The organism is Pseudomonas frederiksbergensis, from assembly GCF_000802155.2.
Taxonomy (GTDB): domain Bacteria; phylum Pseudomonadota; class Gammaproteobacteria; order Pseudomonadales; family Pseudomonadaceae; genus Aquipseudomonas; species Aquipseudomonas frederiksbergensis_A.
In genome coordinates, this window is sequence record NZ_JQGJ02000001.1 from 627,224 (window position 1) to 681,747 (window position 54,524).

A 54,524-nucleotide genomic window follows, 5' to 3' on the forward strand; every position below is an offset into this window, starting at 1 on the left:
GATCGGCTGGAAAGCTGAACACGCGCCCGGGCACCACCGGCGTGAACGCGACAGCCTCGGTGCCCAGGCCGGCAAAGCCCTTGTCCGGTGGCGATGCGTTGTCACAGCCGCCGAGCAGCGCCAGCAGCATCAGGCCAACTCTAATCTTCATGGGCGAACGTCCTCAGCAAATCCGCCGGTTGCGTACGGTACAACGCGTACAGCGGCCAGGCCGATGCCAGCAGCGTGGCGAACATTGCCAGGCCCAGCAACTGCGCCAACTGCATCGGAAAAAGCCGTAATGGCAGGCGCCAGCCAAAGGCCTGCACGTTGATGACTGCGTCCAGGCACCAAGCCAGGGCGATGCCCAGCGGCAAGGCCAGCAGCAGCGTCAACAGCGCCAGCAGCCAGGTCTGGCCGAGGTTGAGCAGCATCAACTGTCGCCGCGTTATCCCCAATGCCCATAGCGGCGCCAACTGGCTGAGGCGACTCTGGCTCTGGGTCAGCAAGCTGATGAACAACGCGACGCCCGCCACCGCCAGGGTCAGGCTGTTGAGTGCCGCCGTGGCGGCAAAAGTGCGTTCGAACACCTGGGTTGACCATCCCTTGAGCCGCGCCTGGTCGACGATCCGGTTGTCATCGAGGTTGAAGCGCGCCTGCAACGCCGTCAGCAATCGGGGAATCGCCGCCGGCTCGATGCGCAGGTTGAAGCGATTCGGTGTCAACTGCGGCCAGTGCGCGCGCAGATGTCCGGCATTGATCAGTACATGGCCCTTGGGGTTGCCGTAGTCGGCATAAATCCCGACGATGCGAGGCCTCCAAGGACCTTGCGGAGTCGGCAGGGTCACTCGATCGCCGATCCGCACCTTCAGGCGCCGGGCCAGTTGCTCGCTGAGCATCAGCGTGTCTGCACCGGCCAGTTGTTCCCACGCTTGATCCCCTGCGGCCTCCAGCAAAGGCCAATGCTGACGATAGGACGGATGATCGACGATGCCGTAGATGTCGGTCGGCCAACCTTGCAACGGGATCGACACTTGCCAGTTGGGCAACACGGCAGTGACGGAGGGTTGCTGGCTGAGCCAGTCATGCAGTTCGGCCGCCTGGGTCGGGGTTTGCGGGTTGATGTACAGCTCGGCGGTCAGTCGCTGTTCGAGCCAGTCACTGAACGTCTGGCGAAACCCCGCCGTCATGCTGCCGGCGCCAATGTTCGCCGCCAACGCCAGGAGCAAGGCCATCAGCGCCAGGCTCAGCGTCGGCAATTGTTGACGGCAATCGGCGACAAACCACTGGCCGAGCACCGAACGGCTGCGGCGCAACAGTAAATTCAGTACGCCGTTGAGCAACACCGGCAAGGCCAAGGCCGCGCCCAGCAACAGTGCGGTCATCAGGACAAAACCGCTCGCCAGGCTGTCGCCCCAGGCCAACGCCGAGGCGGCGACCAGCGCGGCCAACAGCGCCACCCCACCCTGGCGCCGCAACCATCGCGCGTGGGCCTGGTGCCAGGCCTGGGGATTGGCCAGGGCCAGCAGCGGCAGGCGAGCGGCGCGCAACAGGCTCTGGGCTCCGGCCAACAGCGCACCAAGCAAGCCCAGGCCAATTGCGCCCAGCCACCACCAAGGGCTGAGGTTCAATTGCCCCGGCACTTCGGCGCCGTACAAACCTCGAAGGCTCGCCGCGACGTCGGGCAATAGCAGGCTGGCCAACCAACACCCACTGAGCACGCCGGCCATCGCGCCCACTAACGCCAACGCGCCCAACTCCAGCACCAGGCTGCTGATCAGCACCCGCGCGCTGACGCCGCAGGCTCGCAGGGTTCGCAGCAGACCGCGACGTTGTTCCAGGGCAAGGCCAATGGCGGCGTGGACGATGAACAGGCCCACCACAAAGGATAAAAACCCCAGAGCGTCGAGATTCAAGTGGAAGCTCTCGGTCAAGCGCGACAGGTTGTTTTCATCCTCGGCGCGCTTGAATTGGAGCAAGCCATTGAAGGCCTTTGGCAAGACAGCGGTGTAGCTGTCAGGCAATACCAAGCGCGAAAGCTGATCCGGCAACCCGAGCAGTGCCTGAGCAAAACCGATGTCCATCAGCAGCACGCCGGGGGCCATGTCCGGCTGCACGTGCAAGGGCGGCAAAGGCTGGCCATCGGCAGTGCGGGGCCTGTCGCCTTCCTTCAGTCCCAGGGCCTGTAATGTTTGCGGGGCAATCCAGGTGTGGCCAGTGCCGGTGAAGAACTCCACCACCTCGCCAATCTCTCGCGCCTGCCCCGCCACCGCCGAGCCCGGCGGCAGCGACACCGGGTCGATGCCCATCAATTGCAGGCGTTGGTCTTCGTGCCCCAACAGCGTCACTCGCGCCTGCAATACCGGCGACACGGGCCAGCCCTGGCGACGCAGGTCGATGAACCATTGCTGCGCGAATGTGCCGCCGCCGGGAGCACTCAGGCTGGCCTGGGGTTCGCCGCCGATCAGTTGGCTGGCGCGGGCGTAGCTGTCACGGGCCTGGCTGTTCAACGCCTGCACACCGGTCAGCAGACTGGTGGCGAGCCAAAGCCCGGTCAGTACACTGAAAAACTGCACCGGGTGCCGACGCCAATGACTGAGCAGCGCCTTGAGCGTCTGGCGAAAGATCATCACCCCTGGGCCGCCTCTGCCAGGCGCCCGCCTTGCAACACCACCCGATGGGCCAGGCGCGCCGCCACCCGCTGACTGTGCGTGACCATCAACAGGCTGGTCGGACTGCCGTCGAGCAACTCCAGCAGCAGTCGCAGCACCTCGTCGCTGGTGGCTTCGTCGAGACTGCCGGTGGGTTCATCGGCCAACAGCAGCGGCGGACGCGAAGCCAAGGCCCTGCCCAAGGCGACTCGTTGTTGCTGCCCGCCGGACAACTGCTCGGGATACCGCCGCAGCAGATCCGAAAGCCCGAGCCGCTGCACCAGATGCCCTTGCCAGCCTGCGTCAAAACGGCCACACAGGCGCGCCTGGAACGCCAGGTTGTCTTCCACCGGCAAGCTGCTGATCAGGTTGAACTGCTGGAATACCAGGCCGATTTCCGTGCGCCGCCAGTTCGCCAACTGGTGTTCGCTCATACCGTCGAGCCGATACCCGCCGCTGCGAATACTGCCGCGATCGACTTTATCCAGGCCGGCGACCAAGTGCAGCAAGGTGCTCTTGCCGCTGCCTGACTCCCCCATCAACGCCAGGCTGCTGCCGGGGGGCAACGTCAGGTCGACGCCCTGCAAGACCGGCAGCGGGCCTTGGGGCGTGGCGTAGCTTTTGAAGACGTTACGGACTTCCAGCATGGGGGCACTCGGCAGATCGGCGAAGGCGACAGAATAGCGGAGGTTGAGCGGCTGTGAGAGTTCCAGGAAATATCCGGTTCCCGGTATTGGTCCGTCATTGTCGAGCCGTTCATCACTTGCCCGTCGCCACTTGCGCCTTCACGGGCCCCGGCGTAACGATGCTGCCCAGGTCGATGTGCTTCCAGGCTGGCTTGGCCCCCAGTCGTGCATTGAAGCGGTAATTGAAGGTGAAGTCGTCTTCGGTGGGCTCGCTCAAGGGTTTTCCATATCGCGCCACGACCGCCGCCGGGTCGTAGCCCATCAATGCCAGCAGCGTCGGGAAGATGTTGTAGTGACTGGAGCGGTCCTTGTTCTGCGCCCAGGCGCGGGGCCAATCCAGGGTGCGCAATTGACTGCCCTGGATGACCACCAGCGGCACCAGCCCTTCCTCTTCCACCGGGTCCCCGCCGCAGTGCGTATTGAGCCCGGGATTGCCACGCTCATGCAGGTCCTGGCCATGGTCGGAGGTGTAGATCAGCACGGCATTCTGGAGGTTGCCTTGTTGGAACAGGCGCTGGAAAAACTCGCCGACGTTCCACAGCAGTGTGTTCTGGTAAGCATTGCGATACAGCTGCCAATCATCCTGCCGGCCATTGAAGCCGTCGCGCTTGCCGGTGTCGGCCACGTCCTGGAACTGTCCGCGGGGCAAGGCCGGACGGTAGGTCATGAAGGCATCGGGATATTTGTCGTGGACCGGAAAATGCGCGCCCACTTTATTCACCACTACCAGCTCTGCCCGGTCATTGTTCAGCAGCTTGGCCAACTGCGCCGCGGCTGCCATGTCGCGGTCCAGCACGCGGACCTGGTCGAATTGAATGAACTGGTCGATGTCCTGTTTTTCCAGCTCGGTCATCAGGTTCTGCAAGTTGCCGCCGGTGCGCTGGGCATCGATATAGACCGTGCGCATGCCGGCGCCATGGGCGTACTGCCAGATCGACGGCTGCGTGCTGTTGATGCGCATGTAGTCAGCCCGCGTACCGCCATAACGCAGGGTGACGTTGGTGTCGGCACTGCAATTGGCGATGGAGGCGGCGTAGCCGTAGTTGAAGATTTCCACACCGGGCGGCGGTGTCTTGAGACCACTGGCCACACCGGACGGGGTGTTTATATCTAGGTAATTGCCACCGATGCTTTCGTCGATGATCAATACGATATCGTGCCCGATCACAGACGATTGCCGCAGCAGGCTGACGGGCTCTCGGGCGCCGACCGTGTTGTGCAACGCCTCGTAGGTAAACAGGTTCAGGTAGGCCAGCGGCGTGTACATGATCGGTAAACCACGGGCGCCCTCACCCGCCCTTGCGAACAGCACGCCACTGAGCAGCAATACCCCGAACAACGGCGCGGCGACCGGTACATAACCGGGCAATGGCAGCCGCCGCCGTGGTTTCAGGCCGATGCCCAGCAACAGCAAGAGGCCCCCCGCCATCGCGCTGAAAATCACCTCGCGATACTGATACGCCGCCTCCTGGATAAACCCACCCGAATACACCAGCGATACGAACTGGCTGTAGGTCAGGTAGCTGTCGGTCACCCGGGTGTACACCTCGAAGAAAACCGCCGAGGCAAACATCGCCAATGCGAACAGATGCCGCACCAGCGCCTGGCGAATGTAGGCGCCCATCCACAACGCAAGCAGCAGCGCAACGAACATTGCGCCGAACAACACCGTTGCAAAGCTGAAACCCAGCGCCGCAAGACGCTCCAGGTAATAGTCATGTCCCCTGAACAGGTACAGCAACAACAGCGCTTCCTTGAGGTATCGGCTCATGTGTTTCCCGGCGGCGGCGCGACGTGGTGAAGGGGTTGTTTCTGCACACTAGCAGCGAGTTTGCAAAGCGCAAGAAAGAGGACGAACGGCCAGAGCGTCAAAAAAAAGTTAGCCCAAAAGTGACACTTTTTACCTGTCTAAAATGGTAAAAACTATGGATATATACCGTTCATCGCTTAGATAAAATTGGATCCAACCCAATAAACAGGGGACTTATCCAATCCAGTCAATAACTTGATATCAGAACGCCCCACTTCCTAATTTTTGTTAACACTGACAACTGTCATTTTGCTGACACGCTTTTCTGAAGCTGCGCTATACCCCTCTAAACAGTGTCATCCAAGTTACATCAACCGGTTTACGAGGCGCGCCTAAGATGGACGTGAGCGTATTTGGTACGGGGTATGTTGGGTTGATCCAAGCGGCTGCGTTGGCCGACGTGGGTCACCGGGTTTTATGCGTCGATATCGACCCGAACAAGATCCGTCAGCTGCAACAAGCCGTACCGCCCATCAGCGAGCCGGGGTTGTCCGGATTGCTCGAAGACAACCTCAAGGCCGGACGGTTGTCGTTCAGCTGCCAAGCCAGCGATGCGGTCAACCATGGCGAACTGATCTTCATCGCCGTTGGCACGCCCGCCGACGAAGACGGTTCAGCGGACCTCAGCCATGTGCTGGCGGTCACCCGGCAGATCGCCGACTTCATGGACAGTGACCGCACCCTGATCATCAAGTCGACCGTGCCGGTCGGGACGGCCGACAAAGTCGCCGAATGCGCCCGCCAGGCGCTGGCTCGACGGGGCCTGAAACAGCTGAACGTGCGCGTGGTGTCCAATCCCGAATTCCTCAAGGAAGGCAGCGCCCTTGCCGATTGCCTGCGCCCGGACCGGATCATCATCGGCACCAGCGATCAGGTGGCGCGGGATCAGATGAGCGAGCTCTACGCGCCGTTCTGCCGCAACCACGAAAAACTGATGTTCATGGACAACCGCAGCGCGGAGCTGACCAAGTATGCCGCCAATGCCATGCTCGCCACCCGCATCAGTTTCATGAACGAACTGGCCAACCTCACCGAACGCCTGGGCGCCGACATCGAAGCGGTGCGCAAGGGCATCGGCTCGGACCCACGCATAGGCTATCACTTCATCTACCCGGGCTGCGGCTTCGGCGGCTCTTGCTTCCCCAAGGACCTGCGCGCCCTGCTGCACACCGCCGAACAAAGCGGCATGCCCCTGCGCCTGCTGCGCAGCGTCACCGATGTGAACGACAGCCAGCGGCACATTCTTTTCGAAAAACTGGCGCAGCAGTTCCCTGGCGAGTTGGCCGGCAAATCGATCGCCATCTGGGGCCTGGCCTTCAAGCCCAACACCGACGACATGCGCGAAGCCCCGAGCCGCTACCTGATGGAAGCGCTCTGGCGCGAAGGCGCGCGCGTCCAGGCCTATGACCCGGAAGCCATGTCCGAATGCCGGCGTCTCTACGGTTATCGCAAAGACCTGAACCTGTGCGCCACCCGCGACGACACGCTGGAGGACGCCGATGCCCTGGTGATCTGCACCGAATGGAAGAACTTTCGCGTGGTGGATTTCGACCTGCTGGCGAGCAAGCTGCGCGCCCGGGTCATCATCGACGGCCGCAATCTGTACAACCCCGAACACCTGGCCGCCGCCGGGCTGCTGTACCGCGGCATCGGCCTGCGGCACACCGTGCCCAGCGCACCGGGGCCACAAGCGTGAACATCCTGGTGACCGGCGCGGCCGGTTTCATCGGAGCCCATTGCGTGTTGCGCTTGATGCGCGACGGCCACGACGTGTGCGGGCTGGATAACTTCAACGATTACTACGACCCGCAGCTCAAGCACGACCGCGTGGCGTGGGTGCAGGACCAGGTCGGCGAATTTCCCCTGGCGCGTATCGACCTCATCGACGCGTCGGCGATCGACGAACTGTTCCAGACCCATCGCCCGGACGTGGTGATTCACCTCGCCGCCCAGGCCGGTGTGCGCTACTCGCTGGAGAACCCCCGCGCCTACGTCGACAGCAACCTTTCCGGGTTCCTCAACATCCTGGAAAGTTGCCGCCGTCACCCGGTCAAGCACCTGATCTACGCCTCTTCCAGCTCGGTGTACGGCGCCAACCAGCGCACGCCCTATTCAGTGCAGGACGGCGTCGATCATCCGTTGTCGTTGTACGCGGCGACCAAGAAGGCCAACGAATCGATGGCCCACAGCTACAGCCATCTGTTCGGCATCCCCTGCACCGGCCTGCGCTTCTTTACCGTGTACGGTCCCTGGGGTCGGCCGGACATGTCGCCGATCCAGTTCGCCAGCGCCATTGCCCAGGGCCAGGTCCTGCGGCTGTTCAACCACGGCGAGCACGCGCGCGACTTCACCTACATCGATGACATCGTCGAGAGCATCGCCCGGCTGATCGAACGCCCACCCCAGCCATCACCGCAGTGGGATCGCGAGCAACCGGATCCGGCCAGCAGCCTGGCACCGTGGCGCCTCTACAACATCGGCGGCCAGCACCCGGTGGCCTTGCGTACCTACGTGGCGCTCTTGGAAAAACACCTGGGCCGCACCGCCCGGATCGAGCTGCTGCCCCTGCAGCCGGGGGACGTGCTCAACACCTGCGCCGATGCCAGCGACTTGGCCCGGGCCACCGGTTTCCAGCCCCGCATCGAACTGGACGACGGCCTGGGTCGCTTCGTCGACTGGTTCCTCGATTACTACGCGCCCCCCATCCACACGCCGCTTGCGGCCGAATCTCAGCGGAGGAGTCTATGACCCGACATGAACAAGACATCGAGATCAGCGCCTTCGGGCGCGATAAACGCGTCGACCCCGAGCACCGTCGACGCCTCGACGCCGCCATTCACCGCCAGGGGCGTGGCTGGCTGACCGGTCGCGATGGCGGTCGGCCCTGGACGGTCTCGCGGACCAACCGGGTGGTGGCCGGCCTCGGCGCACTGGCGATCCTGGTGCTGCTCGCCCCGCTCCTGCTGGGCCTGGCATTGCTGATCAAGTTTTCCAGCCCTGGTCCGGTGCTGTTCGTGCAAAAACGCACCGGTTACCGCGGCCGTGTGTTCGGCATGTACAAGTTTCGCACCATGGTCGCCGATGCCGAAGCCCTGAAAGAGTCGCTGCGCCACCTCAACAAGCACGGCGCCGACGCCATCGACTTCAAGATCGACAACGACCCGCGGATCACCCCCATCGGCCGGTTCCTGCGACGCAGCAGCCTCGATGAACTGCCGAACCTGATCAACGTAGTGACCGGCGACATGCGCCTGGTGGGCCCGCGGCCCACCTCGTTCAACGCCTATCGCTACAAGGACAACCATCTTGTGCGCCTGAGCATCTACCCCGGCCTGACCGGGCTGTGGCAGATCTCCGGGCGCAGCAATATCGACTTCGACCAGCGCGTGGAACTGGACCTCAGCTACATCGCCGAGCAGAGCCTGCTGTTGGATTTGAAGATCCTGATGATCACCCCCTTCAAAGTTTTCAGCGGCCACGGAGCGAGTTAAATGGACGGTTCGACGAATATCCTGACCATAGCCAGCCCGAGCGAGACCAACCTGACCTCGACCGTGCTCGACCCGGATCTGCGGATCCTTCTCATGACAGCGGCCAACACCGGCACCGGAACGAGCACCAGCGCCATGGCGCTGGCCGCCCAACTGGCGCAGATGAGCAATGGCCGCGTACTGCTGGTGGACGCCAGCCAGTCGCCACGCAACCTCAGCCAGCAGCTCTCGCTGCAAAAAGAGCGCGGCTTCAGCGACCTGCTGTTCAACAGCCTCTCGCCACCGCTGTTGCAGGACTGCGTGGTGCAGGTCTCGAGCCTGCCCTTCGACGTGCTGCCCCATGGTCGGCTCGGCCACAACGCCGAACGCCTGAGCCCCGAGCGACTGCGCCCGCTGTTCAGGCAACTGGCCGCGCAGTACCGCTTCGTGGTGATCGATGCCGACGCGGTGTATTCGGCCACCGACACCCTGGTGATCAGCACCCAGGTTGATGGCGTGGTGCTGGTGGTACGCGGCGAAGACACTCGCTGGGAAGTGGCCCAGGCCACCCGACAACGGCTGGTCCAGGCCGGCGCGAAAGTCGTCGGCAGCGTGTTCAATCGCCGCAAGTACTACATGCCCAAATGGCTCTACAACAACCTGTAAGCGCGCAAAAGGAAGACGAGATGAACGCCAGAATGCTTGTCCTGCTGTTGCTGCCGCTTGCCGGTTGCTCCAGCCACAACGAAAGCATGACCATGCCAGTGCAGATCCTCACGGCTGCGCCGGCCAATGCCCAGGCCACCGACATGCCGAAGGTCGAACAGACCTTGCGGCCCCAGGATGTGCTGGATGTGATTTTCCACATCGGCACGACGACCTCCCAGGCTTATCGCGTGCAGTCGGGTGACCAGGTTGCCCTTAACTTCACCGCCGCCAGCCAACTCAACGGCACGCAACAGGTCATGCCTGACGGCACCATCGAACTGCCGGGCGCCAACACTTCGGTGAAAGTCGCCGGGTTGACCACCGACGAGGCGCGCCTGGCGGTGCAGCGTGCCTATGACCAGAAGATGCTGTTCCAACCCAACCGCAACCAATTGACCGTCCTGGTGACCAGCCCGCTCTCCGGCGAGGCTAACCTGCGTAACACCCTGACCCACCCGGCCACGGGCATGAGTCGGGAAATCATCGTGGGCCGGGATGGTTACGCCAGCTTCCCGGAAATCGGCTCGGTGCCGTTGCAAGGCATGACCGTCACCCAGCTGGAGACCTTCCTCAACGAGCGCTACGCCCAACTGCCCGGCCACATGACCGTGGATGTGCTGCTCAAGTCCACCGCCGGCAACGAGATCTATGTCCTGGGTGAAGTGGCCCAGCCTGGCGCCTATGCGATCCGCCGACCGATCTCGGTTCTCGAAGCCCTGACCCTGGCCCGTGGCACGAACGTCAAGGCACGGCTCGACTCGGTGATGATCATGCGCCGCAACGGCAACCAGGTCGAAGCCCGTCACTACGACGTGGAAAAGGCCTTGAGCGGTGACGCCTCGCAGATCGCCTACCTGCAGCCGGAGGACATGTTGTACGTGCCCAAGACCGGACTGGCCAAAGCCGGCGAAACGGCCAGGCAACTGGCCGATGTGGTGCTGTTCCAGGGCGTCGGGTTCGGCTTCGGCTACCGCGTCGACAACAAAGGCAGCGACAACTGAAATCAGGTGACGATCATGAACCCCAAGGAAAATTATCTGCACGAGTTTTTCAGGATCTTCTTCGCCAACAAGCAATGGGTGAAGCGCGTCTTCCTGATTTTCGCCGTGATCGCCCTGGTGCTGCCGTTGATGCTCAAGCAGAGCTTCGATATCACCGCCCAAGTGATCGTCCAGTCGAAAAAACTCTCCCAAGGCGACGCCACCACGTCGCTGAACCAGGAAAACGCGACGTTCATTCCGCCGTCCCTCGCGGACATGGAAACCGAGAGCAACATCCTGCGTTCGCCGGCGTTGATTCGCGAGACCATCAAGACCCTGCGCGACCAAGGTGAATACACCCCGAGCCCGGGCATCCTCAACAAGTGGGTGAGCGACCCGCTCAAGCGCTACATCACCCAGCCACTGCGCGAATACGTCATCAATCCGTTGCGCGACGGCCTGGGGCTGGAGGTTGATCCGGTCCGCGACACCGTGCTCGATACGCTGACCGACGAGGCCATCGAAAACCTGAAGATCGAGACCCTGCCCGGCTCCAACGTCATCTCCATCGTCTACAGCTTCGGCGATCCCGCCCAAGGCACCCGGTTCGTGGCGCAACTGCTGGAGAACTACCTCACCGGACGCCAGGAACTGCAATCGATCGAATTGCCCCAGACCTTCTACGAGCAGAAAAAAGACCAATACCAGACACGCCTCGATGGCCTGGAAGGTACTCGGCTCGGCCTGCTCGAAGGCGTCGGTTCTTCCGATCCCAAGGAAGAAATCACTTTTCGCCTGAATGCCATCAACACCGAGGAACAGGCCCTGAACCTGTACCAGGATCGCCTGCTGCAAAGCCAACGCTGGCTCGACTACCTCAAGACCAGCCTGGCGGCCGCGAACAGCTCGCGATTCAATGACTACACCTTCCCCTTCACCTTCACCACCACCGTGGACAACATCGCCTTCGAGGACCGGGAGATCAGGCAACTGGGTGAGCAGCTGACCAGCCAGGTCAGCCGCTACATGAACGACCTGGCGATTTTCCAGCCCAGCAGCGAACCGATGCTGCTGGCCCGCGAACAAATCATGCGCACTCGCCAGCAGTTCCTCAAAGTGGTGAACAACCGCATCCAGGAACGCACCACCGACCTGGCGGTGGTCAGCTCGGTGATCAACCAGAAGGTCCAGCGCATCGCCGCCTTCAAGGAACGCATCCACCAATTGCAGCAGGCCCAGAGCAAACTGCGGCAGATGGACACCGAGATCAACGCGCTCCATGCGGCGTTCTCCACCTATGCCCAGCGGTTTGCCGAAGCCAGTTCCGCGCGTTCGCTGGACAATGACCTGTCCAACGCCCGGGTCCTGAGTCCGCCATTCGAACCCACCGCCGCGGCCTTTCCCAAGCCGGTGCTGATCATCGCGTTCGGCTTGTTCAGCGGCCTGCTGCTGGCGATCGCCCTGGTCTATGTGCGTGAGTTCTTCGACCATCGCTTCAAGCATCCAGCGCAAATCAGCCAGCAACTGGATCTGCCGGTCCTGCTGGTGATCAACGAGCAGTCGCCCGAGCAGGTCAACCCGCACCGTAACTGGAGCCTGCCCAGCCTTGTCCATTGGGTGAAAAATTGAACGCGCCGTTCGGCCCGTCCCACCGCAGCAGCCCCCTGTCGATCATTCATCTGCTCGACAGCGGTGGCTTCTATGGGGCCGAGCGGATGCTGCTCGATCATTGCCTGGCGACACCGGGGCAGCATCAGGTGCTGTTCCTGGCGGCGCCGCCGACCTTGATCACGCGTTTCCGCCAGGCCGGGGTGGATTGCCAACACTGCGCCAGTTGGGGCGAACTGTTGCAGCATCTGCGGCAACGGCGCCCTGAACGGCCGCTGCTCAATACGCACAACTTCAAGGGCCTGTTGTTCGGCTGGGCCGCGGCCACGCTGCTGCGCCTGCCCCTGGTGATTACCCAGCATGGCTTCACGCCGCGCAGTCCCAAACAACGGTTCTATACGTGGCTGAGCCTGCAACTGTGCCGTACCGCGCCGGTCAAGCGAGTGGTCTGCGTGGCCGAAAGCATCGCGGCCCTGCACCGCCAGGCCAGCGTCAACGCGGACAAGCTCGACGTGATTCCCAACGGTCTACCGGCTGTCACCACACCCCTGCAGCATCGCGACGACAGGCAGCGCTGGCGGGTCGGGTACGTGGGTCGCTTGAGCAGCGAGAAAGGCCCGGACCTGTTTCTCGACGCGATGATCCCGCTGTGCCAGCGCCATGAATCGCTGCACGCGGTGATGCTCGGCGACGGCCCGGAACGCCAGCCGCTACTCAAGCGCATCGCCGACGCCGGGTTGCCGACGCGCATCGAGTTGCCCGGTTATCAAACCGACATGAATGATTGGTGGAGCCGCCTCGACGCACTAGTGATCAGCTCACGCACCGAAGGCACGCCGATGATCCTGCTCGAAGCCATGCAAGCCGGGGTACCGGTGGTCGCGTTTGGTGTCGGCGGCATTCCCGACATCCTGCAGGACCGCCACAACGGCCTGCTCGCCACGCCGGCCGACAGCGACGAGTTGGCTCGCCAGATCGAGACGTTGTTCAGCGAACCGCCCCTGGCACGGATCCTTGCCGATAACGCACGGCGCACCCAACGCGACCGCTATGACCTGCGCACGCTGGCCGAGCGCTGGTCGCAACTCTATATCCGCACCGCACGGGAGGCTCGGCCATGATCGTCCCGCTCTCGATCATCAGTTTGCTGGGGGTGGTCTGCCTGGCCTTGCTGGCCAGTCCCTATCCATTCCTGGCGCCCGGCGCGGTCCTCGGCCTGGTGGGCGTCGCCATGCTGTACCGCAAGCCCGGCTGGGGCCTGCTGGGCATTGCCGCGCTGGTGCCATTCGAAGGGCTGTTCAAGGAAAACGGATTGTCCGGCAGCAAGTTCCTGGGGCTGGCGCTGATCCTGATCCTGGGCTTGCAACTGGCCCTGCACCAGATTCCAGCGACGCGCTTGCGCAGCAATATCTGGAAGCCCCTGGTCGGCTTCATGGTGCTGTATGGCCTGAGCCTGCTGCTGTCGGAAAACATGGACCTGTCCCAAACCCATCTACGCGAGCTGACGGTAGGGCTGATCCTGTTCGTGATCACTTTGTTGATCGGCCGCGAGCTGAACCTGGACCTGTTCGCCCGCCTGATGACCGTCAGCGTCGCCACCACCTGCGTGCTTGCGATGTTTTCGGCCAGGTATCAGGAACAGGGGCGCGCGTCCGGCCTGCTGGAGGACCCGAACACCTTCGCGCTGTTGATTGCCTTCACCGCTCCCCTGGCGCTGTTGCTGGTCCTGCGCAGTCCCAACCTGTTGCAGCGGTTGTTCTGGGGCGGCGGTTTCATCCTGTTGCTGGGTGGCATGACCAAGACCGAATCGCGTTCGGGGCTGGTGGTTTTACTGCTCAGCCTGATGATCGGCCTGTACCACTATCGCGCGCAGTTGCCGCGGATTCGTCCACGGCACCTGGGCTTCGCCATGCTCGGGCTGGCATTGCTGATTCCCCTCGCCATCGCGGTGATGCCCGCCGGCTACGTGGCGCGCATCCAGTCGCTGAGCATCCTCAGCGCCGGCGCCAGCGCGCACAAGGACGAATCCCTGGGCCGCCGCGCCTCGTACATCCTGGTGGGCAGCGAGATGATCCGCGAGAACCCGGTGCTCGGCTCAGGTCCCGGGACGTTTCCCCTGCACTACGCCCCCACCGGCTACGCCAAGGCCTTTTCGGCCAACCGCAAAATGGGCGACCTGTACCGCCGGGCCCATAACACCTACCTGGAAATTTTCAGCGAGATCGGCGTGCCGGGCGGGTTGATGTTTGTCGCCATGATCGGCCTGGGCCTCTACAACCTGGTGCGCGCGCGCCAGCTCTGGCTGCAGCGCCGGGACTGGGCCCAGGCGGACCTGCTGACGCACCTGGGAATGAGTTTCCTGTCGCTGGCCTTGTTCCTAATGTTCCTCAGTGCTCCGAACCATAAGTTGCTGTGGATCATGCTCGCCTTGACCAGCGTGTTGCGTTACGACGCCGAACAGGCCGCGCCACGGGAGGCCCGTTCATGAGCCGCGTCAGTATCGTCATCCCGATGTTCAACGAAGCCCGGCACATCGGCCGCACGCTGTTGGCCGCGCAGGCAGCCGCTCACCAGGCGCAGTTGGAGTGCGAGTTGATCGTGGTGGACAACGGCTCGGATGACCATGGCCCGCGCATCGCCAACGAATTGGGCGCACGGGTGCTGATCGTGCCCGGCGTGCACATCGGCGCCCTGCGCAACCGTGGCGCGGCGGTCGCCAGCGGTGAATGGCTGGCGTTCATCGACGCCGACATCGAAATGCCCGCCGACTGGCTGAAGCTATTGGTTGAAATGGAGGGCCGCCAAGGCGATGTACTGGGTCTTGATCTCGACACGCCCCGGCAAGCGCCATGGTTCGCCCAGGCGTGGCAACGCCGCAGCCAGCGTCCGGGGGCGCGCCCCTTGCATCGGGTCCAGTGGCTGCCCAGCGCCAATCTGTTGATGCGCCGCACCTGGTTCGAACAGGTCGGCGGCTTCGACGAAAGCCTGCGCACCGGTGAGGATAAGGATTTCTCCCTGCGCCTGCGCCAAGCCGGTGCGCAGTTATTGCTGGTGAACGAAAGCCTGGCCCTGCACTGGGGTTACGAAGGCAGCTGGCTGGAGTGGATGAGCAAGGAACTGTGGCGCCAGGGCAGCCATTGGCAGTTGCTGCGCAGCCATGGACCGAGCCTGCGCTTGCTGCGTTTTCCCGCCTTGTCCATGGGTGCGTGGTGCCTGGACTTGCTGGCGCTGGCCGCCCTGCTCCAGGGCCAGGCGCGCCTGGGGCTGACGCTGCTGTTGGTCAGCACGTTGCCCGCCTTGCTGCTCAGCCTGCGCCAGAGCCAACGCGACCCGCGCTTGACCTTGCAGCTGTGGGCCCTGCATGGGGTGCGCCTGCACCTGACCGGCGCCGCGTTGCTGCTCAATCTTTGTCAATGGAACGTCAGGAGACCTGCCCGTGGCTGAATTCCTCTATTGGTCCTGCCTGTTGCTGCCGGTGTACGCCTACCTCGGCTATCCCCTGCTGTTGACCTTGCTGGCACCGCTGTTTCCGCTACGACGCTACGGCAAGCCCCTGCCGATGGACGTCAGCATTGTCATCGCCGCGCACAACGAGGCGCGGCACATCGAAGCGAAATTGCGCTCGCTGCTGGCCCAGGATTATCCGGCGCGCTCGCTGCGAATCATCCTCGCCAGCGACGGTTCCACTGACGACACCGTGGCCTGCGCGCGCAAAATCGTCGACTCGCGCATTACCGTGCTCGACCTGCCACGCCAGGGCAAGGCCGCCGCCCTCAATACCGGCGTGGCCCATAGCTACGGCGACATCCTGGTATTCACCGACGCCGACAACCAATGGGCCCACGACACCCTCAGCCACCTGCTGGCGCCGCTGGGCGACCCTGAAGTCGGCGCTTGCGCCGGCCATATGGTCATCCCCGTGCCGGGCAAGGGCCTGAGCCTGGGCGACAGTCTGTATCGGCATTACGAAGGCTGGCTGCGCCGGATGGAAAGCCGCACCGGCTGCATGGTCTCGGCCGACGGCGCCCTGCTGGCCCTGCGTCGGGCCCTGTTCCAGCCGATACCGGCGCAGGTCAACGATGATTTTTTCCTCAGCACCTGCGCACCGGCGGCCGGCAAATCCATCGTTTATGCACCCGACGCGCGGGTGACCGACCAAGGCGTCGACGAGGCCAACAAACAGTTTCGTCGTCGCCAGCGCGTCACTGTCGGCGGCTTGCAGAGCCTGGCCCAGCGCCGGGAACTGCTCAACCCGCTGCGCCATGGGCTCTATGCCATTGGTCTGATCAGCCACAAATTGATCCGCCGCCTGGCGCCGGTGCTGCTGTTGCCGTTGTTACTGAGCAACGCCTGGCTGTGGAACGACCATCCGTTTTATCGCCTGACGCTGGTGGCGCAACTGCTCGGTTATGCCATGGCGCTGATCGGCTTGCTCGACGCAGGCCACCGTTTGCCCCGGCCATTTCGCCTGGCCGCGTTCGTGCTGGTGACGCTGGCGGGCATGAGCATCGGGCTCTGGCAGTTCCTGCGAGGCCAACGCTATAGCCAATGGAACCCCGAGCAGAACCGCTAAGGAGAACGGCCGATGTCGATCAAACATGTTTTCAAGCGCACCAGCGGCTGGCTGTACCTGAACACGTCGATGGGCCGCCATCGATTGCGCGGTGCGGGCGTCATCCTGATGTTGCATCGGGTGTTGAACAACGACCGCGCCGCCGAACTGCCCCATCGCAATGAGCTGTGCGTGGGGCCCGAAGCCTTCGAACATTTGTTGATCTGGCTGCAACGGCATTTTGAATGCGTGCCCTTGATGACCTTGTTGCTGGCCGACCCGGAGAGCGTTCCGAACCGCCCTCGGGTGGCCCTGACCTTCGACGACGGCTGGCGTGACAATGCCATGAACGCTTTTCCCCTGCTGCGCCAGTACCAGGTGCCGGCGAGTATTTTCGTCTCCACCGATTTCATCGGCAGTCGCCAGCACTTCTGGTGGGAAAGCATCGGCGAGACCCTGTGGGGCAGCCATGGTCAAGTGGCGCGGCATGCGCTGATCGAGCACTTGCAGGCCGCCGGGCGGCCGCTGCCGGTGCTGCTCGACGACGTCGACGACGAACGCCGCAGCCTGGCGCTGCTGCATTACCTGCAAAGCCTCAAGACCCTCGACCCCCGCACCTTGAACGACCTCACCGATGCCTGCCCGCACGGCTCGCAACCCCAGGCGCTGGACTGGCTACAAGTGCGCATGCTCGAGGATTCCGGGCTGGTTCGTTTCGGCCCCCATGGCGCCAGCCACGCGATTCTGACCGGGCTGGACGACCAGCGCCTGCACGAAGAACTGACCCGCAGTTGGACCGCCCTGGAAAACGGCTGCGCTCAGCCTTTGCCGGTGTACTGCTACCCCAACGGAGACAATGACGCACGCGTGCGCGAGCAAGTGGCGGCCCACGGTTTTCCGTTCGCCCTGGGCACCGAGGCCGGGCTGTATCGCCACGACGGTGATCCGTTGAACCTGCCGCGTTTCGGCGTCAGTCAACGTAACGCCCAGCACCCCGAATTGCTGGCCTGGCGCATTCGCCGAGGCGCCCGTCCATGAGCCGCGCACATTACCTCAAGCACCTGGCGCTGAGCATGGGCACGCGCCTGGCAATGATCGGCCTGCGCTTGCTGCGCAACGTGCTGCTGGCGCGGATTCTGGGCCCCAGCGAGCGCGGGCTGTTTGCGCTGCTCAGCACCCTGCCCGACCTGATCAGCGCCGCCACCAGTGGCGGCCTCAATTCTGCCGTCGGTTATCAGGCAGCGCAGCAGCGCTCGATGGGGCTGTTACTCAGCCAGGTGCTGGTTTTCGGCTGCCTGCTGGCAGGGTTGTTGACGCTGTTGGTGGTGGCGCTGTTGCGTGAGTTCGGCACTGAACTGGACATCACCTCGCAGTTGGGATTGCTGGCCTGGTTGCTGTTGCTGGCCGTACCGCTGACCGTGTTCAAGAGCGGTCTGCTGACCCTGCACAATGCTTGCGGCGGGGTCGGCGCGTTCAATGCGCTGCGGCTGATGGAATCCCTGGCGCCGCTGCTGCTGTTCGTGGCGTTGTTCTGGATGTGGCAAGACTCGGCGCTGGAGGCAGCGCTGATCAGCTGGTTGGCGGGCCTGGGCCTGGTGGTGCTGGCCGGTTGGATGTGGTTGCGCCGCGATCACGTCGTCACCCTGCGCTGGGACCGCAGCGGCCAGAACGAATTGCTGCGCTATGGCGCCCGCAGTCATCCGGACCTGCTGTTCCAGCAAGTGATGCTGCGCTCGGACTTTTTGTTCATCGGCGCATTGCTGGGCAGCACGGCGCTGGGTCACTACGCCATGGCGAGCGCCGCGGCGGAACTGCTGCTGATCGTGCCGGAAGCGGTCACCACGCCGCTGATGAAACGCCTGCTGCAGCAAGACTCCGACATGCAACGCTTGACCCCGCTGGCCTTGCGCCTGACCGCGACGGTGATGCTCGGTGCCTGCCTGGGCATGGCGCTGATTGGCGAATGGCTGATCGTCATCCTGTTCGGCATCGCCTATCAACCGGCCTACCCGGCACTGTTGGCGTTGCTGCCGGGGCTGTTCGGCCTGTGCTACGCGAGCATCCTGCGCCTGGACCTGCTGGGCAAGGACCGTCCTGGCACGGTTTCATTGCTGATGGGTGGCGGCGCGCTGCTGAACCTGGCGCTGAACCTGATCCTGATACCGCGCTACGGCATCGTTGGCGCTGCCGCCGCATCCTCGATCGCGTACCTGAGCGTGACCCTGGCGCTGTTGGCCATGTACTGCCGCCTCAGCGGCGTGGCGTTGTGGCAGACCCTGATCATCCTGCCCAGCGATTTGCTGCCGATGCGCCAGATGCTGTCGGGGAAATCAGCTTGAACACCGCCGCCCACCCAACCGCCATCGCGAGCGGCGGCATTTGTAGGCATCACAGATCCGCTGTGGCGGCGGGGCTGGGTCTTGTGTTCTTGGCAGTCTCGGCCCATGGCGCATCCATGCAGTGGACCGGGATCCGCGACGGCAGCTTATACCTGCAAGCCGACCGCCCGGACCAGGTGACCGTCCGCTGGGTTCCCGCCTGGCAGGCCGAGGCCAATACCGAACACCTGTACCTGCTCAACGGCCAGGGACGGTTGGTGGGTGAGCGCCTGGTCGAGGCGGCCCAAGTGCGTGGCGAGCAGCAATGGCCGCTGTTGCCCGGGGCAGCCAGCTATCGGTTGGAAATTCCCGGCTACAGTTTCCGGCGCTATACGGTCGAACACGATGCTCGGACCCGGGCGCTGTTCGCCCCGGCCAAAGTGCATTTCAGCTCGGAAACCCATGAGGGCGACGAGCTTTATTTCAAAGTCGCCGCTGGCGAACAGGCGGTGCTGGCAGGCAAATTCCACGGCGGCGTCCGCGCGCTGCAAGCCCGGCGCGTGGCTGATGGCAAGCAGCTGCAGTTGAACCTCAAGCCCTACCGCGCTTATTGGCAGTTCGACAAAGTGGGCCTGCCGGTGGCGGACACCGACCAGGTCTGGCGCCTGCACCTGCAAGGCAACGGCAAGGCGGCGTTCTGGCTGGACGGCACCGCCAACCTGTTCGCCCAGGACCCGGCGCAACTGCAGCCGCTGCGCCAGGAGCCGGGGCAAACCCGCCTGACGCTGCACCCCGATGTACTCGGCACGACCCCAAAGCTGGGGATGTACCTGCCCTACGTGCTACCGCCGCCCTCCAGCTACGCCGTGCTCGATGCGCTCAAACCCCAAGCGGCCAGTTACTACAGCTTCGTCGATGTGACGGCGTCCAAGGCTGATCATGAGGACGCCTTTCGGCGTCTGTACCAGGATCGCTTCGGCATCACCCAGGACATCACGTTGCTCGCTGGCAGCCAACGTCGAGCCGACTTGCAGGCCGACCGGACCAGCCACAGTGGCTTGCAAGCCTGGCTCGATTCGACCCGCGCCCTGGGCGGCAAAGGCATCCATTACCTCAGTTTCGCCGATGAGCCGAACCTCAATTACCCCGACTTCGACAGTTTCCAGCACATATTCCAAAGCCTGTCTGCCCAGGTCCGCGCCGATCATGCCAACGCCCGCGCAGGTGTTCGCATCGCCATACCGGCCAGCTCACGCTTCACCAACGGCCCGCTGGCGGAGAACGCGGCGGACAAACGTGGCATCGATTGGGCACGGCGGCTGCTGGAAACATCGGGCGACCAGATCGATGCCCTGGCCTGGCATGAATGGATGATCCGCGACCTGCTGGCGACCCGGGTCTATCGCAACAGCGTTGGTCGGGCGGCCGGCCTGGTGGGGTTGGACAACCACGGCCGGCCACGCAAAGCCTTGCTGCTGGACCAGACCAACATCTCCAGCGGCTCGAGCCTGAGCCCTTACGATCAGGAAACCCACTACGCCGCCCTGTGGTGGACCTCGGTGGTCATCAATGCCTCGGCGGACGGTTGGCTGGACATGCTCAACTGGTTCATGTCCGCCGACGAACCGGAATACCCCAAGGGCATGGTGCGGATCCTGGACAACCAACGCTTCGAGCTCAAGCCGGTGGGGTTGGCCCAGCAATTCATCCAACAGCATTGGCTCGGCCAGGTGCTGCGCCTGGACAACGATGCATTCGAAGTCGATGCGCTGGCCATGGCCAACGGCATGCAGCGCAGCCTGTTGGGCGTGAACAAAAGCGTCCGGGCCCACCAGGTCAGCCTCGACGGCATGCCCTGTCCGCAGCCCGGCGCCGCCCTTGTGTATTTCGGCCCGGACAACATCAGCCGCAGCGCCCCATTCGACTGCAAGGCCGGCCAGGTCGGTTTTCTCCTGCCAGGGGAAACCGTGTTCGCCCTGAACTGGAAAGCCCCACTTCTCCCCCAACCTGCCATCCCTGAGGAGGCTCCATGAAAGCTCTGCAAAAACTGCGTGATCGCATTCAGAAAAAAGGCCTGCGCTCCGTGATCAAACTGCTGATCCGCCGCTTCGTGTTCTTTCATTCGCGCCTGGTGTGGCTGGAGCACGATGTGAGGATCCCGTTGAAGCCACATAACCTCAGGCCTTACCCACCGGTCCGTCGGGAGTTCATCACCGTCGAGAATGCCGATGCTTTCTCCAGGCATTTCGGTGACCGCGTCGAAACCATGCGCGAGCTGGCAGCCGAAGGCTATACAGGGTTCATGTACCTGGACGATAAAGGCGACACCGTAGGTTTCGCCTGGGCCAGTACGCGAGACTACTTCGACCGTCACTTCTATGGCTGCCTGTTCCCGATCAAGCCAGGCGAGTACTTTCAGTTCGGCGGCGAGACGATCCGCGCCTATTGGGGGTCGCAGCTGACGGCGGATGTCCAGGCGGATGTCTGGAAAGTCATGGCTGACAAGGGCTGCGACAAGATGGTCGATGTCTGCGACCTGGAAAACACCCCGGCGATCAAGATGCACATCCGCATGGATTTCCAGGAGCGTGGCCAGATCACCCACGTGTATCGCCTGTTTGGACGCTTCCGGTTTTTCCGTGACACGTTCTACACCGGTTCGGTACTGGACCCGTTCCGTAAACCGGCCCAGCCGGTTGCATCGACCGCGACGGCCTGACGCTCATGGCGATCCGGTTCCAATGGTGTCGCTCCTTGAGCGCGGCGGACTTTCCTGCAACGGCTTTTGAACAGCTGCGAACCCAGGTGCCCGACGCAACGCCGTTCAACACCTTGGCCTGGCTGCAAGCGGCGGAGTTTGCTCTGGTGCCAGGCCAGCAACTGCACGTGCTGCTGGGCTGGCAGGACCAGGACTTGCTGCTGTGCCTGCCATTGGTATCCGGACGCGAGCGTATCGGCGGCCTGCGGTTCAGGGTCTTGCATCACTTGGGCTACCCCTTGGCCGACCGCATCGCTTTGCTGGCGCGCCTGGACGCCGAAGGCATGGGCCAGGCACTGGCGCAGATCCGCCAGCAGTTGCCTCACGCCTTGCTGCAATTGAACGAAGTGGTCGAGCCGGTCGGCGAACAGAGCGTCCTCAGTGCATGGATGGCGATGAGTTCCACCGGGGAACGGCGGCTCAGTTGCCGGGTTCCAGTGCACTTGATCAGCGACAGCGACCATCAGGAAATCTCCGGCGACCCACGCTACAAGTTGCGCCGGGCGCGCAAGCGAATCGCCGCGTGCGGTGCCCAGATCCGCCGGATCACGCCGGACGCCATCAGCATGGGGCAGCTGTTGCGGACCCTGGCCGATGTCGAAGCCGCCAGTTGGAAAGGCGAGGAAGGCGTCGGCATTTTTGCCGATCCCGCGCGCCGGCAATGGATGAACCTCGCCTTCACCGCCCTGGCTGCCCAGGGCCTGGTGCGGGTGGTGACGCTGGAGCTGAACGGCGAGTGCATCAGCTATCGCCTCGGCCTGTTGGACCAAGGGCGGCTGTACGACTACAACCTGGCGTTCCTGCCGCAACACGCTGACCTGGGCAGCGGCCGCGTCTTGCTCGAAGAGTGGATTCGCTGGGGGCTGGACGAAAACTGGCGCTGGATCGATGCGTCACGGGTCAGCCTGGAAAACTCCAGCCATCAACTGCACGAACGCATGACCGGACAACTGGAACACTGGCGTTGGAGTTTCTATTCCTGGCAACCCGGCGGCCTGCTCATGGGATTCGCCTTGCGGCTATGGAAAAGCCTGAAGCCCTGGTTCGGCAAGCGTCGGGGCAAACCGACCGCAACGACGGCGTCACCCTCTTCCAAGCGCCAGGACAACCCACATGCCTCGCCAAACGATCATCAACGCTGACGATTTCGGTCTCAGCGCCAGCGAAAACGAACTGATCCTGCGAGCCTTTGAAGCGGGCATCATCAGCTCTGCCACGGCGATGGCCAACATGCCGGGATTTGACCAGGCGTGTGAACTCTCCAGGCACCCTTTGCTTGAAGGGCGCATCGGCCTGCATTTCAATCTCAGCTATGGGCCGCCGTTGAGCCAGGCGATCAAGTCACGCCCGATATTCTGCAATGCCGCCGGCGAATTCGATCTCAAGCTGTCGCGTTACTGCCTGCGCCTGGGCGCGAGCGATCTGGCTGCGGTGCGAGAAGAACTCCAGGCGCAGTGGCAACATTGCCTGGACCGAGGCCTGCGCCCCAGCCACCTGGACTCGCACCAGCACGTGCACAACATCTGGCCTGTCGGAGAGCTGGTGGCACGCTTCGCCGCTCGACACGGTGTCCCCGTGCGCCTGGCACGCAACCTGGGGGCAAACCTGAGTGTCTCCAAGCGCATCTTCAAGACCTTGCTCAACCACCGCCTGCGCCGACTCTGCGGCGCAACCGCCAACTACGTCTGTACCCCTGCCGATCTGCACCACGCCGCACCACCCAACCACGGTTCGCTGGAAGTGATCGTCCATCCGCTGGACCTCGATGGGGATTTTGGTGATGCCAGCCTGGCGCCAGGCCATTCCCTGAGCCAGGTGCTGTACCAGCGCCTGGCGGGGGTGCCGAAGGTGGGGTATGGAGAAAATGGGCGAAGGTTCGTACTGGTCGAAGTGGGGGTGTCCAGTTGTCAGGATCCGCCGCAGTCCCGTAGCGAGGGAGCTTGCTCCCGCTGGGGCGCGTAACGCACCCGGTGGCCTCGCGCAAGCGACGCGCCTGCGCCTGCCACACGTCGGTTTGCCCTGGCCCTGCGGCGAGGAGTTTCACGACCGTGCCGGGACCTCGACATGCGTCCCGTCATCGAGGATTTCTTCATGGTTGCGCCCCGGCAACCGACTGTTCACCCAAAGTCGATACTGTGCGCTACTGCGTCGCATCCCGTTGCCCTCCCCCTGAGGAACAGGGAGTAAGGCACACGGGCAACGCATTTCAGCCGCGAAAAGTGCGCTCCGGACGAATGACCGCGTCGTCTATCGGTCGAGCTTTTTTTCCACCTGGGCGACCTTGTCCTGCAGTTTTTCGGCATCCTGTTCGTGGCCCTTGATCGACTTGGGCGTGATCGTCCTGTCCACCTTGTCAGTTGCAGGATCGGGCTGATGGACGTCGCGCTCCACCACTGGCACCGCAGCGCCGGTGGCATCCTTGGCGGGTGCAGCGTTGTCGACTGGGGTATGCCCTTTGGAATGCTCGTTCGTCATGACGTCGTCCTCGATCGGGATGGATATTGAATTTCGAGTAGGACGAAACGGCGAGAGTTCGATCGGGTTGCACCACTCCCCAACAGCTCCCTCGCCACGGGCAAACTGTCCGAAATCCCTGCGCTCGATCCGGAGAATCTGCTAAAAGGCAGCTTCTACCCCAGTAGCGAATCGCATCGATGTCCGCATTTTCATTTTCTCGCTTCAAACGGCGCTGGCTCGCCTGGTCGCTCATGGTCGCCATGGTGGCCGGCCTGCCAGTGGGCTGCGCGGTGTTGCAGCACAAGGAGCGCGAGCTGGTGTTTCGCATCGAGCCGGGCACGGCGAGCTGGTTCAGCGGCCTTCCCAGCGGCGTGCAGGAATTCGATCTGAAACCTAAAAGCTTCAAGACCGGGGAAAATATCCATGGCTGGTGGTGGCCGGCCGAACGCAAGAACGCGCCGGCCATCCTGTACCTGCACGGTGTGCGCTGGAACCTGACGGGCCAGTTGTTCCGTATCCAGCAATTGCGGGCGCTGGGCTATTCGGTGCTGGCGATCGATTACCGTGGCTTTGGCAAGAGCCAGGGCGACCTGCCATCGGAAGCCAGCGTCTACGAGGACGCGCGAATCGCCTGGGAGCGTCTGGAAATGCTGCAACCGGACCCGGCCCTGCGATTGATCTACGGCCACTCATTGGGTGGCGCGGTCGCGGTGGATCTCGCCGCCGAACTGGGCCAGAAAGCCGCGAGCGATGGCGGCACCGTACCGGCCCGAGGCCTGGTGATCGAGTCCACCTTCACGTCGTTGGGCGATGTCGCCACCGCGATGGCGGACACGTCCCTGCCGGTGCGCTGGCTGCTGTCGCAGAAGTTCGATTCCATCGACAAGATCGGCGAGATCAACATGCCGCTGCTGATAGTCCATGGCGCCGCCGACCGCTACGTACCGCCGCGCTTCAGCGAACAGCTGTTCAATGCCGCCCGGGAACCCAAGCGCCTGTTGATGGTGCCGGGCGCCACGCATAACAACAGCATGAGCCTGGCGGGCCGGACGTATCGGCAGGCGCTGGATACGCTAATGAAAACCACCTCCCCTCCGGTTGCCGAACACGCTGGTGCCCGTCCGGCCAAGGCAAGTTGACCTTTTTCGCTTGATTAACCTTGTAGGAAAAGACATCCATCTGCCGCTTAATATCCCCTGCAAACGCAACGTACGGGACGCCAGACCACAACATTTGAAGAAAACACTCGCCGTTCGTTTCGCATCTTCCTACTCGGCGAGTGATTAGACCCTACATCCAATTCCCATCCATCGCCCACGCGCGCGTCCCCGCACCAGCAGCCAATACCGGATCACAACCTTCAAGCACGACAGTGAAAGCGAATGTGTTCGCCCATGATTCGTCCCCGCCTGGCTTACAAAACGTCATGTTTGACCCTGCCCCACGGCCTCAATAACGTTTCCCTGCGCCGCGAGAAACGGCGCTCCCTAACACCTTCAATCAATAAAAAAAGGAATGACTCATGGGCTACATGTCTAGCTGGAATGCCAACGAACTGACCGACCTGGGTACCGACCTGGAAAACCTGGACGCCCTCGCACCGGAACAGATGTTGGAGGACCTGCAGTTGAACCCGGCTGAACAAGCAGAACTGGACGCCGAGTAACCAAGAACGGGGGCACGCGGTGCCCCCGTTTCAGGAGTGACGACACATGGACGCATCCCTCACACCAGAGCGCGAACTTTCCCTGGCCCAATCAACCCGACAAATCGAAGCCGAGCTGCAAGCGTTGGGATTGCAAAGCCGCTTGCGCACCTTGGGCAACCGGGTCGTATCCGTCCAGGCTGAAATAGGCGACTCACGGCGAAAAGCCTTGGGTTGCGGAAAGGGATACGCCGAACAGGCTCGCGTCGGCGCGCTGTATGAGGCGCTGGAGCATTATCTGAGCGACCCGGCCCTCGCCATGGACCTCACCCTCGCGACGCCCACCGACCTGAGCGCCGGAGTGACCGGCAAAGACGATCTTTTGGACACCCTGCGGGACCAACCCGACCGCCGGATCGCCTGCCGCTCGTACACGGCCCTCGATGACGGTGCCTCGTTTCTCTATCCCGTCGCCTTGACGATGCCCCGCTACGCGGATGATCCCGCGCCGGACGATACGACCGATTACCGCGCGTTGCGCCGCTACTCCAGCAGCAGCGGGACCGCCATCGGAGCAACCCTGGACGAAGCCGTCCTCCATGGTCTCAACGAATGCCTGGAGCGTGACGCGGTTTCATTGTTCCTGCTTGATCATTTTTTCTACCAGAACGCCACGCCCCTGCGGATCGTCCAGCGTATGCCCACCGACGAGGCAGTGGGCCGACTGTGGGTCGACGCCGAAGCCGAAGTCGGTGCGCAAATCGTGCTGCTGGACATCAGCAGCCCATTTTGCGCCACGACTTGCCTGGCTTTCGCCGACCTCTCGGACAGGCCGGTCAACGTCTTTGGTTCAGGCACTTCGCTGGACGCCCTGCATGCCGCTTCACGGGCCCTGACCGAACTGGTGCAGTTGCACCTGAACGCCAGCGAAGCGCCGCTGCGCCGACATCTGTCCAACGCCGAGCGCCATCTGGCCGGATTTGCCCGACTGCAACGCTGCATGCGCTTTGAGCCCGATCACCTGCTCGATACCCGGCCGCAGGAAATCATCACGCTGCCAAAAACCGTGGAGGCCCGCCCGTTGAAAGCGCAGATCCGACAACTCGCCGATGATCTGCAACAACACGGATACGTAGCCGGCGTATCGACGCTTTATCGTTCTGAAGTGGGCACAGCGCTGGTCAATGTGGTCGTGCCTGGGCTGGAGCGTTTCTACATCGTATCCAGCGGCAATGTCGTCGTCCCCATGGCCCGCGGAAGACAGCGTGCCCTCGCGGGGACCGCGGCCCATGCCTGAGCAGATGACGCGGCAGCGCTTGCAGCGCGAACTTGGCCTGGAAAGAATCTTGCGAGCCGAACCTGTAGCGCCCGGCTCCTGGGAGCGTTTCGTCGAGCCCTCGGGCGCCGGACTCAATCACCTGTTCGTCCTGCGTTGTCGGGGACGCGATTGGGTCGGCCGCAAGACGTTGCAAAGGGACAAACGGGAACGCCTGCGCTCGGACAGCCGAATCGCGCCCTGGATGTTGCTCGGCCCGCTCGGCCAGTTCCATTGGGGCAATGGCGGCCTGCAGTTGGACTATCAAGCAACCCGGCGCGTCGACAAGGTCAGGGCGTTCGCGGATGCGCTGGAAGATCCTGACAGCGAAATCCACTTTCCTTTCCCCGCGCTTCAAAGCAATGGTCGAGAATTCGTCTGCCCTGAAAGCCACTGGGCATTCGCTGACACGCTGGCCCGTGGACTCGACGATGGCGAGGCGCACCTGCGGCACCACTGCTCTACGTTACTGCGGTCATGGTTGAAGCCTGGCGCGGTCATCCACGACCCGGCCTGCTCCACCGGGACGTTTATCCATCATCTGGCCCAGGCCTTGCCTGGCAGCCGTTGTATTGGATCAGATCGTTCGCCCTCGATGATAGAAGCGGCCCGAAAGCGCTATGGACGTTCGGTTGACTTTCGGCTGGCCGATGCCGGCGATGCCAAGCCCGTCATTGAATATTGCGACTTGCTGGTGCTTCGGTTTCTCAATGCAGAAGTCATGACCCGCGCCCAAGCCGAACAGTTGCTGCGCCGGCTCGTGTCGACACTGGTGCCCGGCGGCAGGCTTATCGTGTTTGGTCACACACCCGTGTTGCCGGCCATGCGCTATCTGGCCCAACAATGTGAACTGACCCTCGTCTCCAGCCTCGCGTCGTGCAGCGCCACCGGACAGCTTTTCCAGTTCTATGTCCTGACGAGGGACCCGCCATGACAGGTCCGCTGGACAACGGTTACTACCCCACCGACGACGGCCAGTTGCTTTATTGGGAGCGGCACGGCAATCCAGGCCGTGAGCCATTGGTCGTCTTGCATGGCGGACCCGGAGGCCGTTCGAGTCATCGATACCTGGAGTTGCTGGATCTGCAGGGTTTCGACGTCATTGTGTTTGACCAGCGCGGCTGTGGTCGCTCGACGCCGGAAGGGGATCGCCTGCTCAATGACACATCGCTGTCGGTTTCCGACATCGAGGCCCTGCGCAAGCATTTCGGTTTCAAGCGCATCAGCCTGCTCGGCGTTTCCTGGGGCAGTTGGCTGGCGGTCCAGTACCAACGGCGCTTTGCCCACGCGGTGCACAGGGTGCTGCTCGCTTCGGTATTCGTGCCCTGCGCGGCCATCGTCAAGGCGTATGACCGCGACCTTTGCCAACGGCTGGCGAGTGTCGGGCCAGTCAGCTGCGCCACGAACCCGAGACAGGTTTTCGACGAATTGGGCCATGCGAACCCGGACCGCCAACGACAAGCCGCTGTGCATTGGCTGCTGGCCGTGCTCAGTCCCAGCGGTGTGGTCGTGCGCCCATCTGCCTTGGCGCGATACGTCGACGACAGCGTCCTGCGGGCCCTGCGTCTGGAACTTCACTTTCATCTAGAGGGCTATTTTTTCGAACCTGCCGACACTGGCCTGGATCCCCAGGCCAGGGTAACCGTGGTGCAAGGACTGGAGGATTGCTACGGCATGCAGAGCCTGCGCTGGCTCGAGCTGCACCTGAACGTGCGCGCCATCATGGTCGAGGCCGGCCACAACGCCTTGGCGCCCGCCGTCGTCAAGGCGATGCGCCGCGCGTTGCCGGCAGAGAAATAGAAACGGCACCTCGCGGTGCCGTCCCTTACCTTGCGGATGCCACGTTACTTGCGCGCCGCTTCCCACGACTTCAGCAGCTCGGTGTAGCTCACCGTTTCGCCTTTAGGCTTCTCGTTCGCCAGTTTCGGCTTCGGAGCACCCGGTTGGTCGAACCAGTATTGCGCGTCGCGCTCAGGGTTCATCTTAGGTGCGCAGGTGGCTTGGGCCTTGGAGCGTTCCAGGCGAGTCATGATCGCGTCCTGGTCCTTGGCCAAGCCATCGAGGGCTTGCTGTGGGGTCTTCTCGCCGCTGGCCGCTTCGGCGATGTGGCTCCACCACAACTGCGCGAGGCGTGGATAATCCGGCACGTTGGTCCCGGTCGGGGTCCACTGCACGCGGGCCGGGCTGCGGTAGAACTCCACCAGGCCACCGAGTTTCGGCGCCAGGTCGGTCAGGGCCTGGGAGTTGATGTCCGACTCACGAATCGGCGTCAGGCCGACGATGGTCTTCTTCAACGAGACGGTCTTGGAGGTTACGAACTGCGCATAGAGCCAGGCCGCGAGTTTCTGCTTCTCAGGCGTGGACTTCATGAACGTCCACGAACCCACGTCCTGATACCCCAGCTTCATGCCTTCTTCCCAATACGGACCACGTGGCGAAGGCGCCATGCGCCATTTCGGCGTGCCGTCGGCGTTCACCACCGGCAGGCCCGGCTTGGTCATGTCGGCGGTGAACGCGGTGTACCAGAAAATCTGCTGGGCGATGTTGCCTTGGGACGGCACCGGGCCGGATTCGGAGAAGGTCATGCCCGCCGCTTCCGGTGGCGCGTACTTCTTCATCCAGTCCACGTATTTGGTGGTGGCGAACACGGCCGCGGGGCCGTTGGTGTCGCCGCCACGGGTCACGCTGGAACCGACCGGATGGCAGTCCTCGACACGGATGCCCCACTCGTCCACCGGCAAACCATTGGGCAGGCCCTTGTCGCCACCACCGGCCATGGAGAACCAGGCATCGGTGAAGCGCCAGCCCAGGGACGGGTCTTTCTTGCCGTAGTCCATGTGGCCATAGACGCGCTTGCCGTCGATCTCCTTGACGTCTTCGGAGAAGAACTTGGCGATGTCTTCATAGGCCGACCAGTTCACCGGGACACCCAGCTCGTAGCCGTACTTTTCCTTGAACTTGGCCTTCAGGTCCGCACGCTCAAACCAGTCGGCGCGGAACCAGTACAGGTTGGCGAACTGCTGGTCGGGCAGTTGATAAACCTTGCCGTCCGGCGCGGTGGTGAAGGAAATGCCGATGAAGTCCTTGAGGTCCAGGGTCGGCGACGTGAAATTCTTGCCTTCGTTGGCCATCAGGTCGGTGATCGACTCGGTCTTGCCGTAGCGAAAATGCGTGCCGATCAGGTCCGAGTCATTGACCCAGCCGTCATAGATGTTCTTGTCCGACTGCATCTGGGTCTGCAACTTCTCCACCACGTCGCCTTCTTGCAGCAGGTCGTGGGTCAGCTGGATCCCGGTGATTTCGTTGAAGGCCTTGGCCAGCACCTTGGATTCATATTCATGGGTGGCGATGGTTTCCGACACCACGTTGATTTTCATCCCGCGAAACGGCTCGGCGGCCTTGATGAACCACTTCAACTCTTCGAGCTGCTGCTCGGCTGTCAGCGTCGACGGCTTGAATTCACTGCCGATCCATTTTTTAGCGGCGTCTTCATAGGCGTCGGCCCAGGCCGTAGCGCTCAGCCCGCTGAGTGCCAGCGCGGCTGCCAATGAAACGCTATGTCGCAGCTTATTGTTTTTATCGAACATAGAGACCTCCTGTTTGGGTTTAAGAGCTTGATCGTCAAGTTGTTTGCGATTAGCCCCACCGCATCACTGCCAACAGCCACACCAAAGACAACGCGAACGCTATCCAGATGCTCCAGTCGGTGGCGCCGATAACCAGCAGATGCAGGTAGGCGCTACCGAGAAGACCGATAAACAACCGATCGCCACGGGTGGTGGCAATCGGCAGGAAACCACGCCGAGGTATGCTCGGTGAACGCAATTCCCATGTGGTCATGCCTATCAACAACAAGGCGATGACGCCAAAAAACGCCGCCGTCGGGACGGTCCAGTTCATCCATTCCATCATCGACTCCTCAGACCCGGCCCAGGGCAAAGCCCTTGGCCACGTGGTTGCGAACGAACCAGATCACCAGCATGCCCGGCAGGATGGTCAACACCCCCGCCGCCGCCAGCACGCCCCAGTCGATACCGGACGCCGACACGGTACGGGTCATGACCGCCGCGATCGGCTTGGCATTCACCGAGGTGAGCGTACGGGCCAGCAACAGTTCGACCCAGGAAAACATGAAGCAGAAAAACGCCGTGACACCAATGCCGGAACCGATCAACGGGATGAAGATCTTGGCGAAGAACTTGGGGAAACTGTAGCCGTCAATGTAGGCGGTCTCGTCAATTTCTTTGGGTACCCCGGACATGAACCCTTCGAGGATCCACACCGCCAGCGGCACGTTGAACAGGCAATGAGCCAGGGCAACGGCGATGTGGGTATCGAACAGGCCGATGGACGAATACAACTGGAAGAACGGCAGCAGGAACACTGCCGGTGGCGCCATGCGGTTGGTCAGCAGCCAGAAGAACAGGTGCTTGTCTCCCAGGAACCGGTAGCGGGAAAACGCATAGGCCGCCGGCAACGCGACGCCCAGGGAAATCACCGTGTTCAGGCTCACGTAGTACAACGAGTTGAGGTAACCGGTGTACCAGCTCGGGTCGGTGAAGATCACCTTGTAGTTGTGGAAAGTGAAATCGTGCGGCCACAGGGTCAGGCCGCCAAGGATCTCGGTGTTGCTCTTGAACGACATGTTCAGCAGCCAGTAGATGGGCACCAGCAGGAACAGGATGTAGATCAACAGCGGAATCAGCTTTCTCTTGCTCATGGTGCGGGCCTCAACGGTTGGCGTCGGAGTGCGTCATGGCGGTGTAGAACAGCCAGGACACCAACAGAATGATCAGGAAGTACACCAGGGAAAACGCCGCCGCCGGGCCCAGGTCGAATTGGCCGATGGCCATCTGCGTCAGGGTCTGGCTGAGGAACGTGGTGGCGTTGCCCGGCCCGCCGCCGGTGAGTACGAACGGCTCGGTGTAGATCATGAAGCTGTCCATGAAGCGCAGCATCACGGCGATCAGCAGCACGCTCTTCATCTTCGGCAACTGGATGTGGCGAAAGACTGCCCAGTTCGATGCCCGATCGATCCGCGCCGCTTGATAGTAGACGTCCGGGATCGCCCGCAACCCCGAGTAGCAGAGCAACGCCACCAATGAGGTCCAGTGCCAGACGTCCATCACCAACACCGTGACCCAGGCGTCCATGGTGTTAGCCGCGTAGTTGTAGTTGATGCCCAAGCCGTTGAGCGTCGAACCGAGCAAACCGATGTCGGCGCGGCCGAAAATCTGCCAGATGGTGCCGACCACGTTCCATGGGATCAGCAGCGGGATGGCCAGGATGATCAGCACCAGGGACGACCATTTGCCCTTGGTCGGCATGGTCAGGGCGATGGCGATGCCCAGGGGGATTTCAATCAGCAGCACGCACGCCGAGTAGATGAATTGGCGCAGCAGCGAATCGTGCAATCGTGGATCGAGCAGCACCTGCTTGTACCAGTCGGCGCCGACGAAGTAGCGGCTGGACTGGTCGAAGATGTCCTGCACCGAGTAGTTGACCACGGTCATCATCGGGATCACGGCGCTGAAGGCCACCAGCAGGAACACCGGCAACACCAGCCACCAGGCCTTGTTGTTCTGCACCTTGTTCATGGCTGCACCTCGCTCAACGGTTCCAGCAAATACTCATCGGCATAGACCATCAGCCATTGGGCCGGAAAACTGATGTACGCCGTGCCTTCCGGTACCGGCTTGTCTTCGGCCAGGCGCACTTTCAGCGGCGCGCCGTCGAGGTTGAGGGTCAGGATCTTGTAGGTACCCAAGTCTTCGACGTGGACTACATCAGCCCGCATCGCGTCGTCGTAAGGGCCGTCCCAGACGTGCACGAACTCGGGGCGGATACCGACCTTCAGGCTTTTGCCCTCGGCTTCGGCGATACGCCGTTGCAGGGTTTCGGACAAGGGCAAGTGGGTCGATCCGAAGCCGACGCCACCGGGCTGCGCCGTGACCTCGATCAGGTTCATCCCCGGGCTGCCGATGAAGTAGCCGACGAAGGTGTGGCTCGGGCGCTCGAACAAGTCCCGGGGCGTGCCGAACTGCACGATCTGGCCGCCGTACATCACCGCGATCTTGTCGGCGAAGGTCGAGGCTTCCAGCTGGTCGTGGGTGACGTAGACCATGGTGATGTTGAACTGCTCGTGGATCTGCTTGAGCTTGCGCCGCAGTTTCCATTTCAGGTGTGGGTCGATCACCGTCAGCGGTTCGTCGAACAGGATCGCCGACACATCGTCGCGCACCAATCCACGCCCCATCGAGACTTTCTGTTTTTCATCGGCGGTGAGGTTGCGGGCCTTTTTATCCAGCAGGTTCTGCAGGTCCAGGACCTCAGCGATTTCCTGCACCTTGGTGTGGATCCGCGCCTCGGCCATGCCCTGGTTGCGCAGCGGGAACGCCAGGTTATCGAACACGGTCATGGTGTCGTACACCACCGGGAACTGGAACACCTGGGCAATGTTGCGCCGCTCCGGGGACAGCTCGTTGACGACCTTGCTGTCGAACATCACCTGCCCTTCGGAAGGGCTGAGCAAGCCGGAAATGATGTTGAGCAAGGTGGATTTGCCGCAGCCCGAAGGCCCGAGCAACGCATAGGCACCGCCCTGCTCCCAGATGTGGTTCATCTCGCGGATCGCGTAGTCCTCGGGGCCCGCCGGGGTGCTGGTGTAGCTGTGGGCGAGGTTCTGCAAACGAATTTCGGCCATCAGGCAACCCTCGCAATACGCTGGCCCGGGGCTTGGACCAGCTTGCCCTGGGCGTCGAAGACAAACAGTTTATGGGTCGGGATGTAGATGCGGATCGGCGCGTCGACGTCGTATTCGTGCACGCCCGGCAAATGCAGCACCAACAGGAAGTGTTCGTTGCGTACGTGCAGGAACGTTTCCGAGCCGCTGATCTCGGCCACCTCGACGGTCACGGCCAGCTCCAGGTCGTCATCGTTGCTCGGCACCAGGGAGATATGGCTGGGGCGCACGCCGAAACGGAACTCGCCTTCGCCCACCGGGCGCAGGTCGACGTTCAGCGGGAAGTGGACGAAATTGGCGAAGCTGACTTCATTGTCGGCGATCCGTCCGGGCATCAGGTTGATCGGTGGTTCGGAAAACAATTCGGCGGCCAGGACGCTTTGCGGCTGATGATAGACGGAAGATGACTTGCCGCTCTGGATCACCCGGCCCTCGTGAAGAATGGTCGTGGTGCCGCCCAGGGCCAGCGCTTCGTTCGGCTCGGTGGTGGCGTAGACGGCAATGGTGTGGCGAGCCTGGAACAGCTCGCGCATCTCCTGGCGCAGCTCTTCGCGCAGCTTGTAGTCGAGGTTCACCAGAGGCTCGTCGAACAGGATCAGCTCGGCGTCCTTGACCAGCGCCCGGGCCATGGCCGTGCGCTGCTGCTGGCCGCCGGACAACTCCAGTGGATGGCGCTTGAGAAACTTCTCGATCCGCAACATTTTGGCGGTTTCCAGGACTTTGCCCTGGATGATCTCTTCGGCCACCCCCGCCTGGCGCAACGGCGAGGCGATGTTTTCGAAAACGGTCATGGTCGGGTAATTGATGAACTGCTGATAGACCATCGACACGTTGCGCAACCGCACCGGGCGCTGGGTGACATCGACGCCGTTCATCAGGATGCGGCCGCTGTCGGGCTTGTCCAGACCGGCCATCAGGCGCATCAGGCTGGTCTTGCCGGACAGCGTGCGGCCCAGCAAAACGTTGAAGGATCCGGGTTCGAAACTCAGATTGGCATCGTCGATCCAGGTCTGGCCTTCGACGGTGCGACAGATGTGCTCAAGCTTTAATGACATGGCTCGGCCTTTTTATTATTTGGAGTCAAGCGACCCGAATGCAAAAGCGAAAGCCGTGCCAGAAATCACAAGCCTTTGATCAGCCTGATATTTCCGTTAATTCGCAGGAAAAATGCGTTCGTTGATGAACAGAAGTGAACAATCAAGAATGAACAACTGAACAACCGACGGGTTGACAATGAACAATTTTGAACAACACTGAATGAACGTTTTACGCTAGCCTGGCCATGCAGGCCTGCCCCAGCACAAGGAGTCTGTGCGAGACTTGCCACAACAATAAAAACAGCTCCTGCGAGAGTGCCCCATGGCCGCACCTGCTCCTGCCTTGTCCCACGAGGCCATCATCCAGGCTTCCTGGTCCCGTTGCCGTGCCTTTGGCCTGAACCACCAGAGCGTGCCCGCGTTCGATCAACTGCCGGCCGAGGGCATCGCCCAATTGCTGGAGAGCCAGCATTCGCTGGTGCAGACCACTCACCAGGAAGTCCTGCCCTACTACGAGAATATCCTCAGCAATTCCAATTGCCTGATCATGTTGGCCGACAATCAAGGCCAGGTCCTGACGTCCTGGGGCACCCAGCGCTTCATCGAGCCGAAACTGGCCCACGGCTTCAGCGCCGGGGCGAGCTGGATGGAGCGCTGCACCGGCACCAACGCCATCGGCACCGCGCTGGCTTGCGAGCAGGCGGTGCATATTGAACACGATGAACACTTCCTCAAGGCCAACCGCTTCATGACCGGTTCGGCGGCGCCGATCTTCGATGCCGAGCGCAAGGTCATCGCTGTGCTGGACGTCTCCAGCGACAGCTACCTGCCGCCGTCCCACACCCTGGGCATGGTCAAGATGATGAGCCAGACCGTGGAGAACCGGCTGATCCTCAACCTGTTTCGCGGTGAACACTTCCAACTGACCTTCAATACCGGCCTGAACAACCTCGACAGCCAATGGGCCGGGCTGCTGATTTTCGACGAGACCGGTCAAGTCCTGTCCGCCAACCGCCGTGCCGACAACCTGCTGGGCCTGAGCCTGTCGCGAGTGAGCATCGAAAGCCTGTTCAAGGTCTCGCTGATGGAGCTGCTGAACCAGCCCGACGGCCTGCCGTTCGCCTTGCAAGCGTCCGGACGCAATCGCTTCCAGTGCTTGCTCAAACGGCCGAAACAGGTGTCGATCAAGCCGCGCATCTTCGCCGAACCGGCGCCGTCGCCGACGCCAGCGCCGGCCAATCCCGGCATCAGCCTCAACGCCCTGCACTTTGGCGACAGCCGCGTGGAAAAAGCCGTGCGCCAGGCCGAGCGTTTGCTGGAGAAAGACATTCCGCTGCTGATCCACGGCGAAACCGGTGTTGGCAAGGAAGTGTTCGTCAAGGCCTTGCACCAGGCCAGCTCGCGCTGCAAGCAGCCGTTCATTGCGGTCAACTGCGCGGCAATTCCCGCCGAGTTGGTGGAGTCGGAACTGTTCGGCTATGAAAAAGGCGCCTTCACCGGCGCCAATCAAAAGGGCAGCATCGGCCTGATCCGCAAGGCGGATCGTGGCACGTTGTTCCTCGACGAGATTGGCGACATGCCGCTGCCGACCCAGGCCCGGCTGCTGCGTGTGCTGCAGGAACGCTGCGTGCAACCGGTGGGCAGCGCCGAGCTGTTCCCGGTGGACATCCGCATCATCTCTGCCACCAACCGCTCGCTGCGTGAACAGGTGCAACTGGGGCGTTTTCGTGAGGATTTGTACTACCGCATCGGCGGCCTGACCCTGGAGTTGCCGCCCCTGCGCGAACGCAGCGACAAGCAGGCGCTGTTCAAGCGCCTGTGGGAACACCACCGTGAACCGACCCAATGGGCCGGCCTGAGCCGTGAAGTCCTGGAGTTGTTCGAGCGGCATCCATGGCCGGGCAATCTGCGGCAGGTCAGCAGCGTCCTGCAAGTCGCCCTGGCAATGGCCGAGGAACAACCGATCCGCCCCGAGCATCTTCCTGATGACTTTTTCGTAGACTTGGAAATGGATCCGGTGGAAACACCGGAGCCGCTGACGGTGGACTTGAACGATGCCGAGGATTTGAACCGCCAGCTACAGGCCGTGGGCGGGAATATTTCCCATTTGGCGCGGCGCCTCGGAGTCAGCCGCAATACGCTGTACAAGCGCCTGCGGCAACTTGAAAGCTGACACGAGACCTGTGGAAGCGGGCTGCCATTTCATTGAAACAACGGGTTAATCGAACGCACCGTTGAGCACTTCATAAATGATGCCGCTGGCAATCGCCACCAGAATCAAGTCCGTGCCGACCTGCTGCCATTCATAACCGTCATAGTGCGGCAAACGCCCTAGCAGGCGCCCGTCGAGCTTCTTGGCGATGCCGGGTGGCAACGGCTTGCCTCGGGCCAGGTTCTTCTGGATACCGGGAGGCAATGCGGGGCCGGGACTCCAATAATCGCGGTAGCCGCCGATCACCCCAAGGATGCCGCCACGGTCGATGTTCGGGCCGTTATGCCAGTCGCTGCCGCCACCGCCCTGGTTGCCCTTGTTCCCGGAGTTTCCTTGGCCGCCCTGGTTACCTTTATTGCCAGCATTTCCCTGGCCGCCCTTGTTGCCCTGTCCACCCTTGCCGCCTTGCCCCTGGCCTTGATCGAATTGAGCGTTTCCCTTGCCGTTCCCCGGGTCCGCGACAACGATCCCAGGGCCTGCGGCCAAGGCGAAACAGGTGACTGCAGCAATCAACGAGCGCGATTTGAACATGGCAGTTCTCTCAAAAAGGGGATATCCCCTGTAAAGATATAGAGACTAACGGTGATATTAGTTCCATATCACGCTTGCGTCATTTGCCAAGCCGACCTTGCGCGATTGCCCACACACCGCCGCCCTGCCCGACAGGCTGGCTGACCTGGCTTTGTATTATTCGTGACTTATTTCTGAGGCATGGTTGAAAACGTTGCCGGCCTCGACGGGCCACTGGTCGCCTTTGAAACTTCGCGCGCATCAAGCGGGTGTGTCTGGCTCAAGCTTTGCAGCGGACCGTGGTAGCAGCGCAGGACGACGTCTTCCTGGCGCGGCAGCAAAATTCTCAACGCTTGGTCAGCCACCGGAGATGTACCGTGTCAACTCTCAACGAAATTGCAGCGAACCACGCGAGAATGGCAAAGTTAAAGGAAGAAGAGTCGATGCGGCTAAGTGCAATTCAAAGCCAGATAGTGGGCAGTTTTGAAATACCATCGACGCAGCCTGCGAAGGAGATGTCGCTGCACTTTCTGACGAGGGCGCCGGAGCATGTTTTTGCCGAGGCGGTGCTTTGATGGCTTGCCCTGGTATTTGATCAACCTGTCGCCCGTTATAGAACGGGCGATTCACGTTTGCCTGCCCTGAATTTTTCCGTCCTTTCCCAAGCGCCATGCCTGCCTGCGCAGGACCTACCGTGATACCCATCACAGATCACATAGTCCGCTAAACAGGCAGTGCGGTATTTCGGCGCGCGAACGCTTATAAAGCGGACTGCAAAATCTGCTCGGCGAAAAAAAGCCGCGCGGCATTTTCGAGAGAACGAACTCTTTCATGGAAAACAAGGAACGAAAAAAATGACCACCGCTGAAGACATGCAAAGCACTGGCAAATACAGCCCCAAGTGGCAAGAACGCTTCGACTTCTTTGAAACGTATGGCGCACCAAACGACCCGCGCTACAAGGAAGCCGTCAAGACGCTGCCGGACTTCAAGAAAAAAATCCTGATCAACGCCAACGTGATCGCGTTTTTCTTCGGCCCTATTTATCTGTTTGTCCTGGGGCTCTGGAAGAAAAACCTCGCCCTGCTCGGTATTTTCCTGGCGATCAACATCGTATTGAGCGTGATCTTTGCGATCATCGGCATGGAATTCCCGCGGCCTTTGAGCATGGGTCTGAATATCGCCATGTCGATGATGTATGCGCTCATGACCAACTACGCCTACTACTTGAAAGAAATCAAAGGCGAACAAGGCTGGAATCCACTCAAGGGCATGCGTCTCTGAGGGCCCGCTTGATTGTCAATGCATAAAAATGACGCAAACCTTCAAGCCTGATGGTCTATTGGAAGTCGCCTGGGTACCCAGGCTTTCTTCCAAGGAGCTCGAAAATGGCTGACGACTTGAGCAACCGCGGACCGCGAGACCGGAGCCGCATCAACACTTCCGAAGAGTGGGAACTGAGATACTGGACGAAAGAGTTCGGCGTGACCGAAGACGAGCTCAAGGCGGCGGTCCAAGCCGTTGGCGCAGGAGCGGAAGATGTACGCAAGAAACTGAAGAAGTAAAACGAAGCCCTACCTCGCTGTAGGGCTTTTTTTGCAGAACGTGTTGGCGTCGTCCAATAAGCCTATTAGAAAAAATGAATTACCCGTCAAAGCGTTCGGTCAACAATTATGAACGCAGTCGTCTGACGAGGTAACAGCAATGACTATCGAAGCAGATACACTCGTACAACTGACCGAAGCCCTTCAAGAACGCGGCATGGTATTGGTATCCGAGGTGGCATTTATCCGCGCGCCGTATCGGCAGGATCATCATTGGATTTGCATGGTCGAGTAAGTAGAAATCCGCCGTGTTCCTTCTCGATCAGGAAGACCCCGGCGGAATGCCATCCTTGTTGAAATCCTTCAAACGCTCACGCTCCTGCTCGGTGGAATGGGCGGGCGTGTTGTCCTTGGGTTGCTCTTTTTTCTTTTCGTCGGCCATTGGTGTGCCCTCTCGCTAGGTGGTATGGGGTTGGGCACACCAGGGCGCTGGCAGTTCAATCCGAACGCGCCTGCGCCGAAAGCGGAACATCGAACACTCGATCGAATACCCACTGAAAACCGAGCGAATAGAAAAAGAAAAACACAAACAGCCCCAGGTTCGTTACCAGCGCTAATCCCAGGCTGATACCCAACCAGGCTCCAATCACCGGAGTCAGTACCAGGGTCAATCCGCCCTCGAACCCCAGGGAATGAAGCAGTCGGCGCTGCCAGTTGCGATGAACATTGGCTTGACGACGCTCCCACCATTCGAACAGGCCGTTGAAAAGCATGTTCCAGGCCAGCGCAACGGTAGAAATCACCAGGGACAGCAAGGTTGAATAGCCCATGCCCTGCTCATAGATGAGCGCAAGGGACGGCGCGACAAACAGCACACCACCGGCCTCATAAAGCATGGCCTGAAGAATTTTGCGAGCTGCGCCTTGCATCGATGGACTCCAGAAACTGGGGGAAGGAATCACAGCGTGGCAAGTTGAGCGCTCGCGCTCAATTGAGCTAAATTGAGCCACGCTCAACTGAGTAACTTCCCCGCCCATGTTCGCCAAACTGCCCCTCACCGCCCTGCGCGGCTTCGAATCCGCCGCGCGGCTGGGCAGCTTCAAGGCGGCAGCCCAGGAACTGAACATCAGCCCGGCGGCGATCTCCCATCAGGTCAAAAGCCTTGAAGCGTTCCTCGGTGTGCGACTGTTCGAACGCTCCAGTCAAAACGTGCGCCTGAGCGCTGACGGCGAACGCCTCCAGCCGTACCTGCACCGCGCCCTGCTCGATATCCAACACGGCCTGCAAATGCTGGCGCCGTTGTGTACCGCACAGTCCCTGGTGGTGAGCACCACGCCAGCATTCGCCAGCCTGTGGCTGATCCCTCGGCTCGGCGACTTTCATCGGTTGCATCCCGAGATTGACGTCAGGCTGCACAGCAGCAACGACATGGTCGACCTGCAACGTGACGCCAGCGTCGACCTGGCGATCCGTGCCCTCTTCAAGCCGGATCCTCAACTGTTCGAGCAACCTCTGCTGGATGAGTACTTTGGCGCTTACTGCCAACCCGGTTGGCAACCGCCCACAGCGGGCTCGCCCGTCGAACTCATCGACGTACCATGGCTGAGCAGCGCAAACGTCGCGGTCGATTGGGCTGCATGGTGCGCCAAGGCCGACACCCTGGGCTGGCTGCAGAACGCGCGTTACCGGCGTTATGACGAGGAACAGCATGCGCTGCAGGCCGCTGTAGCCGGGCACGGGCTGGTGTTTGCCAGCAATGTGCTGGTGGCTGACGCGGTCGCGCGTGGGGAGTTGGTTGATTACCGGCCTGAGGTTCGTTTGGCGGGGGCGCGGTATACCGTGGTGTGCGTGCCGGGGCGGGAGCGGCAGGTGGAGGTGCGGGCTTTTAGTGAGTGGGTGTTGGGGCGGAATGTTGGTTGAGTTGGATAGCACCATCAAAGAAGTTTGTTGCAGGACAAGGTGATTCTTCACGGAGAGCCACATTAGGATTGGAGGATGGAGACGGAGCTATTTCCTCGGAAAAATGCCGAAATGAAAATTCCGTCCCTGCGTCAAACCTCGGTGAGGACAGTACTGGCAGGATCCTGCTATCTTTTTTTGATAGCATGAGCAAAATGAACAACAGGCACCGGAAAATTTGGGAAGCGATCTACCACACGCCAACCAGCGCGACGGTAGTGTTTGCTGACATTGAGGCGTTAGTCGTCCATTTGGGCGGTCAAGTGTTGGAACGCCAAGGATCGCGGGTCAAGCTCGTGCTACGAGAGGCCCAGTGGCGCTGTCATCGGCCGCACCCCGGAAAGGAAGCCAAGAAATATCAGGTAGAAGAGGCTCGTGAATTTTTCCAGCGGGCAGGAGTAGAGCTATGAACAGCATGACCTATAAGGGTTACACAGCCCGAGTTGAGTTTGATGAGCGCGACGACATCTTTGTCGGCCGGGTCCTGGGCGTCCGTGACATCATCAGCTTCCATGCCGACTCAGTAGCGGAGCTACGAGCGGAATTTGCTGCCGCGATTGAGGATTATTTGGCGGACTGTGCCGAGCAAGGTATCAGCCCAGAGAAGCCCGCTTCGGGGAAGGTAATGCTGCGCATCCGCCCGGAAGTGCACGCCGCGGCTACCATTGCAGCCCAAGCCGCTGGCAAAAGCCTGAACCAGTGGGCGGACGAAGTGTTTGAACGAGCAGCACACGCTTGACCACAAACAAGCCCGGCACCAAACCGGGTCTTCAATGAAGCACTCTGCGGCTTTCCCCTATCCTTATGCGGTCAAGGGCGCGATTTAACGCATCCAGCGCCTTTAAAAGCGCTTGTGCCTCAGCTTCCCGACCATCTCCCCACAGGCGCTCAGCCATCTTGTTGAGCGCCAGGATCGATCGCTCGATTTCGGCAGCACTGGCTGTCGTTTTGTCGTCTGGTTGTTTCTTTGGCATGTTCACTGATGCTTTCTTCAAGGTGGGTCGGCGCTTTCACGTTACAGGCATACCACGAGGCACCCGACGGTGCACCTAAGCATCGCAGAGCGCCACACTCAAGCCCAGATGGCCGACTCTCCTGTGAATAATCAGCGTCCGCCGTAGCCTACTTCGCACCGCCGTTGCCACGATTCGTCTGGGCGTCCTGGTCGGACCCGGGGTTTCCAGGCGGCGGATTCCAATCTTCGGGCCTCTCGCCAGTGCCCTGCTTTGGCTCAGACTCAGCCTGTTCAAGACCGGAACCATGTCCTTTGCCCGTATCAGGCACGTTCTCATCTGGCCCTGGGTATGGCGCCTCAGGACCATTATTATCAATCACCATAATGCCTCTCCTGTCTGAAGCGCAGTTCTGCGCATACATTTGAGAGGGCTTGCTTACACAGGAAGTGCTATGTCCGCGACGAGTGGAAGCCCCCTTCGAAAAGGGAAAAGGCTCGATGCAGGAAACTATTGAAGCGCGCGGCATCACGCCGCAGCCCTGCTTGTTGCCCCCCAATCAGACACAGATGGGCTGCCAGACCAATCACTTCTGCTTCGCCTGGCAGATGAGCCAAGCGGCGACCCGTTCGTATCGCGAAGTCCAGTCGTGTTGTGTCAACCCGCTGCTGGAACTCGCCTACCAACGGATCGTGCAGCGACCAGGCGCGGATGGAAATTTCCCGATCAGGTTGTTTTTCAGCGGCAATGCTCAAGTAGCGTTTCAAGGTATCGCCCGCACTGCGCCCCTCCGCCGCATAAGCGAGCATGCGCCCCGTATAGTCTTCTTCCCAAGCGGTCAGCAACGTGCGGACAAAGTCTTCGCGATTACGGAAATGGTGATAGAACGATCCGCGGGTCACATTCAATCGGCGCGATAGACTCTCGGCTGAAACGCCAATGTGCCCCACTTGGTCGAGGGCCTCAAAACCAGCCGCGATCCAATGGTTACGAGTTAGTTTTTCCATCCGTTATTTCCCTCCCTGTTCTGCACCATACAGGCTGTGTATGGCGCCCAACCGATTGATACCTTGCGAACACCGGCGAAGATGGCCGTTGCGTTTCACACGCCAGCAGTTTTGATGGAGCTCGCCTTGAAGAAAATCGCTCTGGTTGCTTTCGACCAATTCACGGATATCGACCTATTCCTGATGTGGGACATCTTGGGCCGCAACACCGAAGACTGGCACGTCCGAATATTGGCTTCCAGCTCTATCGTGGTTTCGGCCCATGGCCTGGCTGTTTCAGTGCACGGTCCGCTTTGCGAGGCCAACAGTGCCGACGCGGTATTGTTCGTCAGCGGTAAGGAAGGGATACCCACCGCACTTGCCGCACCGGATTTCCTGCCATCGTTCGAACTTGACCCCAGACGCCAGCGAATCGGCTCGATCTGCGCTGGAGCTTTCATTCTAGAACGGCTTGGGCTGCTCTGCGGCCGGGCAACTACACACCCGGATGCACGATCGGGCTTGCAAGCCCTGGGACTCGAATCCTTGGACCAACCGCTGGTATGCCAAGGGAACGTGGCAACCGCAGGTGGATGCCTCTCGGCGCTTTATCTGGTGGGGTGGTTGGTCGAATCCTGGTTCAACGTAGACAAGCGCCGCGCGACGCTACACCCTGTTCTGCCAGCAGGCCAGCAAGCGCTCTACAATGCCCTGATCGGGCTGAGTATCCGCCAAGGAGAAATGGGCGCCGCGCAACAAAAAAAACGACATGGCATGTCGTCTTATTAGAACTCAGGAGAGAGATCCCAATGCCCCGAGAATTTGAGCTCATCACATCCGTACCAGTCCCCTCAAGGTCCGGCATCACGCACCTCTACAAATCGATGAACCTGGCGGACGCTTTTGCGATCCCGTTACCTGCCGGCACGTCCAGCAATCCAGATTTGCTGGCTCGTTTCATCCTTTCCCAGCAGCCATCCTGGATCGGATGGCTTATGAAAGTCCGAGACACCATCGCTGCCTGCTTTGGTCTCAAGACAGCCAGGCATTTGGCAACACTTGCTGATCGGATTCAAATCTTCAAGGTCTACAGCACGAACCAGACCGAAATCGTATTGGGAGAGGACGACAAGCACCTCGACTTCCGGATATCGATCCTGTGTTCCGAAGAAGCAGAGCCAGAACACACTCGCCAACTTGTGTTTTCAACCGTGGTCCATTGCCACAACCGTCTGGGCCGGGCCTACCTCTTCGTTATTGCCCCATTTCACCGCTTGGTTGTTAAAGCCAGCCTGCGCAGTGCAGCGCGCGTTGGTTGGCCTTTGGCTGCGTGAGCCGCGACACAAAAAATCCCGTGGCGAGGGAGCTTGCTCCCGCTGGGACGGTCCTACGCTTTGGGCGAAGCCGCCCCAAAAGGCATGGCGCTTTTTTTCCAGAAAACCGAACAAAGACTGAAAGCGAACCGGGTTCCTCGCCTTACTTGGCTTTTGCGCCCTTGATGTCACTGATGATTTTCCGGGAAATAGCCTCAACCTGCTCCTTGGTCATCGCCGACATGACGCCTTCCCACGCAGACGACGATGTATCATACGTTCGGGTGCCGATCAGCCGGCCTGATTTCAAGTCCGAATAATCTGCGCTGGAATTGACCCACGCATTCCCCACCATGACACCGGCGCCGTAGCGTGCACCCGGTGTGAGGTAACGGAAATTGCTCACGTTGATCTTGATACCAACACCGTCTTTGCCTCCAACGCCTGATGTTTGCCCCTCCGCAAGGCTGTAGCCGGCACGAGTCGCTTCGACTTGCAGTGCATCGCGCCATTCTTGTTTCAAGCGAGGCCAGTCCTCGTTCTGTTGAACCTTGCTGTTTCCCTGGAAGTTCACCACCAGGTTTTGCTTGGCTGACTCCTGGATGACCAGCGTTTCTGTCCCGCCGCTTTTGACGGAAGCAGCGCATCCGCTCAACATCAAAACGGCAACGGCACAGGACAGCGCAATCGAAAGCTTGGAGTTGTTCATTGATTTCCCTATCCAAAAGTCGGTGAGGTGGAGGTTAAGTATGTCCGCCGGGGCAGATGGGTTATAAGGCGCTCATTAACGGACGCTTGCCGGGGTCACTTCAACACGAAGAGCGATCCAGGCCAAGGCCGCAATCCACACGACGCATACGCCGTAGTTAAGCCTTTGGTACAGGCCGAATCCATGCCCTTCGGCGAATGCCTTGGACATCATCGCTACCGTCACGACAGCCAGGATCAAGCAAAGCATAGAGAACCTTCCGAAACCAGGTGACGACAACAGTCGTTTGCCGAGGAAAGCCCACAACACAATGGCCAGCGCCAGCGTGACGAACATGATCAAACCCGCCAGGTTATGAACCTGCTGGGAAATTGAAGGCTGCGCCGGCGCACATCCCTGATCACACGAAAAATAGCCAGCAGCAAAGCTCGCCAGGCCATGGAGCAATACTAAAACGGCGCTGAACAGGGCGAGGCGCGATCCCCCGAAGCTACGTATCAAACCTATCGCGAACAGTACGAACAGCACACCCAGCGGAAAGTTATTCACCCAGGCCGAATAACCATGCGTGGGAGCCCCTACCGCGCCCAACATACTCATCGCCTGGTCGAGATGGCTATAACCCGGATAGCCCAGCGACGTCAGCGCCACACCCGCGAACAACCAAAGAGGAATCAACAGCCCCAGTCCCAGCAAGATCCGGTCAATGGTTTTCAAAGTACGACGCTCCTTTTTAATGGCAATGGACCGCTCCGTCTCCTACGAAGCGTCGTCATGCTAGCGGGCGTCCCTCATGGAGGGTATCTATTTTTGCAAGCCAGCGGGTAGATGCGTCATCCTGTGGCCCCTTCGAACCATGGACGGTCCTTATGAGCAAATGCTTGCCGAGCACCCTTTTCGAGAAATTGGTATTGAAAAACGCGGCAGGTTTGAGCGCAGATCGGGGAAAAATCACGGTTTTGGTCCGTGTCATAAACCACAGCCGGCCTCCTGCCCCGTCCTGTTCGGCGAGCGACGCAAGCCTTGCCTATTGCACCTTTTCCAACTTTTATGAAATGGGCGACTGATTAATCGCCCATTTTCGTTATGCCGCCACCTGCGCTCGCAATCGTCGGCCAATCACATCCATAACATCACAGCCATCGCGCAATGACGTGGTCAGCAATTTGCAAAAATCAGTCAGCACCACCGTGTCTGAGCTGATGTCAGAGCGAAACGCGATATTTTCCAGAACCTGAGTCACCGTGCGAATGCGGTAATCGGCGGTTTCGAAAAGGACGTCTAGAGGCGCTTCGGTGTCGATGAGCAAGGTCGCGGGGATGCAGTCGATGCCGGTGATGGGCATGTATCGGGTCATGAGCAGTACCTTCATTCAATTGATAAGGACTACCACTCAATCGTCGCCAAACGAATGGGTGGCAGCTGTGCTCGGGTTGGCGAACCGGGAATGAAAGCGAACCGGCAGACTCGGAAGTCTCCCGCACACAGCTGCCATTAAGCAGTTTGCAGCTGCAAAAAAGCTCCACAGTGTAGCAGGAGCTTCTGCGCTTCATTCAATCGAGTCGCCAAACCCGAATCGCCATCTGGGCGACAGAGAGACAATAGGTTGCGCATTGAAATGCTGCAATGCGCTGGCTTCCGAGATTTGTGTAGGAATTTGCGTCGGAGCCCCTCGCGGCACTCGTTTGAGTCGTCATAAGCCGCAGCGAAGAGACGCAGGGGAAAGGAGACGGAAAAGAGGACAGTTTTTATAAACCAGCCAAAAAAAGACTTTCATCGCGGCGAAATAAATCTGTCCCCTTTTTCTCTCTGACGCGCTACCTCAATGATGGTGCTGTGCCCATCGACAACAACCGGGTCGAAAATACGATCCGGCCTTGGGCCCTTGGCCGTTCGAATTGGCTCTTCGCCGGATCACTGCGCAGCGGTAAACGAGCGGCGGCAATTATGAGCTTGATTCAATCGGCACGCATGAATGGGCATGATCCGTTCGCGTATCTCAAGGATGTACTGACGCGGTTGCCGACACAGAGGGCCAGTGCAATTGACCAATTACTACCGCATCAATGGGCACAGGGCTCCTAACACGCTATGAGCTACATTCAGTCCGACGCGTCTGAATCTAATGGTGTCGATGCAGGTATTTGCCATGTGGGTTTTTTGTCATCCTGACTGTCGAAAATACGCCGCGCCTTGCGGAAATCCTCAACGTTCTCGACAACCCAAGTCCAGATAGGTGACATGCGGATCAACAGTCCCATACCCAGCGGCGTCAGCTCATACTCGACACGTGGCGGAATCTCACCGAACTCCCGCCGAACCACTAGGCCATCCCGCTCCATGGAGCGTAGCGTCTTGGTTAACATCCGCTGAGTCACCCCAGTCATCTGCCTTTTTATTTCGGCATGGCGCATCGTGCCGTACACCCCCAGGGCATGCAGAATACCTAACGACCAGCGGCTACCTGCGTGAGCAAGCACTTCTCGTCTGACGCCATCATCGTCTTCTCTAAGCGTTCGGCAAATTGTTTCTGCCTGGCTGAGAGCCTCCTGATCGGTCATTTCATTCTCTGGTATCACAGGTGTGCCTTCTTACGAACGTTGCCTAATCGTGCAAGCATTTGTTCATCTTACAGGCAACAGGTCTCAGGAGAAATCATGACCGAAGTGACCCAGCTTTCCCCCCAATCCATTCTCGTTCTAGGCGCCGGTGAGCTTGGGCTGCCGGTTCTGCGCAATCTTGCGCGAGTAGCAAAGCGCGCGCCCGGCTCCACAATCAGCGTCCTGCTCAGGGATTCGACCATCAACACTCAGGTGCCCGAGAAAAAGGTCGAAATCGATGAGCTTCGAGATCTCGGCATCCAGATGGTGGCCGCAGATCTCGTGAATAATTCAATCGATCAGCTGGCTGAAGTGTTCGCACGGTTCGATACCGTAATAGGCTGCGCAGGCATGGTTGCAGGCCGGGAAACCCCGATGAAGCTGGCTAAAGCAGCTCTCAAGTCCGGTGTGAAGCGCTACTTTCCATGGCAGTTTGGTGTCGACTTCGAGGTAATCGGTCGGGGCAGTCCTCAAGATCTGTTCGATGCTCAGCTTGATGTACGCGAATTGCTTCGCGCCCAGGATAAAACTGAATGGGTAATCATCTCGACGGGTATGTTCACTAGCTTTCTGTTCGAGCCAGTATTCGAGGTGGTTGACTTCGAAAACGATACCGTGAACGCGCTAGGCAGTCTTGAGACCAGCGTGACGCTCACGACTCCAGACGACATTGGTGCGTTGACAGCGGAAATTGTTTTCTTCGAACCTCGCTTCCGCGATCAGATTGTGTACCTCTCGGGAGATACAGTGACGTACGGAGAGGTTGCGAGCCTCCTCGAACGTGTACTGGGCCGCCCGTTCAAACGTAACGTGTGGACTGTTCCGTACTTGCTCCAAGAATTGGAGAGAGACCCAACGCATCACATCAAGAAGTACCGCGCTGTGTTCGCCCAGGGCAGAGGCGTGGCCTGGCCTAAAGCAGGCACTTTCAACGCGCAGCAGTCGACTCAAGTCACGACCGCTGAGGAGTGGGCCCGTGCAAATCTGGCAACCTCATCAGCATAAGGGAAGTAGCTGAACGAACGTTCTCGCGCTCGGAGTTGACCTGCTAAAAAGCTCCTCAGTCTGATAATGGGCGCTGATAACCGAAGCTAAGGCGCGGAGAATGGGTCTGGTAATCCAAGACGACCGAATCTTTATCTTATCCGCACCATCTGCCGAGGTCTGAGGCGTCCCACTTCACTATCTATTGAGTTTTCTAAGCGCGAATTCCGAACCACGGTGACTTAACCAAGCGCTTACTAAAGCCTTGCAAATGAGCGTGGTTTTGAGGAGCACGGGGGAGAATGGTGTGGTCAAGGTGTGTCTGCCGGACGCTTACGAAACATCCCCAGCAGCACTCCCAGCTCAGAGCGATGGGTGTAGTGGAGCCGAAAAAGGAAAAGCCCCGGCAAATGCCGAGGCTCTGTAAAAGATAGAAAGCAAAAAGCCCAACTTCAGAGTCGGGCTTTGCTCGCGGAAAAACCGCAAAGTAATACGAAATCGATAGACGGGGACCGCGGGTGTCAACCGGTTATTGTGAGACTTCGCAATCTTCGAACATCGGCACTTTGGCTACGTCTCCCCTGCCCGTGCAGGCTACCGAAATTTGCGCACCTTTCTTGAGCGATGCGAGAGTGTCCATATCCGATTTTTCAAATTTGAACTGCGGGCCCAAATACGGGTTAGTCCCAGCAAGCACCAGATACGGCTTCCCGAGGAAGTCAGTGTTGATATCGGTGATGCGCCCGGTCACCTTCACGCGCTTACCCTTGTACTGCATGTCGGCAGCAACAGTGTTGTCTTCGTAATCTTGGGTGACCTTCGTCGACGTATAAGCTTTAAGCGGTTCTGCCTGGGCTGGCTGTTTAGGAGCCGAACCTGATGTATTGGATTGAGCCGCCCTTTCCTTGTAGGTGTCGTAGCTGGTTTTTGAAATCGAGCCCATACCAATCAACGACACTAGGCACAGGGCCATCCAGATGAAGCCAACGATGCGCGCGAAGGTAGAGTGCCCTTTTCTCAGCAGCATCCAGCCGAACAACAAGGGGAAGAATAAAATTCCTAGCCCCAGAAGAAACCCTACTTGCCGCTTTTTCGGAGCCGCCACTGCAACTGCTTCGTTCATTTCGCTCTCCATGGCGATAAGATGAGGCGGCATTTTGAACCCGCCATTATCAAATTGCCACTACCATCACCAAGAACCTAAGCAGCCTCGCGGCGAGTATCGAGCGCTCCATCGATCCATGCGATACCTGCCTTCCACAGCTGTCCCACCGCGCAGAGTCCTCCAAATCCGGCCAGGTAAAAATTTAAGTCAATTCTCGTCTCGGAATTTTTTTGCCAGTACCCCAAGCCTAGTCATTACAGCATTGACTTTCGCCTTGTCATGCGCAGAGGGCGCGAAGAATGCCAGGATCATGTATCGGTCTTCATAAAGCTCGCCCTGCACGTAGACCAAAGCGGCATCCAACTGCGGCCGCTTTATGTCGCACTTTCTGTAGGCTTGCCGATCGGAGGCCCTGAACGTTTGGGGTGGTAAAGCGATATGAATATGACGAAGTTGCCCGGATCGAGCCGCTGCTGGCTCGTGATACGGCTGATCACACCCCATGTAACTGGGAAGTGACTGACCTTTGCTATCCATGCAAACGGTAAAATCCTTGATTATCTGGGCTAGTGCGAAAGGATGGGCTGCGAGTGCCAACTCAATATCAGCCCGCAACTTAGGATGGATTTCGACTCGAATAGCCACTATCCGACTTGATCGATCAGACGCTGCGTGTTGCGGGCCGTCAGGGTTTTCAGGCCGTCCAAGTCGATATCGCTTTCGATGACATTCGGAACGATGGTGCGTTGACGTATCAGGGAATCATTCATGGCCGCGACCGAGCGCGCCTTCGCTACAGCCCGAAGCAGCGTATTGAACTCTTTCTCGCGCCCGACCGGAGTACCAACTTCACGAAGCTTCTTCTCTACAAACCTAAGGTTGTCTGCGATCAAGCCAAAAGGATGGTCTTCCAAATGGCCTTCTGGAACGTCTTTCTCACACAATATCCTGGTGTATTTACTCATGTCGGCTTCGAGTTTGCGCAGTTCGCCAACAACACTTTTCACAAGGTCCTGCACGTTCGCCTGGGTCCGCTTCGCCGCTTCAGTTGACCGCTTGGCTGGCGCTACTTCCGCAAATGCGATTTGATCAGTCATGACCAAGCATGCCGCAACCATAGTCATGGCGATGGTCGGCCCCGACCAAGAGCCTTTGCTTTGAGCTGCTACTGTCATAACGTCACCAAACCTACCGAATTGCTCAAATACTATAACAGCGAAATCAAGGCTCGATGCATAGCACCGAGCAGTTGGTAGTAACGCCAGCGATACGCTCAATCCACCGGCTTACCAAACTCTTTTCCTGAACACATTCAGAGCGTAGCGGGATAAAAAATTTCTGGCGAGGGGCCTGGGACCAGATGGGTGCCTTTATAGAGATTTTCAGAAACCTCCTACGTCGCAGCTTTAAAAAACCCCAGACGCAAAAAGGGCCCACCTTTCGGTGAGCCCTTCTAGACCGCCCAGCAGAGCGGATTTTGTTTGGTAGGCGCGATTGGACTCGAACCAACGACCCCCACCATGTCAAGGTGACTTCGGAACGCACGCAACCTATTGATGCATAACGGAAACATGCCTAAACCAACAGGGTCAAAAATCGAAGTTACCACCCATAAGAATCAACAACTTAGCGCTGTATTTTCCTACAGTGCTTCGCCCTTCCCCCGGCGTTCTGCCGATCAACACCAATCCCTATTTATGAAGTTCCCGCACATACGCCTGGCACGCCCGCAGCGCGATCAGCCCCCGGTCGCCGGCGTCGGTGATGGCGATAATTCTTTGAGCATGCGCTGGGTCAAGTTGGGCTCTTGTTCTTCCATCAACCACGCCGCCGGCGCCGGCGGTGGCAGGCACTGCGTTGCAACTGGCTGGATCCTCGGTAAGGAGGACTGACAACCGGAGATCAGCAGTGGCAAGGCGATCGCGCAGGCGATCCTGATTCGTTTGAGCATCGCTCAGCTCCTTGTGGTGGGTTTGGTCATTGGCGGTCAGCTTCTGCTCCAGGGCCAGCCGCTTGCCCTGCTCTGCCTGGACCTGGTCCGCGGCCGCGCTGCCGATCTTGGCGAGGTCGGATAGATGAGCGTTGGCCTGCTCTGCCAGTCGACCGCTGTACCGCCAGTCCTGCACCTTCCATGTCGCGCTGATAGCCAGGATCATCGCCACGGCCACGCCGGTGATCATCAGCTTCAGCGTGCCGGGACTCATGACAGCACCTTCAGCGCGCGGTCATAGAATTCCAGCCGCTCGGCCAGCCCATTCACGCCGCCGTTGATGCGCTTGGTGATCGTTTCAAACGAACCTGAGTCGGCCAGCTTGTTCAGCTCCCGCGAATTCCAGAACCACGCCGCCGACTTCGCCGCCCACTCGGCCTGCTCGAGCAGCTCAGGCGTGCGCAACAGCCGATCATCACCGAAGAGTGCCTTGCTGCAGGCCAGGTAATTGTCGCGGCCGGTGATCTGGATCAGTCCACGCCCGCGGTACTTCTGACCGTCACCGTCGGCCTCTGGCGTGTTGCCCAGGCGCTTGGCCAGCGTGCCGGTGTCGTACTTGCTCAGGTACTGGTCGCCACCCAGCTCCCGCACGTAGCGGAACTGGCCGGACTCATGCCCCACCTGAGCGATGAAGGCCGCCATGCGCAGCTTGGTGTTGATCTGATACCGGTCCATGGCCAGGCTCAGCGCAGACGCAAAAACGCCGGCTTGTTTGCCGGCGCTCGGGAGGATCCGCAGCAGTTGCTGCTGAGTGATGGACATCGAATTTCTCCAGACAAAAAAATACCGCGCATACGCAGTCTTGAGTTAAAATTTCTAGTTTCAACGCCCAAACAACCATGCAAATACCGCTTATCGCAGGTTGGCTAGCAAAATATTAAATCAATGGAATTGAATATGAATCAAAATAACAATACAGCTTCCCATCTTAAAGTATTCGACATATCAAAATATAAACTCAACACATCTGTTTATTTTCTACTGATTGCCGTATGCATGACGATTGCACAAGTCAGCATTGCTCCAAGCGTATTGACAGGCGATGCTAGCTCTTATTGGCTACTTAGCAAACATATATTTGATTTTTCGTTCCCCCAAAACATTAGGGGATACTTCTTCCCGCTTTTGTTAACACCAGCAAGCATCGTATCCGGATTATTCCCCAGCCTAGGGATGGCGCCTCTTTTTGCACTTCAGACACTTTTATACTCGACGTTTTTCTGCATAGTATCGCCACGTATTTTTTCATTCATCTTCGACAAACCAGCTAACGCAGCGCAGATACTGTTACCGCCATTTCTATTGTGCGTTTTTTACCCAGGCCTGGTGACTTACCCACTCAGCGATCTACCTGCATTGACAATGCTGCTAACATCAATCTACATGTTGCTTGCAGCGGCCAGAAGTGAGTCAAACATTGGCTTCTATCGGAATATTCTATTAGCGGGATTTCTAGCATATGGCGCCTACAACACCAGGACCATTTATATTTTCCCAGTTGCAGGCCTGATGTTGTATTTGTTTATTTTAAAAAAATACGATAGAGATTCAAGAAGGCGACTTTTCACCATCTTTGCCTTTCTTATTGGCATAACGGCTTCCTCCATACCTCAGATAGCGATTAACTTAAAACACCATGGCAGCGCAACACCACTAGTCATCGCAAATATGCAGAATAAATCTCTATTTGCCAACCAGCTAAAATGGGGCATAACAATCCAACGTTACGAAACAACCCTACGAGAATCAGATGGAGAGGCGATGTCCGTGTTTCATTTTGATCCAGTTGGGGAAGACTTCTTTAGACGACACAATCTGAGAAATGACGAGGCTTCAATAACGTGGTACGTCAAAACGGCCATGAAGGAGCCAGCAACTTTCGTCACATTGTACTGGCACCACCTCCTTAATAGCTTAGACGCTAGGGACGGCGAGGTATATATAAAATCAAACTCTTCAGAAAAAATTGTGAAATCTATAACATCCATCACGATAGCATTTTTTGGATTCATGCTGATCTTATTCTACATAGTCGGAAAACGCTTCAACAAAAATCAACTTGCAATAGCTGTGATAATAACAAGCCCCGCCATACTAATTATTCCTGGCGCCGTAGAAACAAGATTCTCCATTCCGCTTCAACTGGTGTTTTACTCAGCACTGGCATTTAGCCTGCGAAGCGAATACTTAACCAAGAAAATAATACCGAAAGCGGCTTTGTCGCTAGGTTTGTACGCTTTTTTTATGATGCTGTGCTACGGCTCAATACAGCAATCGGTTTCATACCCCCTCAATAAAGTTCCTTCTGAGTATATTCGGAATTAGCAAAACAACAATCGGACTGGTGCGAGTGTTGAAGAAACACTTCGAACCAGTCAGCTGCCCGGGACGGCGGGCCACAATACATTACCCGGCCATCCAGCCTGTAGTTCAGCATTGCTTACCTCAATACAGTACTGTTTCCATAGCAACAAAGTTGCTTCCTCCTCCTCAGACGAAATGCCAAGATCTTGCTTGAACTGGAGAGGCTGAATAATAAGGCGATCGTTAGCTTGCCGGAGCAAGCTATCCCGAGTGTTCGTAGCGACAGCAAGCAGCTCCGCATAGGTCGGTGGCGGTGGGACGTATGGCGCAATAACCCATACACCATCTACCTGCTCCGCCGTCCATCCAGGAATCACATCAGGCTGATCGGTCACGTCTACCCATACTAAGCTCGGGTGAAAAAGTGTGGTTATATCCAGATCTGTAGAAAACAGCTCAACGACGAGCCCATTATAGATATGCGCGTATGTCTTCATTTTATGAGTACTCAAAATAGAAGAATGCACCAGGCGAACCGACCACACCGGCTTTCGCGGCGGAGGACAAACCTGAAGAAACACCGCCGGCCCCTCCCCCGTACCCCGTTCCGGCAGTGGGAGCTGTAGACGCACCGCCGGCA

General features: G+C 59.8%; 59 protein-coding genes, 1 tRNA gene and 1 pseudogene (2 of these 61 running past the window's edge). 34 read left to right on the plus strand and 27 right to left on the minus strand.

The window, feature by feature from the left end; all coding sequences use genetic code 11:
• The 4 genes from JZ00_RS02815 to JZ00_RS02830 all read right to left on the minus strand — a co-directional run.
• Window positions 1-151 carry the start of a lipocalin-like domain-containing protein gene (locus JZ00_RS02815; RefSeq protein WP_039592793.1) on the minus strand. It extends 920 nt beyond the left edge of the window, so 151 of the gene's 1,071 nt are visible here — the first part of the coding sequence; it begins with the start codon at window positions 149-151; the stop codon falls past the left edge of the window.
• Window positions 141-2,612 carry an ABC transporter permease gene (locus JZ00_RS02820; protein ID WP_039592792.1) on the minus strand — a complete coding sequence of 824 codons (2,472 nt, stop codon included), beginning with the start codon at window positions 2,610-2,612 and terminating at the stop codon, window positions 141-143. The genes JZ00_RS02815 and JZ00_RS02820 overlap by 11 nt, the downstream gene beginning before the upstream one ends.
• Complete coding sequence (locus JZ00_RS02825; protein ID WP_039592791.1) at window positions 2,609-3,277, minus strand: ABC transporter ATP-binding protein; 669 nt, start codon at window positions 3,275-3,277, stop codon at window positions 2,609-2,611. Before JZ00_RS02825 ends, JZ00_RS02820 begins: the two co-directional genes overlap by 4 nt.
• A 112-nt stretch (window positions 3,278-3,389) precedes the next feature.
• Window positions 3,390-5,087, minus strand: coding sequence for a sulfatase-like hydrolase/transferase (locus JZ00_RS02830; RefSeq protein ID WP_039592790.1), 1,698 nt, complete (start codon window positions 5,085-5,087; stop codon window positions 3,390-3,392).
• 376 nt (window positions 5,088-5,463) lie between these two features.
• Here JZ00_RS02830 and JZ00_RS02835 point away from each other — a divergent pair, with 376 nt between their 5' ends.
• From JZ00_RS02835 to JZ00_RS02910, 16 genes are all read left to right on the plus strand, one after another.
• Window positions 5,464-6,822: a UDP-glucose dehydrogenase family protein gene (locus JZ00_RS02835; protein ID WP_039592789.1), complete on the plus strand. Its 1,359-nt coding sequence runs from the start codon at window positions 5,464-5,466 to the stop codon at window positions 6,820-6,822.
• Window positions 6,819-7,874, plus strand: a complete 1,056-nt coding sequence (locus tag JZ00_RS02840) for an NAD-dependent epimerase (protein ID WP_039592788.1) — start codon at window positions 6,819-6,821, stop codon at window positions 7,872-7,874. Before JZ00_RS02835 ends, JZ00_RS02840 begins: the two co-directional genes overlap by 4 nt.
• Window positions 7,871-8,617, plus strand: a complete 747-nt coding sequence (locus tag JZ00_RS02845) for a sugar transferase (RefSeq protein WP_039592787.1) — start codon at window positions 7,871-7,873, stop codon at window positions 8,615-8,617. The genes JZ00_RS02840 and JZ00_RS02845 overlap by 4 nt, the downstream gene beginning before the upstream one ends.
• Window positions 8,618-9,262: a CpsD/CapB family tyrosine-protein kinase gene (locus JZ00_RS02850; RefSeq protein ID WP_039592786.1), complete on the plus strand. Its 645-nt coding sequence runs from the start codon at window positions 8,618-8,620 to the stop codon at window positions 9,260-9,262.
• A 20-nt stretch (window positions 9,263-9,282) separates the two neighbouring features.
• On the plus strand, window positions 9,283-10,305 hold the full coding sequence (locus JZ00_RS02855; protein WP_039592785.1) for a polysaccharide biosynthesis/export family protein: 1,023 nt from the start codon (window positions 9,283-9,285) through the stop codon (window positions 10,303-10,305).
• A gap of 15 nt (window positions 10,306-10,320) precedes the next feature.
• The gene (locus JZ00_RS02860; RefSeq protein ID WP_039592784.1) at window positions 10,321-11,913 is read left to right on the plus strand and encodes a GumC family protein; all 1,593 of its coding nucleotides are present in this window, start codon (window positions 10,321-10,323) and stop codon (window positions 11,911-11,913) included.
• Window positions 11,910-13,013: a glycosyltransferase family 4 protein gene (locus tag JZ00_RS02865; protein ID WP_039592783.1), complete on the plus strand. Its 1,104-nt coding sequence runs from the start codon at window positions 11,910-11,912 to the stop codon at window positions 13,011-13,013. Before JZ00_RS02860 ends, JZ00_RS02865 begins: the two co-directional genes overlap by 4 nt.
• Window positions 13,010-14,380: an O-antigen ligase family protein gene (locus JZ00_RS02870; protein ID WP_039592782.1), complete on the plus strand. Its 1,371-nt coding sequence runs from the start codon at window positions 13,010-13,012 to the stop codon at window positions 14,378-14,380. Before JZ00_RS02865 ends, JZ00_RS02870 begins: the two co-directional genes overlap by 4 nt.
• A complete protein-coding gene (locus JZ00_RS02875) occupies window positions 14,377-15,336 on the plus strand; it encodes a glycosyltransferase (RefSeq protein WP_039592781.1) in 960 nt (319 codons plus the stop codon). The genes JZ00_RS02870 and JZ00_RS02875 overlap by 4 nt, the downstream gene beginning before the upstream one ends.
• Window positions 15,329-16,465, plus strand: a complete 1,137-nt coding sequence (locus JZ00_RS02880; RefSeq protein WP_039592780.1) for a glycosyltransferase family 2 protein — start codon at window positions 15,329-15,331, stop codon at window positions 16,463-16,465. The genes JZ00_RS02875 and JZ00_RS02880 overlap by 8 nt, the downstream gene beginning before the upstream one ends.
• A gap of 12 nt (window positions 16,466-16,477) precedes the next feature.
• Window positions 16,478-17,482, plus strand: coding sequence for a polysaccharide deacetylase family protein (locus JZ00_RS02885; RefSeq protein WP_039592779.1), 1,005 nt, complete (start codon window positions 16,478-16,480; stop codon window positions 17,480-17,482).
• Window positions 17,479-18,783 carry a lipopolysaccharide biosynthesis protein gene (locus tag JZ00_RS02890; RefSeq protein ID WP_039592778.1) on the plus strand — a complete coding sequence of 435 codons (1,305 nt, stop codon included), beginning with the start codon at window positions 17,479-17,481 and terminating at the stop codon, window positions 18,781-18,783. The genes JZ00_RS02885 and JZ00_RS02890 overlap by 4 nt, the downstream gene beginning before the upstream one ends.
• A 116-nt stretch (window positions 18,784-18,899) precedes the next feature.
• A complete protein-coding gene (locus JZ00_RS02895) occupies window positions 18,900-20,795 on the plus strand; it encodes a hypothetical protein (protein WP_152668390.1) in 1,896 nt (631 codons plus the stop codon).
• Window positions 20,792-21,481, plus strand: a complete 690-nt coding sequence (locus tag JZ00_RS02900) for a hypothetical protein (protein WP_039592776.1) — start codon at window positions 20,792-20,794, stop codon at window positions 21,479-21,481. Before JZ00_RS02895 ends, JZ00_RS02900 begins: the two co-directional genes overlap by 4 nt.
• A gap of 5 nt (window positions 21,482-21,486) precedes the next feature.
• Window positions 21,487-22,662 carry a GNAT family N-acetyltransferase gene (locus JZ00_RS02905; protein WP_039592775.1) on the plus strand — a complete coding sequence of 392 codons (1,176 nt, stop codon included), beginning with the start codon at window positions 21,487-21,489 and terminating at the stop codon, window positions 22,660-22,662.
• The gene (locus tag JZ00_RS02910) at window positions 22,634-23,482 is read left to right on the plus strand and encodes a ChbG/HpnK family deacetylase (protein WP_082112022.1); all 849 of its coding nucleotides are present in this window, start codon (window positions 22,634-22,636) and stop codon (window positions 23,480-23,482) included. Before JZ00_RS02905 ends, JZ00_RS02910 begins: the two co-directional genes overlap by 29 nt.
• Window positions 23,483-23,767: 285 nt before the next feature.
• Here JZ00_RS02910 and JZ00_RS02915 read toward each other — a convergent pair whose 3' ends face one another.
• A complete protein-coding gene (locus JZ00_RS02915) occupies window positions 23,768-23,995 on the minus strand; it encodes a hypothetical protein (RefSeq protein ID WP_039592774.1) in 228 nt (75 codons plus the stop codon).
• A gap of 179 nt (window positions 23,996-24,174) precedes the next feature.
• Here JZ00_RS02915 and JZ00_RS02920 point away from each other — a divergent pair, with 179 nt between their 5' ends.
• From JZ00_RS02920 to JZ00_RS02935, 5 genes are all read left to right on the plus strand, one after another.
• Window positions 24,175-25,116 (plus strand): alpha/beta hydrolase, encoded by a 942-nt coding sequence (locus JZ00_RS02920; protein WP_039592773.1) that lies wholly within the window; start codon window positions 24,175-24,177, stop codon window positions 25,114-25,116.
• Between the two features lie 383 nt (window positions 25,117-25,499).
• Window positions 25,500-25,643, plus strand: a complete 144-nt coding sequence (locus JZ00_RS31165; protein WP_196304766.1) for a hypothetical protein — start codon at window positions 25,500-25,502, stop codon at window positions 25,641-25,643.
• Between the two features lie 46 nt (window positions 25,644-25,689).
• Window positions 25,690-26,919: a YcaO-like family protein gene (locus tag JZ00_RS02925; protein WP_039592772.1), complete on the plus strand. Its 1,230-nt coding sequence runs from the start codon at window positions 25,690-25,692 to the stop codon at window positions 26,917-26,919.
• Window positions 26,912-27,871 carry a class I SAM-dependent methyltransferase gene (locus tag JZ00_RS02930; RefSeq protein ID WP_052680773.1) on the plus strand — a complete coding sequence of 320 codons (960 nt, stop codon included), beginning with the start codon at window positions 26,912-26,914 and terminating at the stop codon, window positions 27,869-27,871. The genes JZ00_RS02925 and JZ00_RS02930 overlap by 8 nt, the downstream gene beginning before the upstream one ends.
• The gene (locus JZ00_RS02935) at window positions 27,868-28,737 is read left to right on the plus strand and encodes an alpha/beta fold hydrolase (protein ID WP_039592771.1); all 870 of its coding nucleotides are present in this window, start codon (window positions 27,868-27,870) and stop codon (window positions 28,735-28,737) included. Before JZ00_RS02930 ends, JZ00_RS02935 begins: the two co-directional genes overlap by 4 nt.
• 44 nt (window positions 28,738-28,781) lie before the next feature.
• Here JZ00_RS02935 and JZ00_RS02940 read toward each other — a convergent pair whose 3' ends face one another.
• Genes JZ00_RS02940 through JZ00_RS02965 form a run of 6 tightly spaced genes read right to left on the minus strand, consistent with a single transcriptional unit; the run spans window position 28,782 to window position 34,734 of the window.
• Window positions 28,782-30,524: an ABC transporter substrate-binding protein gene (locus tag JZ00_RS02940; protein ID WP_030142072.1), complete on the minus strand. Its 1,743-nt coding sequence runs from the start codon at window positions 30,522-30,524 to the stop codon at window positions 28,782-28,784.
• Between the two features lie 49 nt (window positions 30,525-30,573).
• Window positions 30,574-30,846 (minus strand): DUF2160 domain-containing protein, encoded by a 273-nt coding sequence (locus JZ00_RS02945; protein ID WP_030142071.1) that lies wholly within the window; start codon window positions 30,844-30,846, stop codon window positions 30,574-30,576.
• Window positions 30,847-30,856: 10 nt separating this feature from the next.
• On the minus strand, window positions 30,857-31,657 hold the full coding sequence (locus JZ00_RS02950) for a carbohydrate ABC transporter permease (protein ID WP_014337490.1): 801 nt from the start codon (window positions 31,655-31,657) through the stop codon (window positions 30,857-30,859).
• A 10-nt stretch (window positions 31,658-31,667) separates the two neighbouring features.
• Window positions 31,668-32,534 (minus strand): carbohydrate ABC transporter permease, encoded by an 867-nt coding sequence (locus JZ00_RS02955; protein WP_030142069.1) that lies wholly within the window; start codon window positions 32,532-32,534, stop codon window positions 31,668-31,670.
• Complete coding sequence (locus tag JZ00_RS02960) at window positions 32,531-33,640, minus strand: ABC transporter ATP-binding protein (protein ID WP_039592770.1); 1,110 nt, start codon at window positions 33,638-33,640, stop codon at window positions 32,531-32,533. The genes JZ00_RS02955 and JZ00_RS02960 overlap by 4 nt, the downstream gene beginning before the upstream one ends.
• On the minus strand, window positions 33,640-34,734 hold the full coding sequence (locus JZ00_RS02965) for an ABC transporter ATP-binding protein (protein WP_039592769.1): 1,095 nt from the start codon (window positions 34,732-34,734) through the stop codon (window positions 33,640-33,642). The genes JZ00_RS02960 and JZ00_RS02965 overlap by 1 nt, the downstream gene beginning before the upstream one ends.
• Before the next feature lie 304 nt (window positions 34,735-35,038).
• Here JZ00_RS02965 and JZ00_RS02970 point away from each other — a divergent pair, with 304 nt between their 5' ends.
• Complete coding sequence (locus JZ00_RS02970) at window positions 35,039-36,889, plus strand: sigma-54-dependent Fis family transcriptional regulator (protein ID WP_039592768.1); 1,851 nt, start codon at window positions 35,039-35,041, stop codon at window positions 36,887-36,889.
• A 45-nt stretch (window positions 36,890-36,934) separates the two neighbouring features.
• On the opposite strand, the gene JZ00_RS02975 is transcribed toward JZ00_RS02970, so the two are convergent.
• Window positions 36,935-37,459 carry an anti-virulence regulator CigR family protein gene (locus JZ00_RS02975; RefSeq protein WP_039592767.1) on the minus strand — a complete coding sequence of 175 codons (525 nt, stop codon included), beginning with the start codon at window positions 37,457-37,459 and terminating at the stop codon, window positions 36,935-36,937.
• A gap of 356 nt (window positions 37,460-37,815) precedes the next feature.
• Between JZ00_RS02975 and JZ00_RS02980 the strand changes: the two genes are divergently transcribed.
• The 4 genes from JZ00_RS02980 to JZ00_RS31695 all read left to right on the plus strand — a co-directional run bounded on the left by JZ00_RS02980 (window position 37,816) and on the right by JZ00_RS31695 (window position 39,276).
• Window positions 37,816-38,013: a hypothetical protein gene (locus JZ00_RS02980; protein WP_039592766.1), complete on the plus strand. Its 198-nt coding sequence runs from the start codon at window positions 37,816-37,818 to the stop codon at window positions 38,011-38,013.
• 279 nt (window positions 38,014-38,292) lie between these two features.
• Window positions 38,293-38,721 carry a DUF2628 domain-containing protein gene (locus JZ00_RS02985; RefSeq protein ID WP_039592765.1) on the plus strand — a complete coding sequence of 143 codons (429 nt, stop codon included), beginning with the start codon at window positions 38,293-38,295 and terminating at the stop codon, window positions 38,719-38,721.
• Between the two features lie 104 nt (window positions 38,722-38,825).
• Entirely contained in the window at window positions 38,826-39,002 is a 177-nt protein-coding gene (locus JZ00_RS29865; RefSeq protein ID WP_080942501.1) for a DUF3606 domain-containing protein, read from the plus strand.
• A gap of 139 nt (window positions 39,003-39,141) precedes the next feature.
• Window positions 39,142-39,276, plus strand: coding sequence for a hypothetical protein (locus tag JZ00_RS31695; protein ID WP_268794786.1), 135 nt, complete (start codon window positions 39,142-39,144; stop codon window positions 39,274-39,276).
• Window positions 39,277-39,478: 202 nt separating this feature from the next.
• On the opposite strand, the gene JZ00_RS02990 is transcribed toward JZ00_RS31695, so the two are convergent.
• A complete protein-coding gene (locus JZ00_RS02990) occupies window positions 39,479-39,910 on the minus strand; it encodes a PACE efflux transporter (RefSeq protein WP_039592764.1) in 432 nt (143 codons plus the stop codon).
• Window positions 39,911-40,016: 106 nt separating this feature from the next.
• On the opposite strand from JZ00_RS02990, the gene JZ00_RS02995 reads away from it, so the two are divergent.
• From JZ00_RS02995 to JZ00_RS03005, 3 genes are read left to right on the plus strand one after another with little or no spacing between them, the layout of a single operon-like run.
• Window positions 40,017-40,901 carry a LysR substrate-binding domain-containing protein gene (locus tag JZ00_RS02995; protein ID WP_039592763.1) on the plus strand — a complete coding sequence of 295 codons (885 nt, stop codon included), beginning with the start codon at window positions 40,017-40,019 and terminating at the stop codon, window positions 40,899-40,901.
• A complete protein-coding gene (locus tag JZ00_RS31360) occupies window positions 40,898-41,350 on the plus strand; it encodes a type II toxin-antitoxin system HicA family toxin (RefSeq protein ID WP_235433041.1) in 453 nt (150 codons plus the stop codon). Before JZ00_RS02995 ends, JZ00_RS31360 begins: the two co-directional genes overlap by 4 nt.
• A complete protein-coding gene (locus JZ00_RS03005; RefSeq protein ID WP_030138077.1) occupies window positions 41,347-41,679 on the plus strand; it encodes a type II toxin-antitoxin system HicB family antitoxin in 333 nt (110 codons plus the stop codon). The genes JZ00_RS31360 and JZ00_RS03005 overlap by 4 nt, the downstream gene beginning before the upstream one ends.
• 31 nt (window positions 41,680-41,710) lie before the next feature.
• On the opposite strand, the gene JZ00_RS03010 is transcribed toward JZ00_RS03005, so the two are convergent.
• Together JZ00_RS03010 and JZ00_RS03020 are read right to left on the minus strand one after the other, a co-directional pair.
• Complete coding sequence (locus tag JZ00_RS03010) at window positions 41,711-41,914, minus strand: hypothetical protein (RefSeq protein ID WP_030138076.1); 204 nt, start codon at window positions 41,912-41,914, stop codon at window positions 41,711-41,713.
• Between the two features lie 431 nt (window positions 41,915-42,345).
• Entirely contained in the window at window positions 42,346-42,900 is a 555-nt protein-coding gene (locus JZ00_RS03020) for a TetR/AcrR family transcriptional regulator (protein WP_039592761.1), read from the minus strand.
• 126 nt (window positions 42,901-43,026) lie between these two features.
• Here JZ00_RS03020 and JZ00_RS03025 point away from each other — a divergent pair, with 126 nt between their 5' ends.
• Together JZ00_RS03025 and JZ00_RS03030 are read left to right on the plus strand one after the other, a co-directional pair.
• The gene (locus JZ00_RS03025) at window positions 43,027-43,668 is read left to right on the plus strand and encodes a DJ-1/PfpI family protein (RefSeq protein WP_039592894.1); all 642 of its coding nucleotides are present in this window, start codon (window positions 43,027-43,029) and stop codon (window positions 43,666-43,668) included.
• A gap of 20 nt (window positions 43,669-43,688) precedes the next feature.
• The gene (locus JZ00_RS03030) at window positions 43,689-44,213 is read left to right on the plus strand and encodes a DUF2867 domain-containing protein (RefSeq protein WP_039592760.1); all 525 of its coding nucleotides are present in this window, start codon (window positions 43,689-43,691) and stop codon (window positions 44,211-44,213) included.
• Window positions 44,214-44,355: 142 nt separating this feature from the next.
• Here the strand turns inward: JZ00_RS03030 and JZ00_RS03035 are convergent, their stop codons facing one another.
• The 3 genes from JZ00_RS03035 to JZ00_RS03045 form a co-directional block, all read right to left on the minus strand.
• Window positions 44,356-44,901 carry a DUF4410 domain-containing protein gene (locus tag JZ00_RS03035; protein ID WP_039592759.1) on the minus strand — a complete coding sequence of 182 codons (546 nt, stop codon included), beginning with the start codon at window positions 44,899-44,901 and terminating at the stop codon, window positions 44,356-44,358.
• Window positions 44,902-44,976: 75 nt separating this feature from the next.
• Complete coding sequence (locus JZ00_RS03040; RefSeq protein WP_039592758.1) at window positions 44,977-45,618, minus strand: DUF998 domain-containing protein; 642 nt, start codon at window positions 45,616-45,618, stop codon at window positions 44,977-44,979.
• A 367-nt stretch (window positions 45,619-45,985) separates the two neighbouring features.
• A complete protein-coding gene (locus JZ00_RS03045; RefSeq protein WP_039592893.1) occupies window positions 45,986-46,258 on the minus strand; it encodes a hypothetical protein in 273 nt (90 codons plus the stop codon).
• A 449-nt stretch (window positions 46,259-46,707) separates the two neighbouring features.
• Here JZ00_RS03045 and JZ00_RS29870 point away from each other — a divergent pair.
• Window positions 46,708-46,986: pseudogene (locus tag JZ00_RS29870) on the plus strand (transposase domain-containing protein); the annotation flags it as partial.
• A 17-nt stretch (window positions 46,987-47,003) separates the two neighbouring features.
• On the opposite strand, the gene JZ00_RS03050 reads toward JZ00_RS29870, so the two are convergent.
• Complete coding sequence (locus JZ00_RS03050; protein WP_039592757.1) at window positions 47,004-47,462, minus strand: winged helix-turn-helix transcriptional regulator; 459 nt, start codon at window positions 47,460-47,462, stop codon at window positions 47,004-47,006.
• Window positions 47,463-47,558: 96 nt separating this feature from the next.
• Between JZ00_RS03050 and JZ00_RS03055 the strand changes: the two genes are divergently transcribed.
• Window positions 47,559-48,506 (plus strand): aromatic alcohol reductase, encoded by a 948-nt coding sequence (locus JZ00_RS03055; protein WP_039592756.1) that lies wholly within the window; start codon window positions 47,559-47,561, stop codon window positions 48,504-48,506.
• Window positions 48,507-49,014: 508 nt separating this feature from the next.
• On the opposite strand, the gene JZ00_RS03060 is transcribed toward JZ00_RS03055, so the two are convergent.
• From JZ00_RS03060 to JZ00_RS03080, 6 genes are all read right to left on the minus strand, one after another.
• Entirely contained in the window at window positions 49,015-49,608 is a 594-nt protein-coding gene (locus tag JZ00_RS03060) for an OB-fold protein (protein WP_052742275.1), read from the minus strand.
• Between the two features lie 189 nt (window positions 49,609-49,797).
• Window positions 49,798-50,127 carry a type II toxin-antitoxin system YafO family toxin gene (locus JZ00_RS31870; protein WP_160300867.1) on the minus strand — a complete coding sequence of 110 codons (330 nt, stop codon included), beginning with the start codon at window positions 50,125-50,127 and terminating at the stop codon, window positions 49,798-49,800.
• Window positions 50,128-50,234: 107 nt separating this feature from the next.
• Window positions 50,235-50,687, minus strand: coding sequence for a hypothetical protein (locus JZ00_RS03070; protein WP_152668392.1), 453 nt, complete (start codon window positions 50,685-50,687; stop codon window positions 50,235-50,237).
• Between the two features lie 385 nt (window positions 50,688-51,072).
• Window positions 51,073-51,167 (minus strand) — tRNA-Val (locus tag JZ00_RS30700).
• 114 nt (window positions 51,168-51,281) lie between these two features.
• On the minus strand, window positions 51,282-51,794 hold the full coding sequence (locus JZ00_RS03075; protein ID WP_039592753.1) for a lysis system i-spanin subunit Rz: 513 nt from the start codon (window positions 51,792-51,794) through the stop codon (window positions 51,282-51,284).
• On the minus strand, window positions 51,791-52,342 hold the full coding sequence (locus JZ00_RS03080; protein ID WP_039592752.1) for a glycoside hydrolase family 19 protein: 552 nt from the start codon (window positions 52,340-52,342) through the stop codon (window positions 51,791-51,793). Before JZ00_RS03080 ends, JZ00_RS03075 begins: the two co-directional genes overlap by 4 nt.
• A gap of 135 nt (window positions 52,343-52,477) precedes the next feature.
• Here JZ00_RS03080 and JZ00_RS03085 point away from each other — a divergent pair, with 135 nt between their 5' ends.
• Window positions 52,478-53,905, plus strand: a complete 1,428-nt coding sequence (locus JZ00_RS03085; protein ID WP_039592751.1) for a hypothetical protein — start codon at window positions 52,478-52,480, stop codon at window positions 53,903-53,905.
• Window positions 53,906-53,955: 50 nt separating this feature from the next.
• Here the strand turns inward: JZ00_RS03085 and JZ00_RS29695 are convergent, their stop codons facing one another.
• Window positions 53,956-54,381, minus strand: coding sequence for a tail fiber assembly protein (locus tag JZ00_RS29695; RefSeq protein ID WP_052742276.1), 426 nt, complete (start codon window positions 54,379-54,381; stop codon window positions 53,956-53,958).
• A gap of 1 nt (window position 54,382) precedes the next feature.
• Window positions 54,383-54,524: the 3' end of a glycine-rich domain-containing protein gene (locus JZ00_RS03095; RefSeq protein WP_052742277.1), read on the minus strand. The gene runs 701 nt beyond the window's last position; 142 of the gene's 843 nt are visible here — the last part of the coding sequence; its start codon lies off the right edge, out of view; it ends in the stop codon at window positions 54,383-54,385.

What these genes read in the sequence shown, in the direction of transcription:
- JZ00_RS02920 (WP_039592773.1), top strand. Translation starts at nt 24,175, where the DNA reads ATGTCCGCATTTTCATTTTCTCGCTTCAAACGGCGCTGGCTCGCCTGG.
- JZ00_RS02905 (WP_039592775.1), top strand. Translation starts at nt 21,487, where the DNA reads ATGGCGATCCGGTTCCAATGGTGTCGCTCCTTGAGCGCGGCGGACTTT.
- JZ00_RS02895 (WP_152668390.1), top strand. Translation starts at nt 18,900, where the DNA reads ATGCAGTGGACCGGGATCCGCGACGGCAGCTTATACCTGCAAGCCGAC.
- JZ00_RS02945 (WP_030142071.1), bottom strand. Translation starts at nt 30,846, where the DNA reads ATGGAATGGATGAACTGGACCGTCCCGACGGCGGCGTTTTTTGGCGTC.
- JZ00_RS02940 (WP_030142072.1), bottom strand. Translation starts at nt 30,524, where the DNA reads ATGTTCGATAAAAACAATAAGCTGCGACATAGCGTTTCATTGGCAGCC.
- JZ00_RS02985 (WP_039592765.1), top strand. Translation starts at nt 38,293, where the DNA reads ATGACCACCGCTGAAGACATGCAAAGCACTGGCAAATACAGCCCCAAG.
- JZ00_RS02950 (WP_014337490.1), bottom strand. Translation starts at nt 31,657, where the DNA reads ATGAGCAAGAGAAAGCTGATTCCGCTGTTGATCTACATCCTGTTCCTG.
- JZ00_RS29695 (WP_052742276.1), bottom strand. Translation starts at nt 54,381, where the DNA reads ATGAAGACATACGCGCATATCTATAATGGGCTCGTCGTTGAGCTGTTT.
- JZ00_RS03045 (WP_039592893.1), bottom strand. Translation starts at nt 46,258, where the DNA reads ATGACCCGATACATGCCCATCACCGGCATCGACTGCATCCCCGCGACC.
- JZ00_RS03010 (WP_030138076.1), bottom strand. Translation starts at nt 41,914, where the DNA reads ATGCCAAAGAAACAACCAGACGACAAAACGACAGCCAGTGCTGCCGAA.
- JZ00_RS31870 (WP_160300867.1), bottom strand. Translation starts at nt 50,127, where the DNA reads ATGGATAGCAAAGGTCAGTCACTTCCCAGTTACATGGGGTGTGATCAG.
- JZ00_RS31165 (WP_196304766.1), top strand. Translation starts at nt 25,500, where the DNA reads ATGGGCTACATGTCTAGCTGGAATGCCAACGAACTGACCGACCTGGGT.
- JZ00_RS31695 (WP_268794786.1), top strand. Translation starts at nt 39,142, where the DNA reads ATGACTATCGAAGCAGATACACTCGTACAACTGACCGAAGCCCTTCAA.
- JZ00_RS02995 (WP_039592763.1), top strand. Translation starts at nt 40,017, where the DNA reads ATGTTCGCCAAACTGCCCCTCACCGCCCTGCGCGGCTTCGAATCCGCC.
- JZ00_RS02975 (WP_039592767.1), bottom strand. Translation starts at nt 37,459, where the DNA reads ATGTTCAAATCGCGCTCGTTGATTGCTGCAGTCACCTGTTTCGCCTTG.
- JZ00_RS03020 (WP_039592761.1), bottom strand. Translation starts at nt 42,900, where the DNA reads ATGGAAAAACTAACTCGTAACCATTGGATCGCGGCTGGTTTTGAGGCC.
- JZ00_RS03080 (WP_039592752.1), bottom strand. Translation starts at nt 52,342, where the DNA reads ATGTCCATCACTCAGCAGCAACTGCTGCGGATCCTCCCGAGCGCCGGC.
- JZ00_RS02885 (WP_039592779.1), top strand. Translation starts at nt 16,478, where the DNA reads ATGTCGATCAAACATGTTTTCAAGCGCACCAGCGGCTGGCTGTACCTG.
- JZ00_RS02990 (WP_039592764.1), bottom strand. Translation starts at nt 39,910, where the DNA reads ATGCAAGGCGCAGCTCGCAAAATTCTTCAGGCCATGCTTTATGAGGCC.
- JZ00_RS02825 (WP_039592791.1), bottom strand. Translation starts at nt 3,277, where the DNA reads ATGCTGGAAGTCCGTAACGTCTTCAAAAGCTACGCCACGCCCCAAGGC.
- JZ00_RS02835 (WP_039592789.1), top strand. Translation starts at nt 5,464, where the DNA reads ATGGACGTGAGCGTATTTGGTACGGGGTATGTTGGGTTGATCCAAGCG.
- JZ00_RS29865 (WP_080942501.1), top strand. Translation starts at nt 38,826, where the DNA reads ATGGCTGACGACTTGAGCAACCGCGGACCGCGAGACCGGAGCCGCATC.
- JZ00_RS02965 (WP_039592769.1), bottom strand. Translation starts at nt 34,734, where the DNA reads ATGTCATTAAAGCTTGAGCACATCTGTCGCACCGTCGAAGGCCAGACC.
- JZ00_RS02845 (WP_039592787.1), top strand. Translation starts at nt 7,871, where the DNA reads ATGACCCGACATGAACAAGACATCGAGATCAGCGCCTTCGGGCGCGAT.
- JZ00_RS03085 (WP_039592751.1), top strand. Translation starts at nt 52,478, where the DNA reads ATGAATCAAAATAACAATACAGCTTCCCATCTTAAAGTATTCGACATA.
- JZ00_RS03035 (WP_039592759.1), bottom strand. Translation starts at nt 44,901, where the DNA reads ATGAACAACTCCAAGCTTTCGATTGCGCTGTCCTGTGCCGTTGCCGTT.
- JZ00_RS02830 (WP_039592790.1), bottom strand. Translation starts at nt 5,087, where the DNA reads ATGAGCCGATACCTCAAGGAAGCGCTGTTGTTGCTGTACCTGTTCAGG.
- JZ00_RS02890 (WP_039592778.1), top strand. Translation starts at nt 17,479, where the DNA reads ATGAGCCGCGCACATTACCTCAAGCACCTGGCGCTGAGCATGGGCACG.
- JZ00_RS03050 (WP_039592757.1), bottom strand. Translation starts at nt 47,462, where the DNA reads ATGACCGATCAGGAGGCTCTCAGCCAGGCAGAAACAATTTGCCGAACG.
- JZ00_RS03055 (WP_039592756.1), top strand. Translation starts at nt 47,559, where the DNA reads ATGACCGAAGTGACCCAGCTTTCCCCCCAATCCATTCTCGTTCTAGGC.
- JZ00_RS02875 (WP_039592781.1), top strand. Translation starts at nt 14,377, where the DNA reads ATGAGCCGCGTCAGTATCGTCATCCCGATGTTCAACGAAGCCCGGCAC.
- JZ00_RS02900 (WP_039592776.1), top strand. Translation starts at nt 20,792, where the DNA reads ATGAAAGCTCTGCAAAAACTGCGTGATCGCATTCAGAAAAAAGGCCTG.
- JZ00_RS02860 (WP_039592784.1), top strand. Translation starts at nt 10,321, where the DNA reads ATGAACCCCAAGGAAAATTATCTGCACGAGTTTTTCAGGATCTTCTTC.
- JZ00_RS02970 (WP_039592768.1), top strand. Translation starts at nt 35,039, where the DNA reads ATGGCCGCACCTGCTCCTGCCTTGTCCCACGAGGCCATCATCCAGGCT.
- JZ00_RS03030 (WP_039592760.1), top strand. Translation starts at nt 43,689, where the DNA reads ATGCCCCGAGAATTTGAGCTCATCACATCCGTACCAGTCCCCTCAAGG.
- JZ00_RS03075 (WP_039592753.1), bottom strand. Translation starts at nt 51,794, where the DNA reads ATGAGTCCCGGCACGCTGAAGCTGATGATCACCGGCGTGGCCGTGGCG.
- JZ00_RS02855 (WP_039592785.1), top strand. Translation starts at nt 9,283, where the DNA reads ATGAACGCCAGAATGCTTGTCCTGCTGTTGCTGCCGCTTGCCGGTTGC.
- JZ00_RS02870 (WP_039592782.1), top strand. Translation starts at nt 13,010, where the DNA reads ATGATCGTCCCGCTCTCGATCATCAGTTTGCTGGGGGTGGTCTGCCTG.
- JZ00_RS03060 (WP_052742275.1), bottom strand. Translation starts at nt 49,608, where the DNA reads ATGAACGAAGCAGTTGCAGTGGCGGCTCCGAAAAAGCGGCAAGTAGGG.
- JZ00_RS02925 (WP_039592772.1), top strand. Translation starts at nt 25,690, where the DNA reads ATGGACGCATCCCTCACACCAGAGCGCGAACTTTCCCTGGCCCAATCA.
- JZ00_RS02935 (WP_039592771.1), top strand. Translation starts at nt 27,868, where the DNA reads ATGACAGGTCCGCTGGACAACGGTTACTACCCCACCGACGACGGCCAG.
- JZ00_RS02930 (WP_052680773.1), top strand. Translation starts at nt 26,912, where the DNA reads ATGCCTGAGCAGATGACGCGGCAGCGCTTGCAGCGCGAACTTGGCCTG.
- JZ00_RS03070 (WP_152668392.1), bottom strand. Translation starts at nt 50,687, where the DNA reads ATGACTGATCAAATCGCATTTGCGGAAGTAGCGCCAGCCAAGCGGTCA.
- JZ00_RS02850 (WP_039592786.1), top strand. Translation starts at nt 8,618, where the DNA reads ATGGACGGTTCGACGAATATCCTGACCATAGCCAGCCCGAGCGAGACC.
- JZ00_RS03005 (WP_030138077.1), top strand. Translation starts at nt 41,347, where the DNA reads ATGAACAGCATGACCTATAAGGGTTACACAGCCCGAGTTGAGTTTGAT.
- JZ00_RS02960 (WP_039592770.1), bottom strand. Translation starts at nt 33,640, where the DNA reads ATGGCCGAAATTCGTTTGCAGAACCTCGCCCACAGCTACACCAGCACC.
- JZ00_RS02910 (WP_082112022.1), top strand. Translation starts at nt 22,634, where the DNA reads ATGCCTCGCCAAACGATCATCAACGCTGACGATTTCGGTCTCAGCGCC.
- JZ00_RS02955 (WP_030142069.1), bottom strand. Translation starts at nt 32,534, where the DNA reads ATGAACAAGGTGCAGAACAACAAGGCCTGGTGGCTGGTGTTGCCGGTG.
- JZ00_RS02915 (WP_039592774.1), bottom strand. Translation starts at nt 23,995, where the DNA reads ATGACGAACGAGCATTCCAAAGGGCATACCCCAGTCGACAACGCTGCA.